The sequence below is a fragment of the Streptomyces caeni genome, from assembly GCF_042678285.1.
GTDB classification, from domain to species: Bacteria; Actinomycetota; Actinomycetes; order Streptomycetales; family Streptomycetaceae; genus Streptomyces; species Streptomyces caeni.
The window spans coordinates 56,625-98,805 of sequence record NZ_JBHUDX010000090.1; the positions used below are offsets into that span (position 1 = coordinate 56,625).

Genomic DNA, 42,181 nt, shown 5'->3' on the forward strand with positions numbered 1-42,181 from the left:
GGAACGGGACGAAGACGACCGCGTAGAAGTAGAAGATCGTGCGCTCCTGGTACAGGAACCAGGGCAGATAGCCGGCCGCGATGCCGCAGGCGATCGCCCCGGCCCGCCAGTCGCGGCGCAGCGCCCACCGCCACAGGACGTACAGGATTGCGAAGCAGGCCGCCCACCACAGCAGCGGTGTGCCGATCGCGAGGACCTCGCGTGCGCACTTCTCGCCCGCGTCGGCGGGACAGCCTGCCTCGCCCGGGGACGGGGACTCGTAGAAGTACGAGACCGGGCGGCCCACCACGATCCAGCTCCACGGATTCGACTGGTACGTGTGCGGCGACGACAGGTGGACGTGGAACAGGTAGACCTCGTGCTCGTAGTGCCACAGGCTGCGCAGCCAGTCGGGCAGGAAGGTGAAGTGGCCGCCCTTGCCGTCGGTGGCCGCCCAGTTGCGGAAGTAGCCGCCGGAGCCGTCGGCGGGCGACAGGATCCAGCCGGTCCAGGAGGCGAGGTAGACGGCCAGCGCGACCGGGACCGTCGCCAGGAACGCCAGGCCGGTGTCGCGCTTGAGGACCGTCAGGTACGGGCGGCGGGCACCTGCGACCCGGCGCGCCCCCACGTCCCACAGGACCGCCATCACACTGAAGGCCGCCAGGATGTAGAGGCCGTTCCACTTGGTGCCGATCGCCAGGCCGAGCAGCAGGCCCGCCAGCCAGCGCCAGGGGCGGAGGCCGAAGCGGGTCGTCTCCGCCGTGTACGCGTCGGGGCGCACCCGGCCGTCCGCGTCCGCCGGCAGCGCCGCCGCCAGCCGTGCGCGCGCCCTGTCCCGGTCGACGAGCAGAGCGCCGAAGGCCGCCAGCACGAAGAACTCCAGGACGCCGTCGAGCAGCGAGGTGCGGCTCATCACGAACTGCAGGCCGTCCACCGCCAGCAGTGCGCCAGCCAGGCAGCCCAGGAAGGTCGAGCGGAACAGGCGGCGGCCGATGCGGCACAGCAGCAGCACCGCCAGCGTGCCCAGCAGGGCGGTCATGAAGCGCCAGCCGAACGGGTTGAACCCGAAGACCAGTTCGCCGAGCCCGATGACGTACTTGCCGACCGGCGGATGCACCACGTACGCGGCGTCCGTGGGGATCGCGACATGGCCGTGGTGCTGGAGGACCAGCTCGTTGGCGTTCTTCGCCCAGTTCGCCTCGTATCCGTTGTGGACGAGCGTCCAGGCGTCCTTGGCGTAGTACGTCTCGTCGAATATCACCGCCCGAGGGCTGCCCAGGTTCCAGAACCGCAGCAGCCCGGCCACGAGGGTCACGAGCAGCGGGCCGCCCCAGGCCGACCAGCGCGTGATGCGGTCGGTGACCTCCTTGCGCAGGCCGATCGCCGCCCACAGGCGTGGGCTGGGCTCGCTGAACGGCGGCACCAGCCGGTCGCGGACGTCGCCTCTTGAGCGCCCCGTGTATCCGAAGCGGCGCAGCCTCTGGTGCCAGGACGGCGGCTGGTCTTCGGTGGCCTGGCCCTGCCGGGTGTCCGTGGAGGACGCGGTACTGGTCACCGCGCCATCGTAGGGAACACGTCTGTGTGAGTCCCGTGCATGGCGCCTGGGAGGATGGAAACGTGACAGTAACGCCCGGAACCCTGGTCCTCGCCGGCACTCCCATCGGGGACATCGAGGACGCGCCGCCGCGGCTCGCGCAGGAGCTGGCCACCGCCGATGTGATCGCCGCCGAGGACACCCGCCGGCTGCGGCGGCTCACCCAGGCGCTGGGCGTGCAGCCGGCCGGGCGCGTCGTGTCGTACTTCGAGGGCAACGAGTCGGCCCGCACCCCCGAGCTGGTCGAGGCCCTGGCCGGGGGCGCCCGCGTGCTGCTCGTGACGGACGCGGGGATGCCGTCCGTGTCCGACCCCGGCTTCCGGCTGGTCGCCGCCGCCGTCGAGAAGGAGATCAGGGTCACCGCCGTGCCGGGGCCGTCCGCGGTGCTCACCGCGGTCGCGCTGTCGGGGCTGCCCGTCGACCGGTTCTGCTTCGAGGGGTTCCTGCCCCGCAAGGCGGGCGAGCGGCTGTCGCGGCTGCGCGAGGTCGGCGAGGAGCGGCGCACGATGGTCTTCTTCGAGGCGCCGCACCGGCTGGCGGCGTCCCTCGCCGCCATGTCCGAGGTGTTCGGCGCCACGCGCCGGGCCGCGGTCTGCCGCGAGCTGACCAAGACGTACGAGGAGGTCAGGCGTGGCCCCCTGGGCGAGCTGGCGGAGTGGGCCGCCGAGGGCGTGCGGGGCGAGATCACCGTCGTCGTGGAGGGGGTCGGGGAGAGGGCCGCAGGGGAGCCGGACGCGGCCGAGCTGGTGCGGCGGGTACGGGCGCGGGAGGAGGCCGGGGAGCGGCGCAAGGAGGCGATCGCGGCGGTGGCCGCGGAGGCGGGCCTGCCGAAGCGGGAGGTCTTCGACGCGGTCGTTGCCGCGAAGAACGCCGACGGGTCCGGGTGAGCGCCGCCCCGTCTCCGGCGGACGCTCCGCGACCCGCCCCGGCCCGGCGGCGGCCGCGGAACGGAACGGGGCGCGCCCCGGCGCCCGGACGGCTCGCAGGGGGCTCACACCCCCGCTGAGCAGGGTGCATCTCCCATGAGCGTGCGCCCCATGGGTGGGCAAAGGGATGCCGTGGAAGGCAAAGCCGCGCGCCGTGACCGGGACCCCTTGGGCAAGCGAAGTCCAAATCGCCTCCAACACTCGACAGGGCTTGCTGCGTTCGCGCTGGTGAAGGCGTCCACTGGGGGAGGGGACACACCCGTCCCCGCCCGCAGCGGGACCCGCGGGATTCAGGGGGATCCCCGCCCCGCGCGGGCGCTTGTCCGGAGGACAAGAGGAGAGCGGCATGAGTAGTGAGATCGCAGGGGGGACCGGCCGCGGCGCGGCACCCGGCCCCGACATCGCGCGGACCGGCCGGGGTGCGGCGACCGCCGTCGTGCACGAGTCCTATTCCTTCGCCTGCATGCGATGCGGGCACGGCTGGGAGCAGTCGTACGAGATAGAGCACCATCTGGACGGGGACGGCAACGAGTTCGTGATGTACGTGGCGGGCGGCCAGGTCGTGCCCTCGCCGCTGAGCCGGCCCACCTGCGGGAACTGCGACAGCCACATACTGCGCATCATGCGCCCCGGCCAGGTCTCCTCCGCGCAGAGCTCCCTGCACCGGCCGCGCCGCCGGGCGCCGCAGCCGGTCGCGGACGGCGCCGACGCGCCGCGGACGGAACCGGCAGAGCCCGGGGAGCACCAGCACTGGCACCTCTCGGACCTGCTGCACCCGTTCCACCACCGCAAGGCGGGGTGAGCGCTGGGGCCGGGCCGTCCCGGACCAGGCGCGGCCTACCCCTTTCGTAGGATCGGGGCATGCCTTCCCCAGAGTCCGGCAAGAACGCCCCGCCGCCCCTTCCCGAACCCCTCCGCGTGCCCGTCGCCGACTCGCACACCCACCTCGACATGCAGTCCGGGACGGTGGCGGAGGGCCTCGCCAAGGCCGCGTCGGTCGGCGTGACCACGGTCGTGCAGGTGGGCTGCGACGTGAAGGGCTCGCGCTGGGCCGCCGAGACGGCCGCCGCGTACGACGCCGTGCACGCCACGGTGGCGCTGCACCCCAACGAGGCGCCGCGCATCGTGCACGGGGACCCTGCCGGCTGGTCGCGGCAGGGCGCGCGGGAGCCGGGCGGGGACGCGGCCCTGGACGAGGCGCTCGCCGAGATCGACCGCCTCGCCGCCCTCCCGCACGTCAAGGGCGTCGGCGAGACCGGACTCGACTCCTTCCGCACGGGCCCCGAGGGCAAGGCCGCCCAGGAGTACTCCTTCCGCGCGCACATCGAGATCGCGAAGCGGCACGGCAAGGCGCTGGTCATCCACGACCGTGACGCCCACGCCGACGTGCTGCGCATCCTGCAGGAGGAGGGCGCGCCCGAGCGGACCGTCTTCCACTGCTTCTCGGGCGACACGGCGATGGCCGAGGTCTGCGCGCGCGCCGGGTACTTCATGTCGTTCGCGGGCAACGTGACCTTCAAGAACGCGCAGCCGCTGCGCGACGCGCTCGCCGTGGCGCCCCTCGGCCTCGTCCTCGTGGAGACCGACGCGCCCTTCCTGACCCCCGCTCCCTATCGCGGACGGCCGAACGCGCCGTACCTCGTTCCGGTAACGGTCCGCGCGATGGCGGCGGTGAAGGGCGTCGAGGAGGACGCGTTGGCGGCGGCCGTCGGGGCGAACACGGCACGCGTCTTCGATTACTGAGCCGCAACGATCCCCCGCCGGGGTCCCTGCCGCCGCACGGGGCCGTGTCGCGACACCGCGTAGCCGCGTTGCTTTGGAGAGTGACGGTCAGCCGCTAGGTTCTGGTCTCCCGTCTCGGACCCTCTCTGGAGTGTGGCGTCGTGAGCAACCGGCAGTACTCGCCGCACGGGGCGTCCGGCCCCGTCCCGCCGTACGAGGACCGCGAGCCGTACGGCCGGGCCTACCGGGACACCTACCGGCCCGCGTACGAGGTGCGGGCCCGCTCGGCGCGCGCCGCGCGGGCGACGGGCCCGCTCGTGGAGCGTGTGGGGCAGGAGGGCGGCGCCCCCCGCACCGGAGGGCGCGCCCAGGCCCGGCACGCGGCGCGGCGCGGGAAGGGCGGCGCCCGTCCGCCGTCCGTGCGCCGTCTCCTCCCCCAGGCACTGGTCGTGGCCTTTCTCGCGGGCGGCACCACCGCGTTCGTGGCCAAGGACAAGGCGGTCGAACTGACCGTCGACGGCAGGCCCCGCGCGCTGCACACCTTCGCCGACGACGTGCGCGAGCTGCTCGCCGAGGAGGGCGTGGCGGTGGGCGCGCACGACGTCGTCGCGCCCGCGCCCGGCACCCCGCTCATGAGCGGCGACGAGGTCGCCGTACGCTACGGACGCCCGGTGCAGCTCACCCTCGACGGGCAGCGGCGCCAGGTGTGGACGACCGCGCAGACGGTGGCCGGCGCGCTGCGGCAGCTCGGGGTGCGCGCGGAGGGCGCGTACGTGTCGGCCTCGCGCTCCCGGCGGATCGGCCGGGAGGGGCTCGTGCTGGACGTCCGCACCGAGCGCACGGTGACGGTCATGGCGGACGGGCGGGCCCGCACGATCCGCACCAACGCGGCCACCGTCCAGGAGGCCGTCGCGGAGGCCGGGGTCGCCCTGCGCGGGCAGGACGCGCTCTCGGTGGCACCGGGGAGCTTCCCGCGCGACGGGCAGACGGTGACCGTGCTGCGGATCACCGGCTCCAAGGAGTACCGCGAGGAGCCCATCCCGTTCCATGTGCGCCGCAGGAAAGACCCGACCCTGTTCCGGGGCACGGAGGTGGTGGCCCGGGCCGGGCAGCCGGGCACCCGCCGCATCACGTACTCCCTGCGCACCGTCAACGGCGTCAAGCAGAAGCCCCGGCGGATCGGGGCGGAGGTGGTGCGGGAGCCACGGACCCAGCTGATGCGGGTGGGCACCAAGCCGCACCCGGACTCGGTGCGGGGCGCGGAGCACCTGAACTGGGAGGCGCTCGCAGCCTGCGAGTCCGGGGGCCGGCCGCACGCGGTGGACGCGTCCGGCACCTACGGGGGCCTCTACCAGTTCGACCGGCACACCTGGCACAGGCTGGGCGGGTCCGGACGGCCGCAGGACGCTCCGGCCACGGAGCAGACGTACCGCGCGAAGAAGCTGTACGTGCGCCAGGGGGCCAGCCCCTGGCCGCACTGCGGGTCGCGGCTGTACCGGTGACCGGCGCCGGGCGCCCGGGCAGGCCCTGAGGCTGGCCCCATGCCTGCGCGACCGTCCCGCGCCGCCCCGTACCCTTGGTCCGTGAGCAGCCCCACCTCCGACGCCCTCCTGGGGCCCGCCGACGTCCGTGAACTCGCGGCGGCCCTCGGCGTACGCCCCACCAAGCAGCGCGGCCAGAACTTCGTCATCGACGCCAACACCGTGCGGCGCATCGTGCGCACCGCCGAGGTGCGCCCCGACGACGTGGTGGTGGAGGTGGGCCCCGGGCTCGGGTCGCTGACGCTGGCGCTGCTGGAGGTCGCCGAGCGCGTCACCGCCGTCGAGATCGACGACGTCCTGGCGGCGGCGCTGCCCGCGACCATCGCCGCGCGGATGCCCGAGCGCGCCGAGCGGTTCGCGCTGGTGCACTCCGACGCCCTGCACGTGCGCGAGCTGCCGGGCCCCGCTCCCACCGCGCTCGTCGCGAACCTGCCGTACAACGTCGCCGTGCCCGTCCTGCTGCACATGCTCGACACCTTCCCGAGCATCGAGCGGACGCTGGTGATGGTGCAGTCCGAGGTCGCCGACCGGCTCGCCGCCGCACCCGGGTCGAGGGTGTACGGGGTGCCGTCCGTAAAGGCCAACTGGTACGCGGACGTCAAGCGCGCCGGAGCCATCGGGCGCACTGTCTTCTGGCCCGCGCCCAACGTCGACAGCGGGCTGGTCTCGCTGGTCCGGCGGGCCGAGCCGGTCAGGACCACCGCCTCGAAGAAGGAGGTGTTCGCCGTCGTGGACGCGGCCTTCGCGCAGCGGCGCAAGACGCTGCGGGCCGCGCTCGCCGGGTGGGCCGGCTCGGCCGCCGCGGCCGAGGCCGCGATCGTCGCCGCCGGCCTCTCGCCGCAGGCGCGCGGTGAGTCCCTGACGGTCGAGGAGTTCGCCCGCATCGCAGAGAACCGCATCGCAGAGAACCGTGTGGCAGAGAACCGTGTGGCAGAGCACCGCGCGGCGGAAAACCGCACGGCGGACGACCGCACGGCGGACGACCGCATCGCGAAGGACAAGGAGTCGGACCGGCAGTGAGCGTGACCGTACGCGTCCCGGCCAAGGTCAATGTGCAGCTCGCGGTGGGCGGCGCCCGCCCCGACGGCTACCACGACCTGGCGAACGTCTTCCTCGCCGTCGGCCTCTACGACGAGATCACCGTGACCCCGGCCGGCGAACTGCGCGTCACCTGCTCGGGGCCGGACGCCGCGCAGGTGCCGCTCGACCGGACGAACCTGGCGGCGCGGGCGGCGCTGACGCTCGCCGGACGCCGCGGGCTCGACGCGGCCGTGCACATCCACATCGCCAAGGACATCCCCGTCGCCGGCGGCATGGCCGGCGGCAGCGCGGACGGCGCGGGCGCGCTGGTGGCGTGCGACAGGTTGTGGGGCACGCGAGCCTCCCGCGAGGAACTGCTCGACATCTGCGCCGAGTTGGGCAGTGATGTGCCGTTCAGTCTGGTGGGTGGGGCGGCGCTGGGCACCGGGCGGGGCGAGCGCCTTGAGACGCTGGAGGTCGGCGGGAGCTTCCACTGGGTGTTCGCGATGGCCGGGCGGGGGCTTTCGACCCCGGCGGTGTTCCGGGAGTTCGACCGGCTGGCCGAGGGCCTGCCGGTCCCCGGGCCGGTGGCCTCGCAGGACCTGCTCGACGCGCTGGCCAAGGGGGACGCCGCGGCGCTCGCGGCGGCGGTCTCCAACGACCTGCAGCCGGCGGCGCTGTCGCTGTTCCCGGAGTTGGCGGGCACGCTGGCCGCGGGGCGCTCGGCGGGCGCGCTCGCGGCGCTGGTGTCCGGGTCGGGGCCCACGACGGCGTTCCTCGCGTCGGACGCGGCCGCCGCCGAGCGGATCGCCGGCTCCCTGGCGGCGTCGGGCACCTGCCGGACCGCGCGCGTGGCACCGTCCCCGGCACCGGGGGCCACCGTCCTCTGAGCCCGCCGGTCCCGCACAGGGTTTGAGGGAAACGTACTCAGGAGCGATGTGAGTACGAGTGCGCTGACGCCTCCCGTGCGTCCGCGCGACCGTACCCCCATGAGACCCAGCGACCTTGCCGCCGCCACCCCCGCGTCCCGCGACCGTTTTGTCGATCTTCTGCGGGTCGCCTCCCTCGGTACCGTCGTGCTCGGGCACTGGCTGATGGCGGCCGTGTCCGTGGGCGCCGACGGGCATGCCCGGGTGGGGAACCTGCTCGCCCTGCAGCCCCGGCTCCAGCTGCTGACCTGGGTGTTCCAGGTCATGCCGGTGTTCTTCTTCGTCGGCGGCTTCTCCCACGCCTTCTCGGCGCGCTCGCTCGGCCGCCGGACCGAGCGGCCCTACGCGGTCTTCCTGCGCGCCCGGCTGCAGCGGCTGCTGCGGCCGACCGTCGTCTTCATCGCTGTGTGGGGTGTCGTGGCGCTCGTCCTCCAACTGAGCGGGCACGGCGGCGGGTTGCTCGACATCAGCCTGCGGCTGGTCGCGCAGCCGCTGTGGTTCGTGGGGATCTATCTCGCGATGGTCGCCTGCACGCCGCCGCTGCTGAGGCTGCATGAGCGATGGGGGTGGGGCGCGCTCGGAATGCTGCTCGCCGCGGTCGCGGCCGTCGACCTGCTCCGCTTCGGCCTGGGCGTGCCCTATGCGGAGTTCCTGAACTTCGCCTTCGTCTGGCTCGCCATCCACCAGCTGGGGTTCCTGCGGGCGGACGGGAGGCTGAGCCGGCCGTACCTCCTGGCCGGGGCCGGGCTCGCGGGTGCCGCGCTGCTGGTGGCCTGCGGGCCGTACCCGCTGTCGATGGTCGGGATGCCCGGGGAGAAGGTCTCCAACATGGCGCCGCCCACGCTCGCGCTGCTGTGCCACGGGCTGTGGCTCGTCGGGGCGGTGGAACTGCTGCGCGCCCCCGCCGCGCGGTGGCTGCGGCGGCCACGCGTGTGGCGCACGGTCGTGGCCGTCAACGGCGTCTCCATGACGGCGTTCCTGTGGCACCTCACGGCGATGCTCGGCGTCTACGGCGTGCTGTTCGCCGCGGGCGCCCGGCTGCCGGAGCCCGGTTCGGGTGCGTGGTGGATACAGGTACCATTGCGGATCACGGCCGCTGCGACGCTCACCGGGGTCCTGGTGGCCGTCTTCCGGAGCGCCGAAAAACCCTCGGGAGCACGGGAGTCGAGTGCGCCGCGCGCCTGGGCGGGACCCGCTTCCGCGCTCGGCGTCACCCTGTGCCTCTTCGGGGTGCTCGGCCTGTCGATGGTCGGCTTCGGGGGACTCCTGGAGGGCCGCTCGGCACTGCTGATAGCGGTCCGGGTCACCGCGCCCGCGGCCGTGCTGATGACGCTCGCGGGCTGGCTGCTGGTGGAGCGGGCGGGACGGGGGCGGGGCGCGGCCGGGTGACGGCGACCGGGGCTCAGAGTTCGTCGATGGCGGTCAGGTCGATGTCGATGGGGTAAGGCACGTCGACCTTGATGTGGTCGTGATAGATGCCGGTCAGGGCGTAGGTGCCGGTGGTCTCACCCAGTTCGTGGACCTGAACGGCCGGATGGCCGCCCGAGTTCGCCATCTCGACCAGCCAGAAGTGGCGGATACCGGCCGCGGCGTACTTGTGCGGCTTGGTGAAGCGGTCCCGCGACTCGGACTCGGGAGAGACGACTTCGACGGCCAGCACGACGTCCTCGGCCTCGAAGTGCGTCTGCAGGGGCCCCTTCCTGGCGCGGGCCTTCACGACGGAGATGTCCGGTTCGGGTCCATTGCGCCGGTCCAGTACCACCGTCATCTCGCGAGCGACCTTGAGGTCGGGCGGCAAGGTGCGGCGCAAGCCGCTCACCAGCAGGTCGATCGCGGCGAAGTGGAAACAGCGCTGCGGGCTCACGAAGACCAGACTCCCGTCGATCAACTCGGTGTGCGGCGGGAGATCCGGAAGCGCGAACAGGTCGTCCACGGTGTAACCGTCCATCGGCGGCATCGGCCAGCGAGACTGCTCGGTGGACTCGGCGATCATGGTTCCTCCCATGGGCGGGATCCTTGCGGCCTGATTCCCACCGTAGCCGCCGATCAGCCATCACGTCACCACAAAGAGTGACGATCACCTCGCCGCCCGCATCCCCTCCCGGAGGCCCTACGCTTGAAGGCTGATCCGATCCCCGTGCGCAGGAGTGAAATGGCCGTCAACCTGGTCAATGTCGAGAACGTCAGCAAGGTGTACGGCACCCGTGCCCTGCTCGACGGCGTCTCGCTCGGCGTGTCCGAAGGGGACAGGATCGGGGTCGTCGGACGCAACGGCGACGGCAAGACCACCCTGATCCGGATGCTCGCCAAGCTGGAGGGGGCCGACTCCGGCCGCGTCACCCACTCCGGCGGGCTGCGCCTGGGCGTGCTCACCCAGCACGACTCCCTCGACTCGTCCGCCACCGTCCGCCACGAGGTCATCCGGGACATGGCCGACCACGAGTGGGCGGGCAACGCCAAGATCAGGGACGTGCTCACCGGGCTGTTCGGCGGGCTCGACATGCCCGGGTTCCCGCAGGGGCTCGACACCGTCATCGGCCCGCTGTCCGGTGGCGAGCGGCGCCGTATCGCGCTGGCCAAGCTGCTCATCGCCGAGCAGGACCTGATCGTCCTCGACGAGCCCACCAACCACCTCGACGTCGAGGGCATCGCCTGGCTCGCCGGGCACCTGCGCGAGCGCCGCTCCGCGCTCGTGTGCGTCACCCACGACCGGTGGTTCCTGGACCAGGTGTGCACCCGGATGTGGGATGTGCAGCGGGGCACGGTCCACGAGTACGACGGCGGTTACTCCGACTACGTCTTCGCCCGCGCCGAACGCGAGCGCATCGCCGCCACCGAGGAGGTCAAGCGGCAGAACCTGGTCAGGAAGGAGCTGGCCTGGCTGCGGCGCGGCGCGCCCGCCCGCACCTCCAAGCCCCGCTTCCGCGTCGAGGCCGCCAACGAGCTGATCCAGGACGTGCCGCCGCCCCGGGACCGCAGCGAGCTGATGAGGTTCGCGTCGTCGCGGCTCGGGAAGACGGTGTTCGACCTTGAGGACGTCACCGTGCAGGCGGGCCCCAAGGTGCTGCTCCAGCACGTCACCTGGCAGCTCGGCCCCGGCGACCGCGTCGGCCTCGTCGGGGTCAACGGCGCCGGCAAGACCTCGCTGCTGCGCGCCATGGCCGACGCCGCGCGCAGCGAGGGCGAGCGGCAGCCGGTCGGCGGCCGGATCGCAGTCGGCAAGACCGTCAGGCTCGCCTACCTCTCGCAGGAGGTCGCGGAACTCGACCCCGCGTGGCGGGTCCTGGAGGCCGTGCAGCGGGTCCGCGACCGCGTCGACCTCGGCAAGGGGCGCGAGATGACCGCCGGCCAGCTGTGCGAGACCTTCGGCTTCGGCAAGGAGAAGCAGTGGACCCCGGTGGGGGACCTGTCCGGCGGTGAGCGCCGACGCCTGCAGCTCCTGCGCCTCCTGATGGACGAGCCCAACGTCCTCTTCCTCGACGAGCCCACCAACGACCTCGACATCGAGACCCTCACCCAGCTAGAGGACCTCCTCGACGGCTGGCCCGGCTCCATGGTCGTGATCTCGCACGACAGGTTCTTCGTCGAGCGGACCACGGACACGGTGTACGCCCTCCTCGGCGACGCCACGCTGCGCATGCTGCCCCGCGGTATCGACGAGTACCTGGAGCGGCGCCACCGCATGGAGGAGGCCGCCGCCGCCGCGGCCGCGGCCCCCGCACCCGCGGCCGGCAAGCCCGCGGCGTCCGCCGCCGACGCCCGCGCCGCCAAGAAGGAACTCCAGCGGATCGAGCGGCAGTTGGACAAGCTCTCCGAGCGGGAGACCAGGCTGCACGAGCAAATCGCCGAGAACGCGACGGACTTCGAGAAGGTCGCCGTACTGGACGCGGAACTGCGTGAACTGATCGGCGAGCGCGAGGAGTTGGAGCTGCGCTGGCTTGAACTCGCCGACGAGGCCTAGGGATTCGGTTGCGCGGCGCGCACGCCGCGTGAAGGGCGCGTGCAGGTTCTCTGGGGGGATGCCCCCAGAGAACCTGCACGCGTAACGAGGGCATCACGGGCCGGTCCTCCCTTGGGAACAGGGGCAGTACAGGCCCCGTTTTCGAGGGCTTCGCAGTGGTAGAAAGGGCCGTCTGAGAACACCCTGAGCACCACCGGCGTGGCGGATTTCGAGGACCACGGGCGGGGGACACATCAGTCAAGAGGGGGGAACGCGCTGATGACTCAGTCGCCCGACCAGCCGCCGCAGGGCGGCTTCGGAGCGCCGCAGGATCCGCCGCAGGGCGGCTTCGGTGCTCCGCAGGATCCACGGCAGGCCGCACCGCCGTCTCCGCCGCCCCCGTCCACGCAGCCTCCGCCGCCCACCCAGCCCCCGGGGCCGCCGCAGCCGGGGTACGGCTATCCGCAGCAGCCCTCCGGCCCGTACGCCCAGCCCGGCCCGTACGCCCAGCCCGGCCCGTACGCCCAGCCCGGCCCGTACGCTCAGCAGCCCGGCCCCTACGCCATGCCCCAGCCCGGCTACGGCTACCCGCAGCAGTCGTCCCCGTATCCCGGCGCCCCCACCCCGCCGCCCGGCGGCGGCTCCAGGAACCCCTTCAAGGGCAAGCCCGCGCTGGCCGTGGGCGCCGCGGTCGCCGCGCTGGTCGTCATAGGCGGCACCGTGTACGCGGTCACCGGCGGCGGCGGCGGGGGCGGGGACGAGAAGCCCGTCGCCGACAAGAGCCACAGCTCCCAGCCGTCCTCGACGGCGTCGTCCCCGGTGGACCCGGGCGACGGCAGCGGCAACGGCGGCGAGGACCCGCAGAACCTCAACGAGGGCCGCAAGGCCGGTGAGGCGAAGGTCCTGTGGTACAAGGAGGCGCCCGACGCGCCCGGTTCCGGCGCCGACGCCCCCAGCATGTGGATCACCGGCAAGGCGGCGGTGAAGGCCGCCTACAAGCAGGTCTTCGCCTACAACGTCGGCAACGGCAAACCCACCTGGGACCCGATCACCTTCCCGCAGAAGATCTGCGCGGTCACCCCGCAGAAGACGGCCGACGACAAGGTCGTCGTCGCCTATATGAGCGGCATCAGCGACAACGCCAAGTGCAACCAGCTCCAGCAGATCGACCTCGGCACCGGCAAGAAGGGCTGGAGCGCGCAGGTCGCCGAGGGCGACCTGTTCGACAGCACGCTCACCGTCGACCTCACCATCACCGGGAAGACGCTGATGGTCGGCCGCTCGCAGTCCGGCACCGCCTACGACGTCGCCACCGGCAAGAAGCTGTGGGACAAGCAGCGGTACGGCTCGGCGTGCTTCCCGACCGCGTTCGCGGGCGGCGCCCGGATCATCTCCGTCGCGTCCTGCGGCGCCGGCGGGTCGAACACCCACGACGAGGTGCAGGAACTGGACCCCGCGACCGGCAAGGCCAAGTGGACCAGGAAGATACCCAAGGGCTGGACCGTCGCACGCACTTACTCCGTCGACCCCGTCGTCCTGTACCTCACCAACGAGGACAAGAAGCAGTGGAACGTCTCCACGCTGAAGAACGACGGCTCGCTGCGCTCCCAGGTCGACGTCGACGAGTCCTTCGCGCCCGAGTGCGGCTGGGCCATCCTCGACCGCGATCTGCAGGGCTGCACGGGTGCGGTGGCCGACGCCGCCACCCTGTACCTGCCGACCGAGGCGAAGACCGGCCCGAACGAGATCGTCGCGATCAGCCTCGACACCGGCAAGGAGAAGTGGCGGGTGAAGTCCCCGGCGGACGAGTCGATGCTGCCGCTGAAGACGGACGGCACAAACCTGATCGCCTATGTCGAGCCGTCGTACGACGCGGGCGGCCAGATCGTCTCCATCGCCACGGGCGGCACCGCCCACACCACGACCAGGCTGCTGCAGAACCCCTCGGGCGCCGCGCAGATCGAGAGCAGCTTCTTCTCCAAGGCCATCGACTACGTGGACGGGCGTTTCTACATCTCCACGACCCGGCTGTCGGGCCGCACCCAGTCGAAGGAGAAGCTGATGCTGGCCTACGGCAAGTGACCCGGCCGCCGACTCCCGTGTTCCCGCCCGCCATCCTTCCGTCCTTCGAGGTAGTCACGTCATGAGCCAGCCGCCCCCGCCCCCCAACCAGCCGCCGGGCGGCTTCGGCGCCCCGCAGGACCCGTCTCCCGGAGGCTTCGGCGCCCCGCAGGACCCGTCTCCCGGTGGGTTCGGCGCCCCGCAGGACCCGTCTCCCGGTGGGTTCGGCGCCCCGCAGGACCCGCCTTCCGGTGGGTTCGGCGCCCCGCAGGACCCGCCTTCCGGTGGGTTCGGCGCCCCGCAGGACCCGCCTTCCGGTGGGTTCGGCGCCCCGCAGGACCCGCCTCCCGGAGGCTTCGGCGCCCCGCAGGACCCGCCTTCAGGTGGGTTCGGCGCCCCGCAGGACCCGCCTTCAGGTGGGTTCGGCGCCCCGCAGGACCCGCCTTCCGGTGGGTTCGGCGCCCCGCAGGACCCGTCTCCCGGTGGGTTCGGCGCCCCGCAGGACCCGCCTTCCGGTGGGTTCGGCGCCCCGCAGGACCCGCCTTCCGGTGGGTTCGGCGCCCCGCAGGACCCGCCTTCAGGTGGGTTCGGCGCGCCCCAGACGCCGCCCCCGCCCCCGCCGACGCCTCCCCAGACGCCCCCGCCACCCGCGCAGGGCCCGGGGTACGGCTACCCGCAGCCGCAGACCCCGCCCCCCGCAGCGCCACAGCAGCCGTACGGCTACCCGCAGCAGCCGCAGCAGCCCGGTTACGGCCAGCCCGGTTACGGCTATCCGCAGGGACCGACGCTCCCCATGCAGCCGCAGGCCGCGCAGGGCGGGCGCAAGGGGCCCGGCGCCCAGGTGTGGATCATCGTCGCGGCGGTGGCGGCCATCGCGCTGATCGTCGGCGGCGGTGTCTGGTACGCCAACAGCTCGTCCGGCAAGGGCGAGGACAAGCACTCCGCCTCCGGCACGAGCGGCGGCAACGGCTCCAAGGGCGGCTCCGGGGGCTCCGGCGGTACCGGTGGCTCCGGCGGTGCCAAGGAGAAGGTCCCGTCCGACCCCAGCGGCAAGGTCCTCTTCCAGCTGCCCGCGCCGACGATCACGGACAAGCAGGAGATCGACAGCGTCGCCGGCTCCTGGCTCACCGATTCCGTCTACGCGAAGGCCGGCATCGGCAAGATCGTCGGCTACGACCCGGACACCGGCGCGACGAAGTGGACGCTGCCGCTGAACGGGCAGACGTGCGCGGCCTCACCGGAGATCACCTCCTCCGGCATCGCCGCCGTGGTCAGCGAGTCCGGCACACGGTCGGGCGCGAGCGACCGCAAGCCGTGCAGCGACATCACCGCGTTCGACGTCGCCACCGGCAAGAAGCTGTGGACCAAGTCGGTCTCCAACGGCAGTAGCCCGATCGCGTTCGACGAGGTCTCGATCAGCGGCAGCACGGTCGCGGTCGGCGGTGGCTACGACGGCGGCGCCGCCTTCGACGTGACCACCGGCAAGGTCCTGTGGCAGCCCAAGGTCGGCGCGTGCGAGGACGTCGGCTACGCGGGCGGCGAGCAGTTGGTCGCCGTGCGCAAGTGCGGCGACTACGGCAACGAGACCTACGAGGTGCAGCTGCTCGACCGGAAGAGCGGCGCCGTCAAGTGGACGTACAAGCTCCCCAGCGGCATCGACAACGCCAAGGTCATCTCCACCAAGCCGGTCGTCTTCGGCGTCGACTCGGGCGAGGTCACCGCCTCCGGTGTCACGGACGTCTTCTCGCTGGACGACAGCGGCAAGCTGCGTACGAAGATCACGCTGGCGGACGGCCAGTACGAGCACGACTGCGGCGTCAACAAGGTCCATGACTGCCATGCGATCGCGGTCGGCAACGACAAGCTGTACGTCCCGACCAAGCAGCACGACGGATCGGCCGACTACAGCCGGACCAACGAGATCATCGCGTTCTCGCTGGCCAGCGGGAAGACCACCGGTGACAAGATCGACGCCGGCGACGGATACGAGATATTCCCGATCCGGATGGACGGCGGGAACATCCTGGCCTACAAGGACGGCCCGTACGACAAGGGCTCACAGGTCGTCTCGGTCGACGGCACGACGCTGAAGCAGACGAAGCTGCTGGAGACCCCGGCCTCGCAGACCGTGCTCAGCGCCATCAGCAGCATGGTCCCGAAGTCGTCCGAACTGCTCTACACCGACGGGCGGCTGTTCTTCGGCAAGGATCTGGTCAGCAAACCGTATTCGGCGAACGAGAAGCGGTACACGGCGCTCGGCTTCGGCGCGAAGTAGCGCGCGGGGCGCGCACACGAAGGTCCCGCTCCAGTTCAGGGGCGGGGCCTTTCGCGTATTCCTCATCAGGCGCGAAAGGGCTGGATTTCGGTAATCCGGGGCACTTCTCACCGGTAGGGGCAGCGCAACGTCGAACAAGCGTGTAGCTTCCGGGGTCAGTGCAGGCAGGGGGCGCGCCGGGGGGCGTCTGTCCGTGCGGGACCGTGGACGTCCACAGGGGGCGTCCGTGGGCGGACTGGGGGGTTCTCGATGGGAGTGCGGCTGATGGTGGTCGACGACCACCGGCTGCTGGCCGAGGCGTTGGCCTCGGCGCTGAAGCTGCGGGGGCACCGGGTGCTGGCCGCGGCGGCGCCCGCCGCGGGCGCGGCGGACCTGGTGATCGCCAGGGCACCGGAGGTGTGCCTGCTGGGGACGGCGACGCCCGCCGAGCCGGGGGTCTTCGACCCGGTGGTGCGCATCAAGCGGGAACGGCCGCAGGTGGCGGTGCTGGTCCTCGGCCCGGTGCCGAGCCCGCGCGGCATCGCGGCCGCGTTCGCCGCGGGCGCCTCGGGCTATGTGCGCCACGACGAGCGCATCGAGGGCGTCGAGCGGGCGATCATGAAGGCGCGGGCGGGAGAGGCGGCCGTGGCGCCGCAGCTGCTGCAGGGGGCGTTCGGCGAGCTGCTCCACCCGGCGGCCCAGCCGGACGACGAGGGCCAGCGGCTGCTGGAGATGCTCACACCGCGCGAGGTGGAGGTCCTGGTGCGGGTCGCGGACGGCGAGGACACCCGGCTGATCGCGGCCGGCATGGGCATAGCGCCCTCGACGGCCCGCACCCATGTGCAGCGGGTCCTGATGAAGCTGGGGGTGGGGTCGCGTCTGGAGGCGGCGGCGCTCGCGGCCCGCACGGGGCTGCTGGACCGGGCGGGCCCGGTGCACCACATCGTGCCGCGGGAGGGCGGGCCGCGGTGAGGGACGGCGGGGCCGGCGCCACCGTGACGGCGCCGGCCCCGGGTGCCGGCGGGCGCGAGGCCGGGCCGTCCGGCCGACGGACGCCAGGCGGGGCGTCCGCTACCCGGACGGCCGCTCGTCCGTCCGGCCGTCCTCGGACGGCGCGTCCACCGGCGGCGGTACCGTCGGGCGCAGCTTCAGCCAGGCCAGGAAGAACAGGCCGAGCAGCAGCATGCCCAGGCCGGTCCACAGGTTGATGTTGACGCCCTCGGCCTTCTCGATGGCGGCGTCGGAGGCGGTGAAGCCCGCGATCATGACGATGACGCCGTAGATCACGAACAGGCCGCCGATGATGCGGCGGATGTCGAAGAGGCGGGCCGCGGTCGCGGACTTCCCCTCCAGATCGGTGACTTCGCGCTGGACGTCACGCTCGGAGTACTCGGACATGGTCTCTCCATCCTCCCGTGGTCAGAGCGAGAACGGGATGTAGCAGGCGGCGGCGAGGACGACGGCGCCCCAGCCGAGCAGGGCGGGCTTGCGGTACCAGGCGTCGTCGCCCACGGCGGGGGGTTCGGCCATGCCGGGGATGGGGGTCCCCCCGGTCGAGCGAAGCCGAGACTGGGGGAGGGTGCCGTACACCAGGCCCTGGAGGTCCTCGCCGGGCTTCGGCGTGGTGAACAGAGAGACGGCGGCCATCACGACGGCGCCCGCCACGAAGCCGGCGATCGCCGAGACGAAGTTGGCCCCCTGGTCGGAGGGGATGGCGATGATGCCCTGCCCGTAGATGACGAAGTAGTTCACCATCGCGGCGGTGGTGCCCGCGAGCAGGCCCCAGAAGCCGGACTTCGTCGACGCCCGCTTCCAGAACATGCCGACGACGAAGACCACGAACATCGGCACGTTGAAGAAGGAGAACAGCGTCTGCAGGTAGCTCATGATGTTGGAGAACGACGAGGCCAGGAAGGCCGTGCCGATCGAGGCGAGCACGCCGACGGCCGTGATGAGGCGGCCGAAGTTCACGTAGTAGCCGTCCTCGCGGCTCCTGACCGCGTACTTCGCCCAGATGTCGTTGGTGAACACGGTGTTGAAGGACGACACGTTGGCCGCCATGCCCGCCATGAACGCCGCCAGCAGACCGGTCACCGCGATGCCGAGCACGCCGTTGGGCAGCAACTCCTGCATCAGGTAGGGGATCGCGTCGTTGTACTGCAGGTCCGAACCCGAGGTCCCGATCTTCGGTACGAGGACGGCGGCGACCAGGCCGGGGATCATCACCAGGAAGACGATGAAGACCTTCGGGAACGCGGCGATCAGCGGGGTGCGCCGGGCCGCGGAGAGGTTCTTCGCGGACAGGGCGCGCTGCACCTCGGCGAAGTTGGTGGTCCAGTAGCCGAAGGACAGCACGAACCCGAGGCCGAGGACGATCGTCAGCCAGTTGGCGCCCAGCGGGTTGGCGCTGCCGATGCCGGTGCCGCCCCACGCGGTGACGAAGTTGTGGCCGTGCGTCCTGGCCAGGGAGTCGGTCAGGCCGCCCCAGCCGCCGACCTTCTTCAGGCCGAGGGCGGTGATCGGGATGAGGGCCGCCAGGATCACGAAGAACTGCAGCACCTCGTTGTAGATCGCGGACGAGAGACCGCCGAGGGTGATGTACGCGAGGACGAAGAAGCCGGCGACGACGATCGCCACCCACTGCGGCCAGCCGAGCAGCGCCTCGACCACGATCGCGAGGGCGTAGAGGTTGACGCCCGCGATCAGGATCGCGGCGAACGCGAACAGGATCGAACTCAGCAGGTGGGCCCACCTGTCGAAGCGGAGCAGCAGGAACTCGGGGACCGAGCGGACCTTGGAGCCGTAGTAGAAGGGCATCATCACCAGGCCGAGGAAGACCATCGCCGGGATGGCGCCGATCCAGTACCAGTGGACCGTGTAGGCGCCGTACTGGGCGCTGTTGGCGGCCATGCCCAGGATCTCGGTGGCGGCCAGGTTGGCCGAGATGAAGGCCAGGCCGGTGATCCAGGCGGGCAGGGAGCGTCCCGAGAGGAAGAAGTCGAGGCTGGTCTGCACGGAGCGGCGGGCGGCGAAGCCGATGCCCAGGACGACCACGAAGTAGATCCCGAGAATCGCGTAGTCGAGCCCGTTGGCGGAGAGCCGTAGCCCGGCCGACAGATATGTGGGGGTTTGCATGAGAACTCGCTTCGTCTGCGAACTGATCCAGAGCGGAACCTATGCCTCCGCGTTCAGTGATTGAACACTTCTGGTGATGCCCTTTGTTTGATTGTGATGTTGACGGTTGTGGTTACTTGTGTTTTGGTGTGTTGGGTTCTGTTTGGTGAGTGGCTCAAGATGGAGAGTCCGACGTGAAGAAGACCTCGACCCGGCTGGCCGACGGTCGTGAGCTCATCTACTACGACCTGCGTGACGACGCCGTGCGGGAAGCGGTCGACCGCAGGCCGCTGGAGCGGACCGTCACGACCTCCGGGATCCGCCGCGACGTGCTGCTCGGAGACCAGGTCGCGATCGCCTCGCACCGCCAGGGCCGCACGTACCACCCGCCGGCCGACGAGTGCCCCCTGTGCCCCTCCCGGGACGGGCGGCTGAGCGAGATCCCGGACTCCACCTACGACGTCGTGGTCTTCGAGAACCGGTTCCCCTCGCTCGCCGGCCCCTTCGGCCGCTGCGAGGTCGTCTGCTTCACCTCCGACCACGACGCTTCCTTCGCCGACCTGACCGAGGAGCAGGCGGGGCTGGTCCTGGACGCCTGGACGGACCGCACCGCGGAACTGTCCCACCTGCCCGCCGTGGAGCAGGTGTTCTGCTTCGAGAACCGCGGCGCGGAGATCGGCGTGACCCTGGGCCACCCGCACGGGCAGATCTACGCGTACCCCTTCACCACCCCGCGCACCGCCCTGATGCTGCGCTCCCTCGCCGCGCACCGGGAGGCGACCGGCGGGGAGAACCTGTTCGACGCGGTCGTGGCCCGCGAACTCGCGGGCGAGCGCGTCGTCCTGGAGGGGGAGCACTGGGTGGCCTTCGTGCCGTACGCCGCGCACTGGCCCTACGAGGTCCACCTCTATCCCCGGCGGCGCGTCCCCGACCTGCTCGTGCTCGACGAGGCGGCACGCACAGAGTTCCCCCAGGTCTATCTGGAACTGTTGAGGCGCTTCGACCGGATCTTCGACGGAGGCGCGGGCGGGGAGCACGCCGCGGGCGAGCCGCCCACGCCGTACATCGCCGCCTGGCACCAGGCGCCGTTCGGCGCCCTGGAGGAGTTCGAGGGGGTCAGCCGCGACGACTTCGCGTGCCACCTCGAGCTTTTCACCATCCGCCGCACTTCCGGCAAGCTGAAGTTCCTCGCGGGTTCCGAGTCCGGCATGAACGTGTTCATCAACGACGTGCCGCCGGAAGCCGCGGCTGAGCGACTGCGAGAGGTAGCGAGTTCATGAGTGGGAAGTACCTGGTCACCGGCGGTGCGGGCTATGTGGGCAGCGTGGTCGCGCAGCACCTGCTGGACGCGGGGCACGAGGTCGTCGTCCTCGACAACCTCACGACCGGCTTCCGCGAGGGGGTCCCGGCCGGCGCTTCCTTCATCGAGGGCGACATCCGCGACGCCGCCAAGTGGCTGGACCCCTCCTACGACGCCGTCCTGCACTTCGCCGCGTTCTCGCAGGTCGGCGAGTCGGTGGCCAAGCCCGAGAAGTACTGGGACAACAACGTCGGCGGCACCATGGCACTGCTCGCCGCCATGCGCGAGACAGGCGTGCGCAGGCTCGTCTTCTCCTCAACCGCGGCGACCTACGGCGAGCCGGTCAGCACCCCGATCACGGAGTCCGACCCGACCGCGCCGACCTCCCCGTACGGTGCCACCAAGCTCGCCGTCGACCACATGATCGGCGGCGAGGCGGCCGCACACGGCCTGGGCGCCGTGTCCCTGCGCTACTTCAACGTGGCGGGCGCGTACGGCGGCTGCGGCGAGCGGCACGACCCGGAGTCCCACCTCATCCCGATCGTCCTCCAGGTAGCGCTGGGCAGGCGTGAGGCCGTCTCGATCTTCGGCGACGACTACCCGACGCCGGACGGCACCTGCATCCGCGACTACATCCATGTCGCGGACCTCGCCGAGGCCCACCTGCTGGCGCTGGACGCCGCCGCGCCCGGCGAGCACCTGATCTGCAACCTCGGCAACGGCAACGGCTTCTCCGTGCGGGAGGTCATCGAGACGGCGCGCCGCGTCACCGGGCACCCCGTCCCGGAGGTAGTGGCCCCGCGCCGCGGCGGCGACCCGGCGGTCCTGGTCGCCTCCGCGGCCACGGCCCGCGAGCGGCTGGGCTGGAACCCCTCCCGCGCGGACCTCGCGGGAATCGTCGCGGATGCGTGGGAGTTCGCACAGAACATCGCGGGGGAGCGGTAGGTGGGCGTACGCGAGGGCTTCGAAAACCTGTACGGGACGGCTCCCGAGGGCGTCTGGGCGGCACCGGGCCGGGTCAACCTGATCGGCGAGTACACGGACTTCAACGAGGGGTTCGTGATGCCGCTGGCCCTGCCGCACACCGCGGTCGCGGCTGTCTCGCGCCGTGACGACGGCGTGCTGCGACTGCACTCGGCAGACGTCGCGGGCCCCGTCGTCGAACTGCGGGTCGACGCGCTGGAGCCGCTGACGGACACCGGCTGGGCCGCGTATCCGGCCGGTGTCGTATGGGCGCTGCGCGCGGCGGGCCACGCGATCACCGGCGCGGACGTCCACCTGTCCTCGACGGTGCCCACGGGCGCGGGTCTGTCGTCATCGGCGGCGCTGGAGGTCGTGACCGGCCTGGCCCTGAGGGACCTGTACGGGCTCGGCCTGACGCGGCCCGAGCTGGCACGGCTCGCCCAGCGCGCGGAGAACGACTTCGTGGGCGTGCCGTGCGGCGTCATGGACCAGATGGCGTCGGCGTGCGGCACCGAGGGCCACGCCCTGCACCTCGACTGCCGCGACCTGTCGATCCGGCAGATCCCCTTCGCCCCGGCCTCCCGGGGCCTCGCGCTGCTGGTCGTCGACACCCGAGTGAGGCACGCGCTGGGTGACGGGGCGTACGCCGAGCGGCGCGCGGGGTGCGAGGAGGGCGCGCGGCAGCTCGGCGTCCCGCACCTGCGGGACATCGCCTACGAGGACCTCCGGGCCGCGCTCGCGCGCCTGTCCGACGAGCGGGTGCGCCGCTATGTGCGGCACGTCGTCTCCGACGACCACCGCGTCGACCGGGTCGTCGCCCTGCTGGACGCGGGCGACGTCCGGGCGATCGGGCCCGTGCTGACGGAGGGCCACCTCTCCCTGCGGGACGACCTGCGCATCTCGTGCCCGGAGCTGGACCTGGTGGTGGACACGGCGAACACCACGGGTGCGCTGGGCGCCCGGATGACGGGCGGCGGCTTCGGCGGCTCGGCGATCGTCCTAGTGGAGGCGCCGGAGGCGGACACCGTCACCAAGGCGATCCAGGAGGCGTTCGGCGCCGCCGGGTTCACAGCACCCCGGGTGTTCCCGGCGGTGCCGTCGGCCGGTGCCCGGCGGCTGGGCTGAGTCCGGTCCTTCCCGGGGCTTGCGTCCGGCCCTTCCAGGGGCTTGCGTCCGGCCCTTCCCGGGGATCGCGCCCGGCACCCTTCGGCCCGAACGGCCTCGTCCTCAGTCGCCGGACGTGCCCGACGTGCCGGACACCGCCGGCCCCAGCGTCTTGGTCAGCGTGTACTCCGTGATCCCGGGCGGATAGTCGGGGATCACGCACACCACCTCGTAGCCCTGCTTCTTGTAGAACTCCGGGGCCTGGAAGCCCCAGGTCTCCAGGCGTGCGGCCGTGCAGCCGCGCCCCTCGCGCGCCAGGCGCTCCGCCTCGGCGAGCAGGCGCGTGCCGAGGCCCGCCCCCCGGTGGCGGTCGTCCACCCACAGGTACGCGACGTGCAGCCATGTCGTCCACGTGTGGCCGACCAGCCCGCCCGCCATGTCCCCCGCCGTATCCAGCGCCCAGACGTGGAGCGGGATCTCGCGTTCGCCGGGCGTTCCGCGCAGCGCGGCCAGCACCGGTGACGCCGCCGTGTTCGTCCCACGCAGCCGAGCGCGGAGCAGATCACGCCGATCCTTGTCGACTTCCGTCTCGATACGAAACATGCGGCTCACCATAAACGCGCCCGCCAACCAGTTCTGCAAATTCCCTTCCGCTCCCGGCCGGCGGCCCTACGCTGTGAACAGCGCCGGTGGGGGCCGGCGCTGATCAGGGGGCGAGACAAGGCGGGTACGACGCCCGGGGTGGGGGTAGCAGTTCCAGCACGGCGGCGGCCGTGCGGTTGCGCGTCGCCCCGTCCCAGGCGATGAACCGGGGAGCACTCGGGCGCCGTACCCGCGCCGGTCGTCCCCCGAGCAGTGGGGGTTTGTGTGGTTCGCATCCGAGTACTAGTCGTCGACGATCACCGCATCTTCGCCGAGTCGCTCGCCGCCGCCCTGGCCGCCGAGCCGGACGTCGACGTGTCCGCGGCGGGCAGCGGTCCGGCCGCGCTGCGCTGCCTGGAGCGGGCGGTGGCGGAGAGCCGCAGATTCGACGTGATGCTCGTCGACGCGGACCTCGGCGGCAACGTCCCGGGCTCGCGCCCCGCGGTCCCCGTGCAGGACGGCAACGAGGACGGCCTCGTCGACGGCATCTCCCTCGTCGCGGGTGTCCGTTCCGCGCAGCCGAGCGTGCGCACCGTCGTGCTCGCCGAGAAGGACGACCCGCGCCGCGCCGCCGTCGCCCTGCAGGCGGGCGCCTCCGGCTGGGTCGCCAAGGACTGCTCGCTGTCCCGGCTGCTCACGGTCATCCGAGGCGTGCTGCGGGACGAGACCCACCTTCCGCCCGCCCTGCTCACCGGGGTCCTGCGCGAACTGACGGCCGCCCGCAAGCACCGTACCGAGAGCGAGCGCCTGGTGGAGTCCCTGACGCCACGGGAGCGGGAGGTGCTGCAGTGCATGGTCGCCGGGCTGGGCAGGAAGGCCGTCGCCGAGCGGCTGTTCCTGTCCCCGCACACGGTGCGCACCCATATGCAGAACGTCCTGGGGAAGCTGGGCGTCCACTCCACCCTCGCCGCGGTCGCCCTCGCCCGCCGGGCCGGCGTGGGACCGGTCGAGCTAGCCGGGGATGTTGTCGAACGGGGCGGTCAGCTGGCGTAGCAGGGCGGCCAGCTCACTGCGCTGGGCCTGGCTCAGCTCCGCGAGGATCGCCCGCTCCTGCTCCAGCAGCCCGGCGAGCGCCAGGTCCGCCCGGTCCCGGCCCTCCTCCGTGAGGCGGACCAGCACACCCCGTCGGTCGCTGGGATCGGGCAGCCGCTCCACCAGGTCCTTCTTCGCCAGCCGGTCGATGCGGTTGGTCATGGTGCCGGAGGTGACCAGCGTCTGGGTCAGCAACTGTCCGGGGGAGAGCTGATAGGGGCTGCCGGCCCGCCGGAGCGCGGTGAGCACGTCGAACTCCCAGGGCTCCAGGCTGTGCTCGGAGAACGCCAGCCGGCGCGCACGATCCAGGTGCCGGGCCAGTCTGCTGACCCGGCTGAGTACCTCGAGCGGTTCCACGTCGAGGTCCGGGCGCTCCCGGCGCCACGATGCGACCAGCCGATCGACCTCGTCCTCCATGACGATCAGTGTAGTGGTTGTGTCGACATGAAGTCTCTTGATGTGGAGTCTCTTGACGTCGAGAGATCAAGGTGTGAGGCTGGACCACACCTCAGCCGTACCACCCGGTGACTTCGAGGAGGCCCCACCCATGCCTGCCGCAGCCCCCACCTGGGACCCCGGCCAGTATCTGCGCCACGCCGGCCACCGTGCCCGTCCCTTCGCCGACCTGCTCGCCCGCGTCCCCGAACTCCCCGGCGACCCGCCCCGCATCGCCGACCTGGGCTGCGGACCCGGCAACGTCACCGTCCTGCTCGCCGACCGCTGGCCCACCGCCCGCATCACCGGCTACGACAACTCGCCCGAGATGCTCGACAGCGCCCGCACCGAGCACGAGGGCGCCACCCTGGGCGGGGGTCGTCTCGACTTCCGTCACGGCGACGCCCGCACCTGGACACCCGCGGAGCCCTACGACCTGATCATCAGCAACGCCACCCTGCAATGGGTGCCCGAGCACACCGACCGCTTCCCCGACTGGATCGGGGGCCTCGCCCCCGGCGGCACCTTCGCCTTCCAGGTACCCGGCAACTTCGACGCCCCCAGCCACCGGCTGATGCGTGCGCTCGCCCACTCCACCCGCTGGAAGGACCGCCTCGCCGGCACCCTGCGCCACGACGACGCCGTGCTCGCGCCCGAGGTCTACCTCGAGCGCCTCACCGCCCTCGGCTGCGCGGCCGACGTCTGGGAGACCACGTACCTCCATCTGCTGGAGGGCGAGGACCCGGTCCTGGACTGGGTGAAGGGCACGGGACTGCGCCCGGTCCTCACCGAACTGGGCGACGACGCCGAGGAGTTCCTCGCCGACTACCGCACGGCGCTGCGCGGGGCCTACCCCGGCACCGCCCACGGCACCGTCTTCCCCTTCCGTCGCATCTTCGCCGTCGCCCGCAAGGAGGACTGACCGGTGCTCGCCGCCCTCGACCACGTTCAGCTCGCCGCCCCGCCCGGTTCGGAGGACCTGCTGCGCGCCTACTACGCGGACGCACTCGGCATGGCGGAGATCCCCAAGCCGCCGGTGCTCGCCGCACGCGGCGGCTGCTGGTTCCAGGCGGGCGCGGTGCGGCTCCACCTGGGGATCGAAGGAGATTTCCGGCCCGCGAGGAAGGCGCACCCGGGGCTCAGGGTCACGGACATCGAGGCGTACGCCAAGCGACTGGCCGCGCACGGTGCGACGGTCACCTGGGACGACGACCTGCCGGGGTACAGGCGCTTCTACTCCGAGGACCCTGTGGGGAACCGGCTGGAGTTCCTGGAGCCGGTCACTACATCGCCTGGAGCGCTTCCAGGGTGATGTCGACGTCGATGCCGAACGGGGCGTCGAGGTCGAGTGTCTTGTGGTGGATGCCGGTGAGCATGAACGTCTTGTTCACCGGATCGATCCCTTAGACCCGGACCACCGGGTGTTGGTTCCCCTCGGCCATCTCGACCAACCAGAAGTACGGGAGCCTGCGGTTGCGTACTTCTGAGGCTTGGTCTGGCGGTCGCGGGCTTCGGAGTCCGGGGAGACGACCTCGACGGCGAGCACGACGTCCTCGGCTCGGAACCGGGTCTGCTCCAAGTCCCCGACGGCCTCCGCGCGGACGACGCTGACATCGGGCTCGGGGCCGTTGCGGCGGTCCAGGACGACGGTCATTTCGCGGCGGACCTTCAGTGACTCGGGGACTGTGCGGCGGAGCCAGCCACCAGGAGGTCGATCACGGTGCCGTGGAAATTCCGCTGCGGACTCACGAAAACGAGAGTCCCGTCGATCAGCTCGGTGTGCGGCGGGAGATCGGGTAGCGTGAACAGATCGTCCACGGTGTATCCGCCCTCGGGCGGGACCGGCCAGCGGCAGTCGGATTCCGCACGCGGCTCGGCAATCGTGGTTCCTCCCATGGACGGGATCCTCGGCCAGCCGTTCCACGGCAGCCGCCGGAATGCACGAGCGTCATCGCAACGGGTGATCGAGCGGTCGTGCCTCAGCTCTTCCGATGGCCTATCAGCCGCGGCTTCTGCTCCAGCCCGTCAAGACCGTGCCACGCCAGATTCACCAGATGCGCCGCGACCTCGGCCTTCTTCGGGCGGCGTACGTCCAGCCACCACTGACCCGTCAGGGCGACCATGCCCACGAGCGCCTGGGCGTACAGCGGGGCGAGCTTCGGGTCGAAGCCCCGGCTCTTGAACTCACGGCCCAGGATGTCCTCCACCTGGGTGGCGATGTCCGAGATCAGGGAGGCGAAGGAGCCTGTGGACTGCGGGATGGGGGAGTCGCGGACCAGGATGCGGAAGCCGTCCGTGTACTCCTCGATGTAGTCCAGGAGGGCGAACGCGGCCTGTTCCAGCAGCTCACGCGGGTGCCCGGCGGTCAGCGAGCCGGTGACCATGTCCAGCAGGCGCCGCATCTCGCGGTCCACCACGACCGCGTACAGGCCCTCCTTGCCGCCGAAGTGCTCGTAGACCACCGGCTTGGACACCCCGGCCTTCGCCGCGATCTCCTCCACCGAAGTGCCCTCGAAGCCTTTCGCCGCGAACAGTGTGCGACCGATCTCCAGCAGCTGCTGGCGGCGCTCGGCACCGGTCATACGGGTGCGACGCGCGCGCCGCGGCTTGTCGTTGCTGGGAGTGCTGCTGGAGTCGGTCGCCACGGCGTCAATCATGCCGCCTCCACGGGCTCCTTCCGGCGCCGGGAGTCGTTCTCGCCGTTGTTCCGGCGCGAATCGATACGCGAGCGTGACGGCCAGCGCACGTCGTACGCCCAGCCGAGCCGCTCGAACCAGCGGATGATCCGCGCCGACGAGTCCACCTGGCCGCGCTCCACGCCGTGCCGGGCCGAGGTCGGGTCCGCGTGGTGCAGGTTGTGCCACGACTCGCCGCACGACAGCACGGCCAGCCACCACACGTTGCCGGAGCGGTCGCGCGACTTGAAGGGGCGCTTGCCCACCGCGTGGCAGATCGAGTTGATCGACCAGGTCACATGGTGCAGCAGCGCCACCCGGACGAGGGATCCCCAGAAGAACGCCGTGAAGGCGCCCCACCAGGACATCGTCACCAGCCCGCCGATCAGCGGCGGCAGCACCAGGGACACCGTCGTCCACAGCACGAACTGACGGGAGATCGTCCGGATCGCCCTGTCCTTGATCAGGTCCGGCGCGTACTTCTCCTGCGGCGTCTGCTCCTCGTCGAACATCCAGCCGACATGAGCCCACCACAGGCCCTTGAGCAGAGCGGGAACGGTCTCGCCGTAACGCCACGGTGAGTGCGGGTCGCCCTCCGCGTCCGAGAATCTGTGGTGCTTGCGGTGGTCGGCCACCCAGCGGACCAGAGGCCCTTCGACCGCCAGTGAACCGGCGATCGCCAGCGCGATCCGCAGCGGCCTCCTGGCCTTGAACGAGCCGTGCGTGAAGTAGCGGTGGAAGCCGATCGTGATGCCGTGGCAGCCCAGGAAGTAGAAGAAGACCATCAGGCCCAGGTCGAGCCAGCTCACGCCCCAGCCCCAGGCCAGCGGCACCGCCGCGACCAGCGCCAGGAACGGCACGGTGATGAAGAGCAGGAGCGTGATCTGCTCGATCGAGCGCTTCTGCTCACCGCCCAGCGTGGCGGAGGTCAGTGGGTCGTCGTTCGCCTTCGGGGCGTCTTCGATCACATCGGAACTTGTGGTCATGGGCGTCCCCTGTGGGGTCGAGGGTCGAGGGCAGGTACCGGAAACGGACCCGGGGTGCTCCCGCGACCTGACGAGAGACCCTACGGTTCCGTAACCTACGGCGTCGTAAGTATGGCAGCGCCTCGCCCGGCGGCAAGAGCCCGTGGGCCAGCGCGTCCGTGTGGCCACCTATCCTTGGAGTCGGTCGGACAGCGCGGTCCGCTCTGATTTCTTCCCGGATGCCCGGTCCGTATGCGGCACCCGCCGCGCACGGCACCCGTCCGGGTTCCCTCCCAGATGAGCTTCAACACTGCAAGGAGCCGCACCTGTGAGCAGTGCCGACGACCAGACCACGACGACCAGCAGTGAGCTGCGCGCCGACATCCGCCGCCTCGGTGATCTGCTCGGCGAGACCCTCGTCCGGCAGGAGGGTCCCGAGCTCCTGGAGCTGGTGGAGCGGGTCCGCCGGCTGACCCGTGAGGACGGGGAGGCCGCCGCGGAGCTGCTGCGCGGCACCGACCTCATGACTGCGGCCAAGCTGGTGCGCGCCTTCTCCACCTACTTCCACCTGGCGAACGTCACCGAGCAGGTGCACCGCGGCCGTGAGAAGCGCGCCCGGCGCGCCGCCGAGGGAGGCATCCTCGCCCGCACGGCCGACCGGCTCAAGGACGCCGACCCCGAGCACCTGCGGGAGACCGTCCGGCACCTCAATGTGCGCCCTGTGTTCACGGCACACCCCACCGAGGCCGCACGCAGGTCCGTGCTCAACAAGCTCCGGCGCGTCGCCGCGCTCCTGGAGACCCCCGTCCTCGAATCCGACCGGCGCCGCCACGACACCCGCCTGGCCGAGAACATCGACCTCGTCTGGCAGACCGATGAGCTGCGCGTGGTGCGCCCAGAGCCCACGGACGAGGCACGCAACGCGATCTACTACCTGGACGAGCTGCACGCCGGCGCGGTCGGCGACGTCCTGGAGGACCTCACCGCGGAACTGGAGCGCGTCGGCGTCACGCTCCCCGACGACACCCGCCCCCTCACCTTCGGCACCTGGATCGGCGGCGACCGCGACGGCAACCCCAACGTGACCCCACAGGTCACCTGGGACGTCCTGATCCTCCAGCACGAGCACGGCATCAACGACGCCCTGGAGATGATCGACGAGCTGCGCGGCCTGCTGTCCAACTCGATCCGCTACTCGGGCGCCACCGAGGACCTGCTGACCTCCCTGCGCACCGACCTGGAGCTGCTGCCCGAGATCAGCCCCCGATACAAGCGCCTCAACGTCGAGGAGCCCTACCGACTCAAGGCCACCTGCATCCGCCAGAAGCTCCTCAACACCAAGCAGCGCCTGGCCAAGGGAATCCCGCACGAGCCGGGACGCGACTACCTGGGCACCTCCGAACTGCTGCAGGACCTCAGACTCATCCAGACCTCGCTGCGCGCGCACCGCGGCGGCCTGTTCGCCGACGGCCGCCTCGCCCGCACCATCCGCACCCTCGCCGCCTTCGGCCTCCAGCTCGCCACCATGGACGTGCGCGAGCACGCCGACGCGCACCACCACGCCCTCGGCCAGCTCTTCGACCGGCTCGGCGAGGAGTCCTGGCGCTACGAGGACATGCCCCGCGAGTACCGGCACAAGCTGCTCGCCAAGGAGCTGCGGTCCCGGCGGCCCCTGGCCCCCACCCCCGCCCCGCTGGACGCGGCCGGCACCAAGACCCTCGGCGTGTTCGAGACCGTCAAGCGGGCCCTGCAGGTGTTCGGGCCCGAGGTCATCGAGTCGTACATCATCTCGATGTGCCAGGGCGCCGACGACGTGTTCGCCGCCGCCGTCCTCGCCCGCGAGGCCGGCCTGGTCGACCTGCACGCCGGCTGGGCGAAGATCGGCATCGTCCCGCTCCTGGAGACCACCGACGAGCTCAAGGCCGCCGACGCCCTCCTGGAGAACATGCTCGCCGACCCCTCCTACCGCCGCCTGGTCGCCCTGCGCGGCGACGTCCAGGAGGTCATGCTCGGCTACAGCGACTCCTCCAAGTTCGGCGGCATCACCACCTCCCAGTGGGAGATCCACCGCGCGCAGCGCCGTCTGCGCGACGTCGCCCACCGCTACGGCGTCCGCCTGCGCCTCTTCCACGGCCGGGGCGGCACCGTCGGCCGCGGCGGCGGCCCCAGCCAGGACGCGATCCTCGCCCAGCCCTGGGGCACCCTCGAGGGCGAGATCAAGGTCACCGAGCAGGGCGAGGTCATCTCCGACAAGTACCTCATCCCCTCCCTGGCACGGGAGAACCTGGAGCTGACGGTCGCCGCCACGCTCCAGGCGTCCGCCCTGCACACCGCGCCCCGCCAGTCGGTCGAGGCGCTCGCCCGCTGGGACGCGGCCATGGACGTCGTCTCCGACGCCGCCCACGCCGCCTATCGCAGGCTGGTCGAGGACCCCGACCTGCCCGCCTACTTCTTCGCCTCCACGCCGGTCGACCAGCTCGCCGACCTCCACCTCGGCTCGCGCCCCTCACGCCGGCCCGACTCCGGCGCGGGCCTGGACGGTCTGCGCGCCATCCCCTGGGTGTTCGGCTGGACCCAGTCCCGGCAGATCGTCCCGGGCTGGTTCGGCGTCGGATCCGGGCTCAAGGCGCTGCGCGAGGCCGGCCTCGACACCGTGCTCGCCGAGATGCACGAACAGTGGCACTTCTTCCGCAACTTCATCTCCAACGTGGAGATGACCCTCGCCAAGACGGACCTGCGGATCGCCCGCCACTACGTCGACACCCTCGTACCCGACGGCCTCAAGCACGTGTTCGCCACCATCGAGGCCGAACACGACCTGACGGTCCGGGAGGTCCTGCACGTCACCGGCGAGGACGAACTGCTCGACGCCACCCCGGCCCTCAAGCAGACCTTCGCCATCCGCGACGCCTACCTCGACCCGATCTCCTACCTCCAGGTCGCCCTGCTCAAGCGTCAGCGCGACGCCGCCGCGGCGGGCACCGAGCCCGACCCGCTGCTGTCCCGCGCCCTGCTGCTGACCGTCAACGGCGTGGCGGCGGGCCTGCGCAACACCGGCTGACGGGCCCACAAGCGCCGGTGCCCCCGGGCTCCACGAACCCGGGGGCACTGCCGTTCCTCGGATGTCAGCCCCGAGAGGCGCTGCGACGGCGCAGCATCAGATAACCGCCCGCTGCGACCATCGCGAGCGCCGCACCCGACAGCAGGCCCACCGGGGCGCCGCTGCCCGTCTCGGCGAGATTGCCGCCGCCCTGCGCGGACGGGGACGCGCCTGCCGACGGGCCCGTCCCGCCCTCACCGGCGGTCGCACTCGGGGAGGCGGTCGTCCCGGCGGTGTCCGACGGTGAGGACGACGGTGAGGACGACGGTGAGGACGACGCCGAGGGCGAAGCGGTGGCGGACGGCGTCGTACCGCCGCCCTGGGAGCCCTCGCAGTAGGTCCAGAACACCTTGTGCTTGGCGGCGCCCTTCTCGCCGTCGAAGTTCCAGAACAGCTTGTAGTGCCCGTCGGGCAGCGTCATGTCCTCCGTGCGGCCATGGCCCTTCGCGTCCAGGGTGATGTCACCGGACTTCACCGTCTCGCCCTTGGCGCCGGCGGCCGGGGCCCAGACGTCGATGTGCCAGTCGACCTGCTGGACGCCGTCGAAACCGAAGGCGTCGAGGTAGAACGAGCAGACGTGGGGCTCGTTGCGGCGCAGTTCCTCGCCGGTTCGAGCGTCGTGGATCTTCACCGTGCCGTTGTCACCCTGCGGGGTGGCGTGAGCGACGGGGGCGAGCAGGAGTGCCGTCGAGAGGCCGGCGGACACAGCGCCGACGCGGATGAGGGTTCGCATGAGCAGTCCATCTTCACGATATGAACAGAAGATGTGGAGGGGGCGGCTCATCCTCCAGCCCCGCGAGCCCACAGGTCAATCACGAACTCACAACGTCCCCGCCGCTCACGGGTGCCGCGGATCACATCGTCGCGAACGCCGCCGTCAGCAGCGCCACCCCGGCGCCCGCCAGCACCCACGCCGCGCGCGTCAGCCGCAGCCCGCCCGCCACCACGACCGAGGCCAGCAACAGCGCCCCGCCCAGCGGAACCCACGCGTACAGGACCCCGGCCGGACCCGAGCGCACCACGTCGTCCGTGCCCGGCTTCACGATCACGGTGTAGGTCTGCCCCTTCTTCACCGCGGCCGTCTTCTCGATCACCACGTTCCCGCGCGCCCTCGCCCCGGCCGACAAGGGAGTGAACGGGCCGCTGCAGGTGTCAACCCCGCACCGCGTCACCGCGATCGTGCCCTGCTCACGGCCCTTGGTCAGCATCACGTGCTGCGCCGTGCCCCAGGAACCCCACACCCCGGCGATCAGGATCAGCGCGGCGACCGTTCCCATCGCCGCGAGCCGCCCGAGCCGCAGCGCCGCGACCGCACCCTGAGAGGAGGAGACGGCAGAAGGCATGCCGGCGATCCTTGGCCATGGCCCGGCGCCCGGTCAACTCCGGTGGGGGACAAGTCAGGAGTTGTACGAGCTTTGCGCCCGCTCCAGACCCTCGGTCACCAGGCACTCCACCGCGTCCGCCGCACGGTCCACGAAGTAGTCCAGCTCCTTGCGCTCCGCCGACGAGAAGTCCTTCAGCACGAAATCCGCGACCGGCATACGCCCCGGCGGACGCCCGATCCCGAACCGCACCCGGTGATAGTCCGCCCCCAGCACCTTCGTGATCGACTTCAGGCCGTTGTGCCCGTTGTCCCCGCCGCCGAGCTTCAGCCGGAGCGTGCCGTAGTCGATGTCGAGTTCGTCGTGCACGGCCACGACCTGTGCCACCGGCACCTTGTAGAAGTCGCGCAGCGCGTTGACCGGACCGCCGGACAGGTTCATGTACGACATCGGCTTCGCCAGGATCACCCGGCGGCCGGCCGGACCCGGCGGACCGATACGGCCCTCCAGCACCTGCGCCTGCGCCTTGCCCGCCCGCTTGAACCTCCCCCCGATCCGCTCGGCCAGCAGATCCACCACCATGAAGCCGACGTTGTGCCGGTTCACGGCGTACTCGGGCCCGGGATTGCCGAGCCCCACGATCAGCCACGGGGCGCTTGAGGGCGTGGTCACGTCCATGTCTCCTTGATACGCGCCAGCCGCTGCCCCCTGATGAGGGGGGAGCAGCGGCTGACGAAACGACGACGGTGAGGATCAGGCCCCGGCGGTCCCTTCGCCCTCTTCCTCGCCCTCCACGGCCTCCTCGGCCTGCGCGGCCAGGACCTGCAGGATCACCGCGTCCTCGTCGACGGCCAGCGACACGCCTGACGGCAGCGTGATGTCCTTGGCGTGGACCGAGGCACCGGCCGCCAGACCCTCGATGGACACGGTCACGGCCTCGGGGATGTGCGTGGCCTCGGCCTCGACCGGCAGCGCGGCCAGGACGTGCTCCAGCAGGTTGCCACCCGGGGCCAGCTCGCCCTCGGTGTGCACCGGGACCTCGACGTTGACCTTCTCGCCGCGCTTCACCAGGAGCAGGTCGACGTGCTCCAGGAAGCCCTTCAGGGGGTCACGCTGCACGGCCTTCGGGATCGCCAGCGCACGGGTCTCGCCGTCGATGTCGAGCGAGATCAGCACGTTCGGCGTGCGCAGCGCCAGCAGCAGGTCGTGGCCCGGCAGGGTCAGGTGCAGCGGGTCGGAACCGTGGCCGTACAGCACACCCGGGACCTTGCTGGCACGGCGGATACGGCGCGCGGCGCCCTTGCCGAACTCGGTACGCGTCTCGGCGGCGAGCTTCACCTCGGACATGTTGTTCACTCCTCGTAGGAACCGGTGGACGGACGGGTCACCCGGCCACGAACGGCCTGCTACGAAGAGCGCGTCGATTACGGACCGCCGCACCGGAACCGGTACGGCCTCCCTCGCCGAGCAACTTCGGCAGTCTACTCGGGCAGGGAGGCCGCACCAAAAACGATCTTCAGTGGGGCCGCCGGCCCGGCACGCTCACTGCTCGTCGAACAGGCTCGTCACCGAGCCGTCCTCGAACACCTCGCGCACCGCGCTCGCGATCGTCGGCGCGATCGACAGCACCGTGATCTTGTCCAGCTCCAGCTCACCCGGAGTGGGCAGCGTGTCGGTGAAGACGAACTCGCTCACCTTCGAGTTCTTCAGCCGGTCGGCCGCCGGACCCGAGAGCACACCGTGCGTGGCCGTCACGATCACGTCCTCCGCACCGTGCGCGAACAACGCGTCGGCGGCCGCACAGATCGTGCCCCCCGTGTCGATCATGTCGTCGACCAGGACGCACACGCGGCCCTCGACCTCGCCCACGACCTCGTGGACCGTCACCTGGTTGGCGACGTCCTTGTCGCGGCGCTTGTGCACGATCGCCAGCGGCGCGCCCAGCCGGTCGCACCAGCGGTCCGCCACCCGCACACGGCCCGCGTCCGGCGACACGACCGTCAGCTTGTCGCGGTCGACCTTCCGGCCCACGTAGTCCGCCAGCAGCGGCAGCGCGAACAGGTGGTCCACCGGGCCGTCGAAGAAGCCCTGGATCTGGTCCGTGTGCAGATCCACCGTGAGGATGCGGTCCGCACCCGCCGTCTTCATCAGATCCGCGATCAGACGCGCCGAAATCGGTTCACGCCCACGGTGCTTCTTGTCCTGCCGCGCGTAACCGTAGAACGGCACGATCACGGTGATCGAACGCGCCGACGCGCGCTTCAGCGCGTCGATCATGATCAGCTGCTCCATGATCCACTTGTTGATCGGAGCCGTGTGGCTCTGGATCAGGAAGCAGTCGGCACCGCGCGCCGACTCCTGGTACCGCACATAGATCTCGCCGTTGGCGAAGTCGAAGGCCTTGGTGGGCACGACCCCGACACCCAGCTCGTGGGCGACCTCCTCGGCAAGCTCGGGGTGGGCGCGGCCGGAGAAGAACATCAACTTCTTCTGGCCGGTCGTCTTGATCCCGGTCACAGCACTGTCTCCTCAGAGGTGTTCGCAGCCGGACACGGGCGGCCGTCTCGGCTGGTGGGGGTGCGGGTGTGCACTTATCACGGTACGCCGTGCCGGACGCACCTGTTTCCGGTCAGGCTTCGTCGTCCGGCTCCCGGGAAGCCGCCTCCGCCGCCTTCGCGGCCGCGCTCCCAGGACGCTTGCGGGTCACCCAACCCTCGATATTCCGCTGCTGACCACGGGCCACGGCCAGCGAGCCGGTCGGCACATCCTTCGTGATCACCGAACCCGCGGCGGTGTAGGCGCCGTCCCCGACCGTGACGGGAGCCACAAACATGTTGTCCGCACCGGTACGGCAGTGAGAGCCGACCGTGGTGTGGTGTTTGTCCTGTCCGTCGTAGTTCACGAAGACGCTCGCCGCGCCGATGTTGGTGTACTCGCCGATCGTCGCGTCACCCACGTACGACAGGTGCGGCACCTTCGTGCCCTGGCCGATGGAGGCGTTCTTCGTCTCCACGTACGTACCGACCTTCGACTTCGGGCCCAGACGCGTACCGGGACGCAGATAGGCGTAGGGGCCCACCGACGCCCCCGGTCCCACCACGGCGCCGTCGGACACCGTGTTGTCCACCCGGGCGCCCGCGCCCACCTCGGTGTCCTTCAGCCGCGAGTTGGGGCCGACCTCGGCGCCCTCGGCGACATGCGTGGCACCCAGCAGCTGGGTGCCCGGGTGCACCACCGCGTCCTGCTCGAACGTGACCGAAACATCCACCCAGGTGGTCGCCGGATCGACGACCGTGACACCCGCCAGCATCGCGGCCGTCAGCAGCCGGTCGTTCAGGATCCGGCGGGCCTGGGCGAGCTGCACCCGGTTGTTGATGCCGGCGATCTCCCGGTGGTCCGCCGCGACCGACGCCCCCACCCGGTGCCCCGCCTCGCGCAGGATCCCGAGCACATCGGTGAGGTACTCCTCGCCCTGGCTGTTGTCCGTCCGCACCTTCTTCAAGGCGTCGGCCAGCAACTGCCCGTCGAAGGCGAACACACCTGAGTTGATCTCACGGATGACGCGCTGCGCCTCGGTGGCGTCCTTGTGCTCCACGATGGCCGTCACGGCACCGGCGTCGTCCCGGACGATCCGGCCGTAGCCGGTGGCGTCCGGAACCTCGGCGGTGAGCACGGTGACGGCGTTGCCGTCTCCGTCGTGCGCGGCGGCCAGCCTGCGCAGGGTCTCACTGGTCAGCAGCGGTGTGTCCCCGCACACGACGACCACGGTCCCGTCGACGGACCCGCCCAACTCCTCCAGCGCCATCCGGACGGCGTGCCCGGTGCCGTTCTGCTCCGCCTGGACGGCGGTGCGGGCCCCGGGGTCGATGCCGGCCAGATGGGCGCCGACCTGCTCCCGCGCGTGGCCCACGACGACGACCAGGTTCTCGGGCTCCAACTCGCGCGCGGAGGCGAGTACATGCCCGACGAGGGAACGGCCGCAGATCTCGTGCAGGACCTTGGGTGTGGCCGACCTCATACGGGTGCCCTCACCCGCTGCGAGAACGACGACGGCTGCCGGGCGATTGGCGCTCACGGGATGCCCTTCGGCTTTTCGGGGTGGGGTGGACATCCGCAGGATACCGGGGCGTTTCCCCGAGGACATGAGAGCGGGCCCTGACGGTGCTGTCAGGACCCGCTGCGGGCTCCCGGAGAAGGATTCGAACCCTCATTCAACGGACCAAAACCGTTTGTCCTGCCCTTAGACGATCCGGGACGGTGTGTGCGCTCCGCCCGATTCGGTTGATCAGGTTCGTGCGCGGAGTCCACTATGCCGTACCGAGAGCCTTCGGTGCGACGGTACGGGCGTGCCCGCAGTGCGCGGTTTCGCTTCTGTTCGATTACGGAATGTGGTGTGACCCGGCCGTCGGAACTCGGCGGAAATCGCCCGCGCTACGCCCGTAGTCTGGAGCCATGACCACGACGGGGGAAGTCCACACCGAGGCCGGGACCGGGCCTTTGTGGTGGGGGCGGTGGCGCGGCGCGCTGCTCGACGTCTCGCTCGCGGCGGTGTCCGCCCTGGAGTGCGCGCTTGAGGGGATCCAGTTCTCGCGGGACGCCGGGCTGCCGGTCCCCGTCGGGATGGTGTTCGGACTGTTCGCCGGTGTCACGCTGCTGCTGCGGCGCAGGTGGCCGGTCGCCGTCGTCCTGGTGAGCATCGCCATCACGCCCGCCCAGATGGGCTTTCTGATGGGCGTGGTCGGGTTGTACACCCTCGCCGCCTCGGAGCTGCCCCGGCGGATCATCGGCGCGCTGGCGGGCATGTCGTTCGTCGGGATGTTCATCGTGACGTACGTACGGGCCCATCAGGGGGTGGTCCGGGGCGATCTGGCGATCGCGGGCGGGTTCATCCCCTTCCTGTCCGTGACGACCGCGCTCGGTATGACCGCTCCTCCCGTGCTGCTCGGGCTGTACATCGGCGCCCGGCGGCGGCTGATGGAGAGCCTGCGGGAGCGGGCCGACTCGCTGGAGCGGGAGCTGATGCTGCTCGCCGAGCGGGCGGAGGAGCGGGCCGAGTGGGCGCGGAACGAGGAGCGGACGCGGATCGCGCGGGAGATGCACGACGTCGTGGCGCATCGGGTGAGTCTGATGGTCGTGCATGCCGCGGCTCTCCAGGCCGTGGCGCGGAAGGATCCGGAGAAGGCCGTGAAGAACGCCGCCCTGGTGGGGGACATGGGGCGGCAGGCGCTGACCGAGCTGCGTCAGATGCTCGGCGTGCTGCGGAGCGGGGAGGGGCTCGCGGAGCGGCCCGTGGAGGGGCTCGCGGAGGGGCCCGTGGAGGGACCCGCGGAGCGGCCCGCCCGGGCCGATGTGCCCCTGGCCGCCGTCGGGGCGGCCGCGGCCGCGGCGGCGGCCGCGTCCCGCGCCGTGGAGGATCCCGCCGACGGTCCGTGTCTGGCCGAGCTGGAGGAACTGGTCGGGCAGTCGGCGGCGGCCGGGATGGTCGTGCACCTGTCCGTGGAGGGCGAGGCGCGCTCGTATGCGCCGGAGGTGGAACAGACGGCGTACCGCGTGGTGCAGGAGGCGCTGACCAATGTGCACAAGCACGCGGCGGGGGCGAAGACGCATGTGCGGCTGGCGCACCGCAGCGCGGAGATCGCGATGCAGGTGGAGAACGAGCCGCCGCCCGAGCCGGGTTCGGCGCGGGCGGCGCGGCTGCCCAGCGGGGGCAACGGCCTGGTGGGGATGAAGGAGCGGGTCGGCGCGCTGGGCGGGGTGTTCGTGTCGGGCCCGACGGACGCGGGCGGGTTCCGGGTGTCGGCGGTGATTCCGGCCGGGGCCGCGTGACTGGGGCCGCGTGGCTTCGGGGGCGCGTGGCTTCGGGGGCGCGGCCCGCTTCGGTGGTCAGCCCGTGGTCAGCCGTACCGGTTCGATCCCGGTGATCAGGGTGGTCAGGCCGTGGTCGATGTCCGGGCCCAGGTACCAGTCGCCGGTGTGGTCGAGGACGTAGACGCGGCCTTCGGCGTCGATGGCGAGCAGGGCGCGGCTGTCGGATTCCTCGCCGAGGGGGCAGATGTCGGTGCCGAGGGCGCGGCCGAGGTCGCCGAGGGTGCGGGCCATGTGGAGGCCGTGCAGCGGGTCGAGGCGGAGCATGGCGGGGGCGAGTTGCCGGCCGGGCCCCTGTGCGGTGACGCGCAGGCCGCCGAACTCGGCCCATGCCTCGACGGCCGCGGGGAACACCGTGTGCCGGTGGCCCGCGGGGGAGGTGTGGCCGCGCAGGGTGTCGGCCCAGACCTCCGCCTGCTTTATGTCCCAGCGGCCCGGTCGCCAGCCCGCGGTGCGCAGTGCGGCGTCCACGGGCACGGAGAAGCGGGTGCTGGAGGAGCGGTCGGCGTGCATCTGCCCTTCGTTCGTCGAGTGCCGGGACCGGCGCGCGGGCGCCGTGGTGCGGTGGTACGGGGTTGGGGAGGGGTCAGCGCTGCGCCGTGGGGTCGACGATGCGTACGCCGAAGTGGTCGCTGAGTGCGGTGCAGGCACGGCAGGGTGCGGCGAAGCTGCCGTGCAGCGGGTCGCCGTCCTCGCGGATGCGGCGGGCGGTGAGCTTGGCCTGCTTGAGTGCCTTGCGGGCCTCGCCGTTGGTCATCGGCTTGCGGGCGGCGCGCTTGCTGCGGGCGGCGTCGGCGGCCGCGATGTGGCGGGAGATGAGGATCACCTCGGCGCAGCGTCCCGTGTAGCGGTCGCGTTGGCCGCTGGTGAGGGTGTCGAGGAAGTCCTGCACGAGGGGGTGCAGGGCGGGCGGCTGGTCGCCGCGGGCGGCGGTGCCGGTGAGGGTGGCGCCGCGGACGGAGAGGGCGGCGGCGACGGTGGGGAGTATGCCGTCGCGGCGGTGGCGCAGGGTGGGGGCGGCGGTCGCCTCGGCGGTGCTCCAGCCGACGCGCGGGTCTCCGGACGTGTCTGTTTGTGTCGCGTTCATGATCGTCTTCCCCTCCCTTGCATCCCCCGGGTGGCACCCAGAGTGCCAAATGCCGTGGCTGCTGGGGAAGCTGGGGCGTCGTGACACGCCAGGGCGTCGGCAGACGGTCACGGCAGGGTGACGGCTGGTCACGGAGGTGACGGCCGGATGAACGGCCACGGGACCGGAGGCCCGGTGACCGGTGTCGTCGTACCGCATAGGCTGTCCGGCATCCGCGATTCATCGCCGTACAGGCCAGACAGAACGCCGCAGGGGGCAACCGCCATGACGACAGGTCGGCTCGGGCTGGGGGCACCTCCCGGCCGCCAGGCCGGTGGACACGCCGCGCCGCCGAACGCGGCCTACGCGGGGCAGGTCGTGCACTTTCCGGATCCGGTCCGGGCCGCCCGTCACCCGAGAGGGGTAAGGGTGGACCAGTACGGCTACCCGGACTTCTCGCCGTACGCCCGTGCGGCGGCGGAGATCGCCGAGCCGCCGGAGGGTTTCGGCGTGGACGAGTTGCGGCTGACGGACTACGTGTCGGCGAACGCGGCGCTGGCGGCGTCGGGGCACGATCTGTGGGAGACGATCCCCCCGGTGGCGACCCCGCACGGCTGGACGTGGCACCACGTCCGGGGGACGCGCCGTCTGGAGCTGATTCCGGTCGAGGTGAAGGCGCTGTTGCGGCATCACGGCGGGATCGCGACGGCGAACGTCGATCAGAACAAGCGGGGTACGCGCCCGTTGCAGGAGACGCGGCCGGCCCATTTCGGGCTGCCGCGCTCGTCGGTGGCGGTGACCGAGCAGCAGGTGCTGGGCGTCGAGGAGGAGCTGGGGTACCGGTTGCCGGGTGCCTACCGCTCGTTCCTGAAGGCGGCAGGCGGTTGTGCGCCGGTGGGCGCGGCGCTCGACGCCGAGCTGGGGCTGCTGGTCGACCAGCCGTTCTTCACGGTGCGCGACGAGGCGGCGGTCAACGATCTCGTGTATGTGAACAAGTGCCTGCGTGACCACCTGACGAAGGATTACCTGGGGGTCGGTTTCGTGCAGGGCGGTCTGCTGGCCGTGAAGGTGAAGGGCGAGCGGACCGGTTCGGTGTGGTTCTGCGCGTACGACGACGTGCGGGACGTGGATGCGTCATGGGCGCCGGCGGACCGTGTGGCACGGCTTCTCCTGCCGTGCGGTGAGGACTTCGACCGGTTCCTGTCCCGGCTCGCGGGCAATCCGCCGGAGTTGGAGACGGTGGCGAACCTGATGGTGGACGGCGGGTTCGCGCGTGCGGTGCCCGTGCCGTCGGCGGGGGAGTGAGGTCGGGCGATGGTGACGTTCGCGCAGGCGCAGGAGCGCGCGGAAGAGTGGATCAACGGTGATGTGCCGTCGTACCAGCATCGTGAGGTGCGGGTGCGGGAGTTCGAGCTCGGGTTCGTGGTGTGGGCGGAGGACCGGGCGGAGGGTCCGAGGTCCGACGGGGGCGCGCAGCGGCTCGTCATCGCCCGCGACAGCGGTGAGGCGACGCTGTGGCCCGGGCTGCCGGTGGGCGAGGTGATCCGCCGGTACGAGGAGGAGTACGGGGTGAAGGACGCGCCGGCGCAGCCCGCGCCGGCGGCTCCGGCCCGGGTCGATCTGAACCAGACGTCGTTTCTGCTGAGTCCGCCGGAGTGGCTCCAGGACGCGGCGGACAGGATGGGCGTTCCGGATCGCCGGCGGGAGGCCGGGGCCTCTTCCGGGGCCTCTTCGGGGGCGGTCTCCGGGGCGTCGGACGGTGCCGGTTCGCGTCCGGCGGGCGGCGCGGGATCGGCGGCGGGTACGCCGTGGCCGGCCGCCGGGGGCGGCGAGGAGGCGCGGGACGCGCTGCCGGGCGCGCCCGAGGGGGCGACGCCCTGGGCGGGGACCGACACCAACGCCGAGGCGGGCGAGGACCGTTCGGTGCCGCTGCCGGCGACGGTGTTCGCGCCGCCGCTGAGCGGTGCCGAGGCGGGCGACGGCACGCCGCCGCCCGCTTCGGCACCGGACGCGAAGACCGCGCTGATGGAGGGCGGCAGCCAGTTGCCGCGCACCACGGTGGCTCCGCTGCCGGACGGGCAGGGTGCGCCGGGTGCCCCGGGGACGCCGCCGGGCGGTGTGCCGGGCGTGGCCGCCGCCCCGGGTGGGCCGCAGGCGCCGGGCGTCCCGGGTGCTGCGCATCCGGGCGCCCCCTCGTACGGCTATCCGCAGGGTTCCGTGGGCGGTCCCGGTACACCCGTGCCGGGTGCGCCGCAGGCTCCGGGCGCGCCCGGCCCGGCGCAGCCCCCGGCCGGTTCTCCGGTGCCCGGGCAGCGGCTCGCCCCGAACGCCGGGGACATCGCCGACGCCGCGACCAGCAAGGCAGCGCCTCCGCGGGGCGGGCAGGCCGGTGGCGTGCCGCATCCGCCGGGTGCCCCCGGTGCCCCCGGTGTGCCCGGTGTGCCCGGTGTGCCCGGGGCGCGTCCGGGTGCGGCGCCGCCGCCGTCCGCGCCGGGTGCTCCGGCGGGCGGCTATGTACCCACGCAACTCGTCTCGCAGCTCGGCCCGGACGGACCCGAGGGCGCGGCGGGTCCGGCGGCGGGGGGCCCGGGTGTGCCGCAGCCGCCGGGTCCGCCCGGTGTGCCCGGAGTTC

36 protein-coding genes, 1 tRNA gene and 2 pseudogenes (1 of these 39 running past the window's edge) are annotated in these 42,181 nt (G+C 71.8%); 21 read left to right on the forward strand and 18 right to left on the reverse strand.

Annotated elements, in window-relative coordinates; genetic code table 11:
• A protein-coding gene (locus ACFSL4_RS29935; protein ID WP_381089694.1) for a dolichyl-phosphate-mannose--protein mannosyltransferase crosses the window boundary here: on the reverse strand, positions 1–1,534 show its 5' portion. Its footprint begins 206 nt before the window's first position; 1,534 of the gene's 1,740 nt are visible here — the first part of the coding sequence; the start codon lies at positions 1,532–1,534; its stop codon lies off the left edge, out of view.
• Between the two features lie 62 nt (positions 1,535–1,596).
• On the opposite strand from ACFSL4_RS29935, the gene rsmI reads away from it, so the two are divergent.
• The 7 genes from rsmI (at position 1,597) to ACFSL4_RS29970 (ending at position 9,100) form a co-directional block, all read left to right on the forward strand.
• Positions 1,597–2,460 (forward strand): 16S rRNA (cytidine(1402)-2'-O)-methyltransferase, encoded by an 864-nt coding sequence (gene rsmI / locus ACFSL4_RS29940; protein ID WP_381089697.1) that lies wholly within the window; start codon positions 1,597–1,599, stop codon positions 2,458–2,460.
• Positions 2,461–2,845: 385 nt separating this feature from the next.
• Positions 2,846–3,301: a hypothetical protein gene (locus tag ACFSL4_RS29945; protein WP_381089700.1), complete on the forward strand. Its 456-nt coding sequence runs from the start codon at positions 2,846–2,848 to the stop codon at positions 3,299–3,301.
• A gap of 59 nt (positions 3,302–3,360) precedes the next feature.
• Positions 3,361–4,242 carry a TatD family hydrolase gene (locus tag ACFSL4_RS29950; RefSeq protein WP_381089703.1) on the forward strand — a complete coding sequence of 294 codons (882 nt, stop codon included), beginning with the start codon at positions 3,361–3,363 and terminating at the stop codon, positions 4,240–4,242.
• A gap of 140 nt (positions 4,243–4,382) precedes the next feature.
• Positions 4,383–5,723: a ubiquitin-like domain-containing protein gene (locus tag ACFSL4_RS29955; protein WP_381089706.1), complete on the forward strand. Its 1,341-nt coding sequence runs from the start codon at positions 4,383–4,385 to the stop codon at positions 5,721–5,723.
• 81 nt (positions 5,724–5,804) lie between these two features.
• Positions 5,805–6,782, forward strand: a complete 978-nt coding sequence (gene rsmA / locus ACFSL4_RS29960; protein WP_381089709.1) for a 16S rRNA (adenine(1518)-N(6)/adenine(1519)-N(6))-dimethyltransferase RsmA — start codon at positions 5,805–5,807, stop codon at positions 6,780–6,782.
• Positions 6,779–7,672 carry a 4-(cytidine 5'-diphospho)-2-C-methyl-D-erythritol kinase gene (locus tag ACFSL4_RS29965; RefSeq protein ID WP_381089712.1) on the forward strand — a complete coding sequence of 298 codons (894 nt, stop codon included), beginning with the start codon at positions 6,779–6,781 and terminating at the stop codon, positions 7,670–7,672. The genes rsmA and ACFSL4_RS29965 overlap by 4 nt, the downstream gene beginning before the upstream one ends.
• A gap of 99 nt (positions 7,673–7,771) precedes the next feature.
• Complete coding sequence (locus ACFSL4_RS29970; protein ID WP_381089715.1) at positions 7,772–9,100, forward strand: acyltransferase family protein; 1,329 nt, start codon at positions 7,772–7,774, stop codon at positions 9,098–9,100.
• A gap of 13 nt (positions 9,101–9,113) precedes the next feature.
• Here the strand turns inward: ACFSL4_RS29970 and ACFSL4_RS29975 are convergent, their stop codons facing one another.
• Complete coding sequence (locus tag ACFSL4_RS29975) at positions 9,114–9,704, reverse strand: Uma2 family endonuclease (RefSeq protein ID WP_381089810.1); 591 nt, start codon at positions 9,702–9,704, stop codon at positions 9,114–9,116.
• A gap of 159 nt (positions 9,705–9,863) precedes the next feature.
• On the opposite strand from ACFSL4_RS29975, the gene ACFSL4_RS29980 reads away from it, so the two are divergent.
• The 4 genes from ACFSL4_RS29980 (at position 9,864) to ACFSL4_RS29995 (ending at position 16,938) form a co-directional block, all read left to right on the forward strand.
• Complete coding sequence (locus ACFSL4_RS29980; protein WP_381089718.1) at positions 9,864–11,672, forward strand: ABC-F family ATP-binding cassette domain-containing protein; 1,809 nt, start codon at positions 9,864–9,866, stop codon at positions 11,670–11,672.
• Positions 11,673–11,930: 258 nt separating this feature from the next.
• Complete coding sequence (locus ACFSL4_RS29985) at positions 11,931–13,733, forward strand: outer membrane protein assembly factor BamB family protein (RefSeq protein WP_381089721.1); 1,803 nt, start codon at positions 11,931–11,933, stop codon at positions 13,731–13,733.
• A 61-nt stretch (positions 13,734–13,794) separates the two neighbouring features.
• Complete coding sequence (locus ACFSL4_RS29990) at positions 13,795–15,987, forward strand: outer membrane protein assembly factor BamB family protein (protein ID WP_381089724.1); 2,193 nt, start codon at positions 13,795–13,797, stop codon at positions 15,985–15,987.
• A gap of 249 nt (positions 15,988–16,236) precedes the next feature.
• Positions 16,237–16,938, forward strand: coding sequence for a helix-turn-helix transcriptional regulator (locus ACFSL4_RS29995; RefSeq protein WP_381089727.1), 702 nt, complete (start codon positions 16,237–16,239; stop codon positions 16,936–16,938).
• 99 nt (positions 16,939–17,037) lie between these two features.
• On the opposite strand, the gene ACFSL4_RS30000 is transcribed toward ACFSL4_RS29995, so the two are convergent.
• Both ACFSL4_RS30000 and ACFSL4_RS30005 read right to left on the reverse strand, forming a co-directional pair.
• Positions 17,038–17,364 (reverse strand): hypothetical protein, encoded by a 327-nt coding sequence (locus ACFSL4_RS30000; RefSeq protein WP_381089730.1) that lies wholly within the window; start codon positions 17,362–17,364, stop codon positions 17,038–17,040.
• 21 nt (positions 17,365–17,385) lie between these two features.
• On the reverse strand, positions 17,386–19,101 hold the full coding sequence (locus ACFSL4_RS30005; protein WP_381089733.1) for a sodium:solute symporter family protein: 1,716 nt from the start codon (positions 19,099–19,101) through the stop codon (positions 17,386–17,388).
• A gap of 173 nt (positions 19,102–19,274) precedes the next feature.
• Here ACFSL4_RS30005 and galT point away from each other — a divergent pair, with 173 nt between their 5' ends.
• Genes galT through galK form a run of 3 tightly spaced genes read left to right on the forward strand, consistent with a single transcriptional unit; the run spans position 19,275 to position 22,468 of the window.
• Positions 19,275–20,360: a galactose-1-phosphate uridylyltransferase gene (galT, locus tag ACFSL4_RS30010; RefSeq protein ID WP_381089736.1), complete on the forward strand. Its 1,086-nt coding sequence runs from the start codon at positions 19,275–19,277 to the stop codon at positions 20,358–20,360.
• A complete protein-coding gene (gene galE, locus ACFSL4_RS30015) occupies positions 20,357–21,325 on the forward strand; it encodes a UDP-glucose 4-epimerase GalE (protein ID WP_381089739.1) in 969 nt (322 codons plus the stop codon). The genes galT and galE overlap by 4 nt, the downstream gene beginning before the upstream one ends.
• Complete coding sequence (gene galK / locus ACFSL4_RS30020; RefSeq protein ID WP_381089742.1) at positions 21,326–22,468, forward strand: galactokinase; 1,143 nt, start codon at positions 21,326–21,328, stop codon at positions 22,466–22,468. It abuts the gene before it with no gap.
• A 102-nt stretch (positions 22,469–22,570) separates the two neighbouring features.
• Here the strand turns inward: galK and ACFSL4_RS30025 are convergent, their stop codons facing one another.
• Positions 22,571–23,062, reverse strand: a complete 492-nt coding sequence (locus ACFSL4_RS30025) for a GNAT family N-acetyltransferase (RefSeq protein ID WP_381089744.1) — start codon at positions 23,060–23,062, stop codon at positions 22,571–22,573.
• A gap of 252 nt (positions 23,063–23,314) precedes the next feature.
• On the opposite strand from ACFSL4_RS30025, the gene ACFSL4_RS30030 reads away from it, so the two are divergent.
• A complete protein-coding gene (locus ACFSL4_RS30030) occupies positions 23,315–24,082 on the forward strand; it encodes a LuxR C-terminal-related transcriptional regulator (RefSeq protein ID WP_381089747.1) in 768 nt (255 codons plus the stop codon).
• Here the strand turns inward: ACFSL4_RS30030 and ACFSL4_RS30035 are convergent.
• The gene (locus ACFSL4_RS30035; RefSeq protein WP_381089750.1) at positions 24,041–24,538 is read right to left on the reverse strand and encodes a MarR family winged helix-turn-helix transcriptional regulator; all 498 of its coding nucleotides are present in this window, start codon (positions 24,536–24,538) and stop codon (positions 24,041–24,043) included. The genes ACFSL4_RS30030 and ACFSL4_RS30035 overlap by 42 nt on opposite strands.
• 130 nt (positions 24,539–24,668) lie before the next feature.
• Here ACFSL4_RS30035 and ACFSL4_RS30040 point away from each other — a divergent pair, with 130 nt between their 5' ends.
• Together ACFSL4_RS30040 and ACFSL4_RS30045 are read left to right on the forward strand one after the other, a co-directional pair.
• Positions 24,669–25,478, forward strand: a complete 810-nt coding sequence (locus ACFSL4_RS30040; protein WP_381089753.1) for a trans-aconitate 2-methyltransferase — start codon at positions 24,669–24,671, stop codon at positions 25,476–25,478.
• A gap of 3 nt (positions 25,479–25,481) precedes the next feature.
• Complete coding sequence (locus ACFSL4_RS30045) at positions 25,482–25,868, forward strand: VOC family protein (RefSeq protein WP_381089756.1); 387 nt, start codon at positions 25,482–25,484, stop codon at positions 25,866–25,868.
• On the opposite strand, the pseudogene ACFSL4_RS30050 reads toward ACFSL4_RS30045, so the two are convergent.
• The 3 genes and pseudogenes from ACFSL4_RS30050 to ACFSL4_RS30060 all read right to left on the reverse strand — a co-directional run bounded on the left by ACFSL4_RS30050 (position 25,840) and on the right by ACFSL4_RS30060 (position 28,217).
• Positions 25,840–26,452: pseudogene (locus ACFSL4_RS30050) on the reverse strand (Uma2 family endonuclease). The gene ACFSL4_RS30045 and the pseudogene ACFSL4_RS30050 overlap by 29 nt on opposite strands.
• Before the next feature lie 83 nt (positions 26,453–26,535).
• On the reverse strand, positions 26,536–27,213 hold the full coding sequence (locus ACFSL4_RS30055) for a TetR family transcriptional regulator (protein WP_381089759.1): 678 nt from the start codon (positions 27,211–27,213) through the stop codon (positions 26,536–26,538).
• Positions 27,210–28,217, reverse strand: a complete 1,008-nt coding sequence (locus ACFSL4_RS30060) for an acyl-CoA desaturase (RefSeq protein ID WP_381089762.1) — start codon at positions 28,215–28,217, stop codon at positions 27,210–27,212. The genes ACFSL4_RS30055 and ACFSL4_RS30060 overlap by 4 nt, the downstream gene beginning before the upstream one ends.
• A gap of 307 nt (positions 28,218–28,524) precedes the next feature.
• Between ACFSL4_RS30060 and ppc the strand changes: the two genes are divergently transcribed.
• On the forward strand, positions 28,525–31,257 hold the full coding sequence (gene ppc, locus ACFSL4_RS30065; RefSeq protein ID WP_381089765.1) for a phosphoenolpyruvate carboxylase: 2,733 nt from the start codon (positions 28,525–28,527) through the stop codon (positions 31,255–31,257).
• Between the two features lie 64 nt (positions 31,258–31,321).
• Here the strand turns inward: ppc and ACFSL4_RS30070 are convergent, their stop codons facing one another.
• The 7 genes from ACFSL4_RS30070 to ACFSL4_RS30100 form a co-directional block, all read right to left on the reverse strand.
• On the reverse strand, positions 31,322–32,029 hold the full coding sequence (locus ACFSL4_RS30070) for an LPXTG cell wall anchor domain-containing protein (RefSeq protein WP_381089768.1): 708 nt from the start codon (positions 32,027–32,029) through the stop codon (positions 31,322–31,324).
• Positions 32,030–32,150: 121 nt separating this feature from the next.
• Positions 32,151–32,639, reverse strand: a complete 489-nt coding sequence (locus ACFSL4_RS30075) for a hypothetical protein (RefSeq protein ID WP_381089770.1) — start codon at positions 32,637–32,639, stop codon at positions 32,151–32,153.
• A gap of 54 nt (positions 32,640–32,693) precedes the next feature.
• The gene (gene pth / locus ACFSL4_RS30080) at positions 32,694–33,296 is read right to left on the reverse strand and encodes an aminoacyl-tRNA hydrolase (RefSeq protein WP_381089773.1); all 603 of its coding nucleotides are present in this window, start codon (positions 33,294–33,296) and stop codon (positions 32,694–32,696) included.
• Between the two features lie 75 nt (positions 33,297–33,371).
• The gene (locus tag ACFSL4_RS30085) at positions 33,372–33,965 is read right to left on the reverse strand and encodes a 50S ribosomal protein L25/general stress protein Ctc (RefSeq protein WP_381089776.1); all 594 of its coding nucleotides are present in this window, start codon (positions 33,963–33,965) and stop codon (positions 33,372–33,374) included.
• 195 nt (positions 33,966–34,160) lie between these two features.
• Positions 34,161–35,135, reverse strand: a complete 975-nt coding sequence (locus ACFSL4_RS30090) for a ribose-phosphate diphosphokinase (protein ID WP_381089779.1) — start codon at positions 35,133–35,135, stop codon at positions 34,161–34,163.
• Between the two features lie 112 nt (positions 35,136–35,247).
• On the reverse strand, positions 35,248–36,693 hold the full coding sequence (gene glmU, locus ACFSL4_RS30095; protein ID WP_381089782.1) for a bifunctional UDP-N-acetylglucosamine diphosphorylase/glucosamine-1-phosphate N-acetyltransferase GlmU: 1,446 nt from the start codon (positions 36,691–36,693) through the stop codon (positions 35,248–35,250).
• 109 nt (positions 36,694–36,802) lie between these two features.
• Positions 36,803–36,873: transfer RNA gene (locus tag ACFSL4_RS30100), tRNA-Gln, on the reverse strand.
• Between the two features lie 197 nt (positions 36,874–37,070).
• Between ACFSL4_RS30100 and ACFSL4_RS30105 the strand changes: the two genes are divergently transcribed.
• Positions 37,071–38,444: a sensor histidine kinase gene (locus tag ACFSL4_RS30105; RefSeq protein ID WP_381089785.1), complete on the forward strand. Its 1,374-nt coding sequence runs from the start codon at positions 37,071–37,073 to the stop codon at positions 38,442–38,444.
• A gap of 57 nt (positions 38,445–38,501) precedes the next feature.
• On the opposite strand, the gene ACFSL4_RS30110 is transcribed toward ACFSL4_RS30105, so the two are convergent.
• Complete coding sequence (locus ACFSL4_RS30110; protein ID WP_381089788.1) at positions 38,502–38,996, reverse strand: SUKH-3 domain-containing protein; 495 nt, start codon at positions 38,994–38,996, stop codon at positions 38,502–38,504.
• 73 nt (positions 38,997–39,069) lie between these two features.
• On the reverse strand, positions 39,070–39,570 hold the full coding sequence (locus ACFSL4_RS30115) for a YwqJ-related putative deaminase (RefSeq protein WP_381089790.1): 501 nt from the start codon (positions 39,568–39,570) through the stop codon (positions 39,070–39,072).
• A gap of 264 nt (positions 39,571–39,834) precedes the next feature.
• On the opposite strand from ACFSL4_RS30115, the gene ACFSL4_RS30120 reads away from it, so the two are divergent.
• Both ACFSL4_RS30120 and ACFSL4_RS30125 read left to right on the forward strand, forming a co-directional pair.
• Entirely contained in the window at positions 39,835–40,854 is a 1,020-nt protein-coding gene (locus ACFSL4_RS30120) for an SMI1/KNR4 family protein (RefSeq protein WP_381089793.1), read from the forward strand.
• Between the two features lie 9 nt (positions 40,855–40,863).
• Positions 40,864–42,181 (forward strand): annotated as a pseudogene (locus tag ACFSL4_RS30125) (SUKH-4 family immunity protein); the annotation flags it as partial.

Excerpts from the sequence above, each read along its gene's own strand:
- ACFSL4_RS29970 (WP_381089715.1), top strand. The coding sequence starts at position 7,772 with ATGAGACCCAGCGACCTTGCCGCCGCCACCCCCGCGTCCCGCGACCGT.
- ACFSL4_RS30040 (WP_381089753.1), top strand. The coding sequence starts at position 24,669 with ATGCCTGCCGCAGCCCCCACCTGGGACCCCGGCCAGTATCTGCGCCAC.
- ACFSL4_RS30120 (WP_381089793.1), top strand. The coding sequence starts at position 39,835 with ATGACGACAGGTCGGCTCGGGCTGGGGGCACCTCCCGGCCGCCAGGCC.
- ACFSL4_RS30000 (WP_381089730.1), bottom strand. The coding sequence starts at position 17,364 with ATGTCCGAGTACTCCGAGCGTGACGTCCAGCGCGAAGTCACCGATCTG.
- ACFSL4_RS29945 (WP_381089700.1), top strand. The coding sequence starts at position 2,846 with ATGAGTAGTGAGATCGCAGGGGGGACCGGCCGCGGCGCGGCACCCGGC.
- ACFSL4_RS29985 (WP_381089721.1), top strand. The coding sequence starts at position 11,931 with ATGACTCAGTCGCCCGACCAGCCGCCGCAGGGCGGCTTCGGAGCGCCG.
- pth (WP_381089773.1), bottom strand. The coding sequence starts at position 33,296 with ATGGACGTGACCACGCCCTCAAGCGCCCCGTGGCTGATCGTGGGGCTC.
- ACFSL4_RS30110 (WP_381089788.1), bottom strand. The coding sequence starts at position 38,996 with ATGCACGCCGACCGCTCCTCCAGCACCCGCTTCTCCGTGCCCGTGGAC.
- ACFSL4_RS30105 (WP_381089785.1), top strand. The coding sequence starts at position 37,071 with ATGACCACGACGGGGGAAGTCCACACCGAGGCCGGGACCGGGCCTTTG.
- ACFSL4_RS30055 (WP_381089759.1), bottom strand. The coding sequence starts at position 27,213 with ATGATTGACGCCGTGGCGACCGACTCCAGCAGCACTCCCAGCAACGAC.
- ACFSL4_RS29975 (WP_381089810.1), bottom strand. The coding sequence starts at position 9,704 with ATGATCGCCGAGTCCACCGAGCAGTCTCGCTGGCCGATGCCGCCGATG.
- ACFSL4_RS30075 (WP_381089770.1), bottom strand. The coding sequence starts at position 32,639 with ATGCCTTCTGCCGTCTCCTCCTCTCAGGGTGCGGTCGCGGCGCTGCGG.
- ACFSL4_RS30060 (WP_381089762.1), bottom strand. The coding sequence starts at position 28,217 with ATGACCACAAGTTCCGATGTGATCGAAGACGCCCCGAAGGCGAACGAC.
- galE (WP_381089739.1), top strand. The coding sequence starts at position 20,357 with ATGAGTGGGAAGTACCTGGTCACCGGCGGTGCGGGCTATGTGGGCAGC.
- ACFSL4_RS30070 (WP_381089768.1), bottom strand. The coding sequence starts at position 32,029 with ATGCGAACCCTCATCCGCGTCGGCGCTGTGTCCGCCGGCCTCTCGACG.
- ACFSL4_RS30005 (WP_381089733.1), bottom strand. The coding sequence starts at position 19,101 with ATGCAAACCCCCACATATCTGTCGGCCGGGCTACGGCTCTCCGCCAAC.
- ACFSL4_RS30115 (WP_381089790.1), bottom strand. The coding sequence starts at position 39,570 with ATGAACGCGACACAAACAGACACGTCCGGAGACCCGCGCGTCGGCTGG.
- ACFSL4_RS29980 (WP_381089718.1), top strand. The coding sequence starts at position 9,864 with ATGGCCGTCAACCTGGTCAATGTCGAGAACGTCAGCAAGGTGTACGGC.
- ACFSL4_RS29950 (WP_381089703.1), top strand. The coding sequence starts at position 3,361 with ATGCCTTCCCCAGAGTCCGGCAAGAACGCCCCGCCGCCCCTTCCCGAA.
- ACFSL4_RS30035 (WP_381089750.1), bottom strand. The coding sequence starts at position 24,538 with ATGGAGGACGAGGTCGATCGGCTGGTCGCATCGTGGCGCCGGGAGCGC.
- ACFSL4_RS30025 (WP_381089744.1), bottom strand. The coding sequence starts at position 23,062 with ATGGTGAGCCGCATGTTTCGTATCGAGACGGAAGTCGACAAGGATCGG.
- ACFSL4_RS29990 (WP_381089724.1), top strand. The coding sequence starts at position 13,795 with ATGAGCCAGCCGCCCCCGCCCCCCAACCAGCCGCCGGGCGGCTTCGGC.
- ACFSL4_RS30085 (WP_381089776.1), bottom strand. The coding sequence starts at position 33,965 with ATGTCCGAGGTGAAGCTCGCCGCCGAGACGCGTACCGAGTTCGGCAAG.
- ACFSL4_RS29995 (WP_381089727.1), top strand. The coding sequence starts at position 16,237 with ATGGGAGTGCGGCTGATGGTGGTCGACGACCACCGGCTGCTGGCCGAG.